The organism is Amycolatopsis sp. lyj-90 (assembly GCF_046549035.1).
Classification (GTDB): Bacteria; Actinomycetota; Actinomycetes; order Mycobacteriales; family Pseudonocardiaceae; genus Amycolatopsis.
In genome coordinates, this window is sequence record NZ_JAJPWP010000005.1 from 111,807 (window position 1) to 165,499 (window position 53,693).

Annotated in this window: 62 protein-coding genes (2 of these 62 cut by a window edge); 33 read left to right on the forward strand and 29 right to left on the reverse strand. The window is 67.9% G+C overall.

Annotated features, from left to right (window positions below; genetic code table 11):
• Positions 1-47: the final stretch of a YdcF family protein gene (locus tag ACLJPX_RS19785; protein WP_410601410.1), read on the forward strand. 607 nt of this gene lie to the left of the window's left edge; the window shows 47 of its 654 coding nt (coding positions 608-654); its start codon lies beyond the left edge, outside the window; it ends in the stop codon at positions 45-47.
• 97 nt (positions 48-144) lie between these two features.
• On the forward strand, positions 145-669 hold the full coding sequence (locus tag ACLJPX_RS19790; protein ID WP_410601411.1) for a hypothetical protein: 525 nt from the start codon (positions 145-147) through the stop codon (positions 667-669).
• Here the strand turns inward: ACLJPX_RS19790 and ACLJPX_RS19795 are convergent.
• Positions 666-929, reverse strand: coding sequence for a DUF3892 domain-containing protein (locus ACLJPX_RS19795; RefSeq protein WP_410601412.1), 264 nt, complete (start codon positions 927-929; stop codon positions 666-668). The two genes, ACLJPX_RS19790 and ACLJPX_RS19795, sit on opposite strands and share 4 nt — an antisense overlap.
• A gap of 68 nt (positions 930-997) precedes the next feature.
• On the opposite strand from ACLJPX_RS19795, the gene ACLJPX_RS19800 reads away from it, so the two are divergent.
• Positions 998-1,489, forward strand: coding sequence for a GNAT family N-acetyltransferase (locus tag ACLJPX_RS19800; protein ID WP_410601413.1), 492 nt, complete (start codon positions 998-1,000; stop codon positions 1,487-1,489).
• On the opposite strand, the gene ACLJPX_RS19805 is transcribed toward ACLJPX_RS19800, so the two are convergent.
• The 3 genes from ACLJPX_RS19805 to ACLJPX_RS19815 form a co-directional block, all read right to left on the reverse strand.
• Complete coding sequence (locus ACLJPX_RS19805) at positions 1,486-2,139, reverse strand: hypothetical protein (protein ID WP_101611413.1); 654 nt, start codon at positions 2,137-2,139, stop codon at positions 1,486-1,488. The genes ACLJPX_RS19800 and ACLJPX_RS19805 overlap by 4 nt on opposite strands.
• Positions 2,140-2,213: 74 nt before the next feature.
• Positions 2,214-2,336, reverse strand: coding sequence for a hypothetical protein (locus tag ACLJPX_RS19810; RefSeq protein ID WP_410601414.1), 123 nt, complete (start codon positions 2,334-2,336; stop codon positions 2,214-2,216).
• Positions 2,333-2,734, reverse strand: a complete 402-nt coding sequence (locus tag ACLJPX_RS19815; protein ID WP_101611414.1) for a DUF4279 domain-containing protein — start codon at positions 2,732-2,734, stop codon at positions 2,333-2,335. The genes ACLJPX_RS19810 and ACLJPX_RS19815 overlap by 4 nt, the downstream gene beginning before the upstream one ends.
• 36 nt (positions 2,735-2,770) lie before the next feature.
• On the opposite strand from ACLJPX_RS19815, the gene ACLJPX_RS19820 reads away from it, so the two are divergent.
• Both ACLJPX_RS19820 and ACLJPX_RS19825 read left to right on the forward strand, forming a co-directional pair.
• On the forward strand, positions 2,771-3,163 hold the full coding sequence (locus tag ACLJPX_RS19820; protein WP_410601415.1) for a pyridoxamine 5'-phosphate oxidase family protein: 393 nt from the start codon (positions 2,771-2,773) through the stop codon (positions 3,161-3,163).
• A 32-nt stretch (positions 3,164-3,195) separates the two neighbouring features.
• Positions 3,196-3,723 (forward strand): GNAT family N-acetyltransferase, encoded by a 528-nt coding sequence (locus ACLJPX_RS19825; protein WP_101611416.1) that lies wholly within the window; start codon positions 3,196-3,198, stop codon positions 3,721-3,723.
• On the opposite strand, the gene ACLJPX_RS19830 is transcribed toward ACLJPX_RS19825, so the two are convergent.
• From ACLJPX_RS19830 to ACLJPX_RS19845, 4 genes are all read right to left on the reverse strand, one after another.
• Positions 3,720-4,058, reverse strand: coding sequence for an MmcQ/YjbR family DNA-binding protein (locus tag ACLJPX_RS19830; protein WP_101613609.1), 339 nt, complete (start codon positions 4,056-4,058; stop codon positions 3,720-3,722). The genes ACLJPX_RS19825 and ACLJPX_RS19830 overlap by 4 nt on opposite strands.
• A gap of 109 nt (positions 4,059-4,167) precedes the next feature.
• Positions 4,168-5,853 carry a bifunctional metallophosphatase/5'-nucleotidase gene (locus tag ACLJPX_RS19835; RefSeq protein ID WP_410601416.1) on the reverse strand — a complete coding sequence of 562 codons (1,686 nt, stop codon included), beginning with the start codon at positions 5,851-5,853 and terminating at the stop codon, positions 4,168-4,170.
• A gap of 108 nt (positions 5,854-5,961) precedes the next feature.
• Positions 5,962-6,747 carry an alpha/beta fold hydrolase gene (locus ACLJPX_RS19840; protein WP_101611418.1) on the reverse strand — a complete coding sequence of 262 codons (786 nt, stop codon included), beginning with the start codon at positions 6,745-6,747 and terminating at the stop codon, positions 5,962-5,964.
• A 14-nt stretch (positions 6,748-6,761) separates the two neighbouring features.
• A complete protein-coding gene (locus ACLJPX_RS19845) occupies positions 6,762-7,250 on the reverse strand; it encodes a GNAT family N-acetyltransferase (RefSeq protein WP_410601417.1) in 489 nt (162 codons plus the stop codon).
• A 150-nt stretch (positions 7,251-7,400) separates the two neighbouring features.
• Here ACLJPX_RS19845 and ACLJPX_RS19850 point away from each other — a divergent pair, with 150 nt between their 5' ends.
• On the forward strand, positions 7,401-8,084 hold the full coding sequence (locus ACLJPX_RS19850; protein ID WP_410601418.1) for a VanZ family protein: 684 nt from the start codon (positions 7,401-7,403) through the stop codon (positions 8,082-8,084).
• Here ACLJPX_RS19850 and ACLJPX_RS19855 read toward each other — a convergent pair.
• The gene (locus ACLJPX_RS19855) at positions 8,031-8,201 is read right to left on the reverse strand and encodes a hypothetical protein (RefSeq protein WP_168214447.1); all 171 of its coding nucleotides are present in this window, start codon (positions 8,199-8,201) and stop codon (positions 8,031-8,033) included. The genes ACLJPX_RS19850 and ACLJPX_RS19855 overlap by 54 nt on opposite strands.
• Before the next feature lie 189 nt (positions 8,202-8,390).
• Here ACLJPX_RS19855 and mug point away from each other — a divergent pair, with 189 nt between their 5' ends.
• From mug to ACLJPX_RS19885, 6 genes are all read left to right on the forward strand, one after another.
• Positions 8,391-8,942: a G/U mismatch-specific DNA glycosylase gene (gene mug, locus ACLJPX_RS19860; protein ID WP_410601419.1), complete on the forward strand. Its 552-nt coding sequence runs from the start codon at positions 8,391-8,393 to the stop codon at positions 8,940-8,942.
• A 278-nt stretch (positions 8,943-9,220) separates the two neighbouring features.
• Positions 9,221-10,024 (forward strand): response regulator transcription factor, encoded by an 804-nt coding sequence (locus tag ACLJPX_RS19865; RefSeq protein ID WP_410601420.1) that lies wholly within the window; start codon positions 9,221-9,223, stop codon positions 10,022-10,024.
• Positions 10,025-10,163: 139 nt separating this feature from the next.
• The gene (locus tag ACLJPX_RS19870) at positions 10,164-12,008 is read left to right on the forward strand and encodes an acyl-CoA dehydrogenase (RefSeq protein ID WP_101611424.1); all 1,845 of its coding nucleotides are present in this window, start codon (positions 10,164-10,166) and stop codon (positions 12,006-12,008) included.
• A gap of 124 nt (positions 12,009-12,132) precedes the next feature.
• Complete coding sequence (locus ACLJPX_RS19875; protein ID WP_410601421.1) at positions 12,133-12,408, forward strand: GlsB/YeaQ/YmgE family stress response membrane protein; 276 nt, start codon at positions 12,133-12,135, stop codon at positions 12,406-12,408.
• A 74-nt stretch (positions 12,409-12,482) separates the two neighbouring features.
• On the forward strand, positions 12,483-12,779 hold the full coding sequence (locus tag ACLJPX_RS19880; RefSeq protein ID WP_410601422.1) for a GlsB/YeaQ/YmgE family stress response membrane protein: 297 nt from the start codon (positions 12,483-12,485) through the stop codon (positions 12,777-12,779).
• Between the two features lie 21 nt (positions 12,780-12,800).
• Entirely contained in the window at positions 12,801-13,517 is a 717-nt protein-coding gene (locus ACLJPX_RS19885; protein ID WP_410601424.1) for a leucine-rich repeat domain-containing protein, read from the forward strand.
• A gap of 3 nt (positions 13,518-13,520) precedes the next feature.
• Here ACLJPX_RS19885 and ACLJPX_RS19890 read toward each other — a convergent pair whose 3' ends face one another.
• The 4 genes from ACLJPX_RS19890 to ACLJPX_RS19905 all read right to left on the reverse strand — a co-directional run bounded on the left by ACLJPX_RS19890 (position 13,521) and on the right by ACLJPX_RS19905 (position 18,413).
• A complete protein-coding gene (locus ACLJPX_RS19890; RefSeq protein ID WP_410601425.1) occupies positions 13,521-15,368 on the reverse strand; it encodes a VanW family protein in 1,848 nt (615 codons plus the stop codon).
• 27 nt (positions 15,369-15,395) lie between these two features.
• Entirely contained in the window at positions 15,396-15,689 is a 294-nt protein-coding gene (locus tag ACLJPX_RS19895; RefSeq protein WP_101611429.1) for a GroES family chaperonin, read from the reverse strand.
• Positions 15,690-15,729: 40 nt separating this feature from the next.
• Positions 15,730-17,538 carry an NHL domain-containing thioredoxin family protein gene (locus tag ACLJPX_RS19900; RefSeq protein WP_410601904.1) on the reverse strand — a complete coding sequence of 603 codons (1,809 nt, stop codon included), beginning with the start codon at positions 17,536-17,538 and terminating at the stop codon, positions 15,730-15,732.
• A gap of 89 nt (positions 17,539-17,627) precedes the next feature.
• Positions 17,628-18,413, reverse strand: coding sequence for a class I SAM-dependent DNA methyltransferase (locus tag ACLJPX_RS19905; protein ID WP_410601426.1), 786 nt, complete (start codon positions 18,411-18,413; stop codon positions 17,628-17,630).
• A gap of 112 nt (positions 18,414-18,525) precedes the next feature.
• Here ACLJPX_RS19905 and ACLJPX_RS19910 point away from each other — a divergent pair, with 112 nt between their 5' ends.
• A complete protein-coding gene (locus tag ACLJPX_RS19910; RefSeq protein WP_410601427.1) occupies positions 18,526-19,095 on the forward strand; it encodes a hypothetical protein in 570 nt (189 codons plus the stop codon).
• Here ACLJPX_RS19910 and ACLJPX_RS19915 read toward each other — a convergent pair.
• Positions 19,092-19,409: a DUF1330 domain-containing protein gene (locus tag ACLJPX_RS19915; protein WP_101611432.1), complete on the reverse strand. Its 318-nt coding sequence runs from the start codon at positions 19,407-19,409 to the stop codon at positions 19,092-19,094. The two genes, ACLJPX_RS19910 and ACLJPX_RS19915, sit on opposite strands and share 4 nt — an antisense overlap.
• Before the next feature lie 51 nt (positions 19,410-19,460).
• On the opposite strand from ACLJPX_RS19915, the gene ACLJPX_RS19920 reads away from it, so the two are divergent.
• Positions 19,461-20,159 (forward strand): TetR/AcrR family transcriptional regulator, encoded by a 699-nt coding sequence (locus ACLJPX_RS19920; RefSeq protein ID WP_410601428.1) that lies wholly within the window; start codon positions 19,461-19,463, stop codon positions 20,157-20,159.
• Between the two features lie 3 nt (positions 20,160-20,162).
• Here the strand turns inward: ACLJPX_RS19920 and ACLJPX_RS19925 are convergent, their stop codons facing one another.
• The gene (locus tag ACLJPX_RS19925; RefSeq protein WP_410601429.1) at positions 20,163-20,627 is read right to left on the reverse strand and encodes an SRPBCC family protein; all 465 of its coding nucleotides are present in this window, start codon (positions 20,625-20,627) and stop codon (positions 20,163-20,165) included.
• Between the two features lie 35 nt (positions 20,628-20,662).
• Positions 20,663-23,008: an oxidoreductase gene (locus ACLJPX_RS19930; RefSeq protein WP_101611434.1), complete on the reverse strand. Its 2,346-nt coding sequence runs from the start codon at positions 23,006-23,008 to the stop codon at positions 20,663-20,665.
• Positions 23,009-23,267: 259 nt separating this feature from the next.
• Here ACLJPX_RS19930 and ACLJPX_RS19935 point away from each other — a divergent pair, with 259 nt between their 5' ends.
• The 5 genes from ACLJPX_RS19935 (at position 23,268) to ACLJPX_RS19955 (ending at position 26,852) form a co-directional block, all read left to right on the forward strand.
• The gene (locus tag ACLJPX_RS19935; RefSeq protein ID WP_410601431.1) at positions 23,268-23,489 is read left to right on the forward strand and encodes a hypothetical protein; all 222 of its coding nucleotides are present in this window, start codon (positions 23,268-23,270) and stop codon (positions 23,487-23,489) included.
• Positions 23,490-23,822: 333 nt separating this feature from the next.
• Complete coding sequence (locus tag ACLJPX_RS19940) at positions 23,823-24,272, forward strand: hypothetical protein (RefSeq protein WP_410601432.1); 450 nt, start codon at positions 23,823-23,825, stop codon at positions 24,270-24,272.
• Positions 24,272-24,877, forward strand: a complete 606-nt coding sequence (locus tag ACLJPX_RS19945) for a DUF3558 domain-containing protein (RefSeq protein ID WP_410601433.1) — start codon at positions 24,272-24,274, stop codon at positions 24,875-24,877. The genes ACLJPX_RS19940 and ACLJPX_RS19945 overlap by 1 nt, the downstream gene beginning before the upstream one ends.
• Before the next feature lie 3 nt (positions 24,878-24,880).
• A complete protein-coding gene (locus tag ACLJPX_RS19950; RefSeq protein ID WP_410601434.1) occupies positions 24,881-26,107 on the forward strand; it encodes a hypothetical protein in 1,227 nt (408 codons plus the stop codon).
• A 1-nt stretch (position 26,108) separates the two neighbouring features.
• Positions 26,109-26,852 (forward strand): ESX secretion-associated protein EspG, encoded by a 744-nt coding sequence (locus tag ACLJPX_RS19955; RefSeq protein WP_410601435.1) that lies wholly within the window; start codon positions 26,109-26,111, stop codon positions 26,850-26,852.
• Here ACLJPX_RS19955 and ACLJPX_RS19960 read toward each other — a convergent pair.
• The 4 genes from ACLJPX_RS19960 to ACLJPX_RS19975 all read right to left on the reverse strand — a co-directional run bounded on the left by ACLJPX_RS19960 (position 26,849) and on the right by ACLJPX_RS19975 (position 29,816).
• The gene (locus ACLJPX_RS19960) at positions 26,849-27,604 is read right to left on the reverse strand and encodes an amino acid ABC transporter ATP-binding protein (protein ID WP_101611439.1); all 756 of its coding nucleotides are present in this window, start codon (positions 27,602-27,604) and stop codon (positions 26,849-26,851) included. The two genes, ACLJPX_RS19955 and ACLJPX_RS19960, sit on opposite strands and share 4 nt — an antisense overlap.
• Positions 27,601-28,404 (reverse strand): amino acid ABC transporter permease, encoded by an 804-nt coding sequence (locus ACLJPX_RS19965; RefSeq protein ID WP_101611440.1) that lies wholly within the window; start codon positions 28,402-28,404, stop codon positions 27,601-27,603. The genes ACLJPX_RS19960 and ACLJPX_RS19965 overlap by 4 nt, the downstream gene beginning before the upstream one ends.
• 70 nt (positions 28,405-28,474) lie before the next feature.
• Complete coding sequence (locus ACLJPX_RS19970) at positions 28,475-29,290, reverse strand: transporter substrate-binding domain-containing protein (RefSeq protein ID WP_101611441.1); 816 nt, start codon at positions 29,288-29,290, stop codon at positions 28,475-28,477.
• A gap of 217 nt (positions 29,291-29,507) precedes the next feature.
• Positions 29,508-29,816 (reverse strand): hypothetical protein, encoded by a 309-nt coding sequence (locus tag ACLJPX_RS19975; protein ID WP_410601436.1) that lies wholly within the window; start codon positions 29,814-29,816, stop codon positions 29,508-29,510.
• Between the two features lie 179 nt (positions 29,817-29,995).
• Here ACLJPX_RS19975 and ACLJPX_RS19980 point away from each other — a divergent pair, with 179 nt between their 5' ends.
• From ACLJPX_RS19980 to ACLJPX_RS19990, 3 genes are read left to right on the forward strand one after another with little or no spacing between them, the layout of a single operon-like run.
• Positions 29,996-31,657, forward strand: a complete 1,662-nt coding sequence (locus ACLJPX_RS19980; protein WP_410601437.1) for a circularly permuted type 2 ATP-grasp protein — start codon at positions 29,996-29,998, stop codon at positions 31,655-31,657.
• 12 nt (positions 31,658-31,669) lie between these two features.
• Positions 31,670-32,617 carry an alpha-E domain-containing protein gene (locus tag ACLJPX_RS19985; protein WP_101611442.1) on the forward strand — a complete coding sequence of 316 codons (948 nt, stop codon included), beginning with the start codon at positions 31,670-31,672 and terminating at the stop codon, positions 32,615-32,617.
• Complete coding sequence (locus ACLJPX_RS19990) at positions 32,614-33,456, forward strand: transglutaminase domain-containing protein (protein ID WP_101611443.1); 843 nt, start codon at positions 32,614-32,616, stop codon at positions 33,454-33,456. The genes ACLJPX_RS19985 and ACLJPX_RS19990 overlap by 4 nt, the downstream gene beginning before the upstream one ends.
• A gap of 4 nt (positions 33,457-33,460) precedes the next feature.
• Here ACLJPX_RS19990 and ACLJPX_RS19995 read toward each other — a convergent pair whose 3' ends face one another.
• Positions 33,461-34,465 carry a FecCD family ABC transporter permease gene (locus ACLJPX_RS19995; RefSeq protein ID WP_410601439.1) on the reverse strand — a complete coding sequence of 335 codons (1,005 nt, stop codon included), beginning with the start codon at positions 34,463-34,465 and terminating at the stop codon, positions 33,461-33,463.
• A complete protein-coding gene (locus ACLJPX_RS20000) occupies positions 34,462-35,493 on the reverse strand; it encodes a FecCD family ABC transporter permease (protein ID WP_410601440.1) in 1,032 nt (343 codons plus the stop codon). Before ACLJPX_RS20000 ends, ACLJPX_RS19995 begins: the two co-directional genes overlap by 4 nt.
• A gap of 67 nt (positions 35,494-35,560) precedes the next feature.
• On the opposite strand from ACLJPX_RS20000, the gene ACLJPX_RS20005 reads away from it, so the two are divergent.
• Complete coding sequence (locus ACLJPX_RS20005; RefSeq protein WP_410601441.1) at positions 35,561-36,559, forward strand: ABC transporter substrate-binding protein; 999 nt, start codon at positions 35,561-35,563, stop codon at positions 36,557-36,559.
• Here ACLJPX_RS20005 and ACLJPX_RS20010 read toward each other — a convergent pair.
• Together ACLJPX_RS20010 and ACLJPX_RS20015 are read right to left on the reverse strand one after the other, a co-directional pair.
• Positions 36,556-37,413, reverse strand: a complete 858-nt coding sequence (locus tag ACLJPX_RS20010; protein WP_410601442.1) for an alpha/beta fold hydrolase — start codon at positions 37,411-37,413, stop codon at positions 36,556-36,558. The two genes, ACLJPX_RS20005 and ACLJPX_RS20010, sit on opposite strands and share 4 nt — an antisense overlap.
• A gap of 84 nt (positions 37,414-37,497) precedes the next feature.
• Positions 37,498-38,910 carry a M20/M25/M40 family metallo-hydrolase gene (locus tag ACLJPX_RS20015; protein ID WP_410601443.1) on the reverse strand — a complete coding sequence of 471 codons (1,413 nt, stop codon included), beginning with the start codon at positions 38,908-38,910 and terminating at the stop codon, positions 37,498-37,500.
• A 373-nt stretch (positions 38,911-39,283) separates the two neighbouring features.
• On the opposite strand from ACLJPX_RS20015, the gene pdhA reads away from it, so the two are divergent.
• Genes pdhA through ACLJPX_RS20030 form a run of 3 tightly spaced genes read left to right on the forward strand, consistent with a single transcriptional unit; the run spans position 39,284 to position 42,855 of the window.
• Positions 39,284-40,489, forward strand: a complete 1,206-nt coding sequence (pdhA, locus tag ACLJPX_RS20020) for a pyruvate dehydrogenase (acetyl-transferring) E1 component subunit alpha (protein WP_410601444.1) — start codon at positions 39,284-39,286, stop codon at positions 40,487-40,489.
• A gap of 1 nt (position 40,490) precedes the next feature.
• Positions 40,491-41,483: an alpha-ketoacid dehydrogenase subunit beta gene (locus ACLJPX_RS20025; RefSeq protein WP_410601445.1), complete on the forward strand. Its 993-nt coding sequence runs from the start codon at positions 40,491-40,493 to the stop codon at positions 41,481-41,483.
• 16 nt (positions 41,484-41,499) lie between these two features.
• The gene (locus tag ACLJPX_RS20030; protein ID WP_410601446.1) at positions 41,500-42,855 is read left to right on the forward strand and encodes a dihydrolipoamide acetyltransferase family protein; all 1,356 of its coding nucleotides are present in this window, start codon (positions 41,500-41,502) and stop codon (positions 42,853-42,855) included.
• A 62-nt stretch (positions 42,856-42,917) separates the two neighbouring features.
• On the opposite strand, the gene ACLJPX_RS20035 is transcribed toward ACLJPX_RS20030, so the two are convergent.
• On the reverse strand, positions 42,918-43,229 hold the full coding sequence (locus tag ACLJPX_RS20035) for a DUF6191 domain-containing protein (protein ID WP_410601447.1): 312 nt from the start codon (positions 43,227-43,229) through the stop codon (positions 42,918-42,920).
• 102 nt (positions 43,230-43,331) lie between these two features.
• On the opposite strand from ACLJPX_RS20035, the gene ACLJPX_RS20040 reads away from it, so the two are divergent.
• The 3 genes from ACLJPX_RS20040 to ACLJPX_RS20050 all read left to right on the forward strand — a co-directional run bounded on the left by ACLJPX_RS20040 (position 43,332) and on the right by ACLJPX_RS20050 (position 46,438).
• Positions 43,332-43,901: a TetR/AcrR family transcriptional regulator gene (locus ACLJPX_RS20040; protein WP_101611451.1), complete on the forward strand. Its 570-nt coding sequence runs from the start codon at positions 43,332-43,334 to the stop codon at positions 43,899-43,901.
• Between the two features lie 26 nt (positions 43,902-43,927).
• A complete protein-coding gene (locus tag ACLJPX_RS20045) occupies positions 43,928-45,877 on the forward strand; it encodes an ABC transporter ATP-binding protein (protein ID WP_410601905.1) in 1,950 nt (649 codons plus the stop codon).
• Between the two features lie 78 nt (positions 45,878-45,955).
• Positions 45,956-46,438, forward strand: coding sequence for an FxsA family protein (locus ACLJPX_RS20050; RefSeq protein WP_410601448.1), 483 nt, complete (start codon positions 45,956-45,958; stop codon positions 46,436-46,438).
• A 69-nt stretch (positions 46,439-46,507) separates the two neighbouring features.
• Here the strand turns inward: ACLJPX_RS20050 and ACLJPX_RS20055 are convergent, their stop codons facing one another.
• Together ACLJPX_RS20055 and ACLJPX_RS20060 are read right to left on the reverse strand one after the other, a co-directional pair.
• On the reverse strand, positions 46,508-47,095 hold the full coding sequence (locus ACLJPX_RS20055; protein WP_410601906.1) for an SCP2 sterol-binding domain-containing protein: 588 nt from the start codon (positions 47,093-47,095) through the stop codon (positions 46,508-46,510).
• 89 nt (positions 47,096-47,184) lie between these two features.
• Complete coding sequence (locus ACLJPX_RS20060; protein ID WP_410601449.1) at positions 47,185-47,820, reverse strand: SCP2 sterol-binding domain-containing protein; 636 nt, start codon at positions 47,818-47,820, stop codon at positions 47,185-47,187.
• Positions 47,821-47,947: 127 nt separating this feature from the next.
• Between ACLJPX_RS20060 and ACLJPX_RS20065 the strand changes: the two genes are divergently transcribed.
• Positions 47,948-48,613 carry a TetR/AcrR family transcriptional regulator gene (locus ACLJPX_RS20065; protein WP_007032385.1) on the forward strand — a complete coding sequence of 222 codons (666 nt, stop codon included), beginning with the start codon at positions 47,948-47,950 and terminating at the stop codon, positions 48,611-48,613.
• Here the strand turns inward: ACLJPX_RS20065 and ACLJPX_RS20070 are convergent.
• A complete protein-coding gene (locus ACLJPX_RS20070; protein WP_410601450.1) occupies positions 48,596-49,441 on the reverse strand; it encodes a MaoC family dehydratase in 846 nt (281 codons plus the stop codon). The genes ACLJPX_RS20065 and ACLJPX_RS20070 overlap by 18 nt on opposite strands.
• Positions 49,442-49,443: 2 nt before the next feature.
• Positions 49,444-50,778 (reverse strand): 3-oxoacyl-ACP reductase, encoded by a 1,335-nt coding sequence (locus tag ACLJPX_RS20075; protein WP_410601451.1) that lies wholly within the window; start codon positions 50,776-50,778, stop codon positions 49,444-49,446.
• A gap of 92 nt (positions 50,779-50,870) precedes the next feature.
• Here ACLJPX_RS20075 and ACLJPX_RS20080 point away from each other — a divergent pair, with 92 nt between their 5' ends.
• The 3 genes from ACLJPX_RS20080 to ACLJPX_RS20090 form a co-directional block, all read left to right on the forward strand.
• A complete protein-coding gene (locus ACLJPX_RS20080; RefSeq protein ID WP_101611455.1) occupies positions 50,871-52,160 on the forward strand; it encodes an acetyl-CoA C-acetyltransferase in 1,290 nt (429 codons plus the stop codon).
• 70 nt (positions 52,161-52,230) lie between these two features.
• Positions 52,231-53,184: an ATP-binding cassette domain-containing protein gene (locus ACLJPX_RS20085; protein ID WP_101611456.1), complete on the forward strand. Its 954-nt coding sequence runs from the start codon at positions 52,231-52,233 to the stop codon at positions 53,182-53,184.
• Positions 53,181-53,693, forward strand: the 5' portion of a protein-coding gene (locus ACLJPX_RS20090) for an ABC transporter permease (protein ID WP_101611457.1). The gene runs 291 nt beyond the window's last position; only the first 513 of its 804 coding nucleotides appear in the window; its start codon is at positions 53,181-53,183; the stop codon falls past the right edge of the window. The genes ACLJPX_RS20085 and ACLJPX_RS20090 overlap by 4 nt, the downstream gene beginning before the upstream one ends.

Here is a 53,693-nt window from a genome sequence, read left to right on the forward strand (position 1 = left end):
CCTACGGCCGTTTAGTCCAGGCAGGGTTCAGGAAACGCCTTATCTAACTCGACCAGAATCATGCCGAACCGTCCGCGCCACCGGCCATTCGCCGACCACTCGGTCGGGGACCCCTCCCCACTGCCCCCACCTACCTTCTGCACCGTGCGGAGAAAATCGAGCGACAGCACCGCGGCGGCCTTGCTGCCCCTTCTGGCGGGCTCGCTGCTACTCCCACTCCTGATGGTCGGCGTGATCTTCCTCCTCGTCGGCCTGAACGCGGGCAGTGGCCCGGGGCCGTACACCGTCGTTTTCGCCAAGGCGGGCGACGAATGCGAGACGATCGGGCAGTATCTCGACGCGTCCTCGGGCGAGCCGCTGAGATGCATCGGTCCTGGAGGGTTCCGGACGTCCTCGATCGACTTCCCCGGGTTCTCTCGTGAGCAGAACGACGAGGTACGCCGATGGCTGACGACGTTGCTGGAGGACGGCGATCTGAGCGTCTTCGACCAGCGTGCGATCCAGGGCAGGGTCGAGGGGATCGCGGCTGAATTGCCGCCGGGAACACGGGTCGAGCGGAAGTCTGGCACCACGGAGATCTGGATCGGCGCGGGCTTGACGGGCGCCGGGCTGCTCTTGGGCTCCGGCTTCGCCTGGCGGTGGTTTCAGAACCGCCGGAACGGTTTTTAGCCGCAGAGCGGCAAACTGTCCAGGTTGTTCCGCAAGGTCGCGTCGGCCGCGGACTTCAGCGTGCCGACACCGCAGGTGCATGCCCATTTCCGCACATAGGCTTTGCGGCCGTCGGCGTCGGTGAAGTACCGATCGCCGTTGTCCATCGACCTGTAGACGTCGTCGACCCGCAGCACATCGCCGCCGCGGCCGACGGCCAGGATGTGGCCACCGGCGGTGCAACCGGTCTGGACGGTGCAGACGATCTCGTACTCGGCCATCCGAACTCCTCGGGTCGCAGAAGAAAGTCGGGCGAGGCGGAGTGGTTGTTACGGGTAGCGTGCGAGCCATGGAAATCCGGGGGTTCACCGACGACGACTGGGGCCAGGTGTGGCCGATCGTGCGCGAGGTCGTGCGCGCCGCGGACACGTACACCTACGACCCGGACCTCACCGAGGAAGACGCTCGCAAGACCTGGGTCGAGACGCCGCCGGGCCGGACGGTGGTCGCGGTCGAGGGCGGCAGGGTGCTCGGCACGGCCAAGATGAGCCCGAACCGCGCCGGACCCGGATCGCATGTGTCGACGGCCAGTTTCATGGTCGACAAAGACGTTCGCGGCAAGGGTGTCGGCGGTGCGCTGTGCGCGGATGCCCTTGCTTGGGCCAGGGAACAGGGTTTCGCGGGAATGCAGTTCAACTCGGTCGCCGAGTCGAACGCGGCCGGGATCCGGGTCTACGAGCGGCTCGGGTTCGAGATCATCGGAACGGTGCCGGGCGCGTTCGAGCACCCGACGCTGGGGCGCATCGGGCTGCACGTCATGTACTGCGACTTCGGCGTCTAGCCTTCGACGAGTTCCCACGGAGCGTCGGCGCTCGGACGGTCGTAGACCTGGCCGGGCGCTGCGCTCAGGACGAGGGCGACGTCCGGGTAGAGCGTGACGGCGTGCTCCATCTCCAGGGCTTCGACCTCGAAATCTTCGTCCTCCGGCACCTGGAAGCCGACGAGCAGCCAGCTGCCGTCGGCTTCGCGCACGACCTGGCGCACTGCGCGGACCGGGGCGGCGGGGTCGGTGGAGATCTCGGCGAGTTCGGTGCTCACCTGGACTTCTTCCAGCGGCGAGCCCGGGTGCGTCCACGCGGCGAGGCGGGCGGCGCGCACGAGGAGGTCTTCGTCGTCGTCATCCGAGTCGGCGACCGAGCTCAGCAGCCACGCGCGCCGTTCCGGGTCCCAGTCGGCGGCCATGCCGGTGGGGAGGGCGGCCAGGGCGGCGATTTCGGGGATGAGGTCGACCGCGTCCTTCAGGGGCAGCGCGCCGAAAGCGTCGCGGTTGAGTTCCATGTCCTCGGAGAACTCGTTGCCGTCGCTGATGAACCAGTCACCGTCGTCGTCGAGTACGACGAACGCGAGGTTCGACGGGTCCTCCACCAGCGACCGGGAGATGATGACCGGCGACTCCGGATCTTGACGCATCGGCCAGTTCTCGCTCGACATGCTGGGCTCCCAACGGGGTTGTCCGGCTGTGGGGCACCATCCCACCATCTCCGGGGTTCCCGCCGCGCACCGGCTCAGCGGAAGTACCGGCGGTACCCCTCGGCCAGGGCTTCGAATCCGCACGACTCGCAGTCTTCTCGCTTGGCGAGGTCGATCACCAGATGGCGGCCCTCGTTCGACGGGCAACGGCGGATCATTCGCTGAGGTCGTACTCGTCGACGTCCAGCGCGGCGGCGGCTTCGGTGAGGAACGCGAGCACGGCCGGCGAGAGATGCCAGCCGAATTCCTCGTCACCGTCCCGGTGATGGAAGTAGCGCACCACCTGCAGCACCGCGCTCACCCCCTCGTCCACCAGCTTCCGGATCCCCGGGCGGACCGGCGCGAGCCTGCCGATCACGCTCTCTATCTGGTCGTCGACCGGTCCCGAACCGCGATGCGTCACCTTCCAGGTGTGCATCCGCGGCAACCGGTGCTCCGCGGACCGCGAACCCAGTACCAGGGCCTCATCGGGCGCCATACCGAGCCGCGCGGTGATCTCCCCGGCGGACACGGTTTCGCTCTTCAAGGCGAAGTAGCAGTACTGGTGGACCTTCATACGCCCGGCACCCTAGCTTTCGGGCAGGCTGACCAGGTGAAACGTGATCAATCGCTTATCGAACGCCTCGCGCGGGAGCGCAACGTCTGGTTGTGCACCCTCCGACGGGACGGTTCGCCGCACGTCACGCCGGTGTGGTTCGTGTATCTCGACAACGTCTTCTGGATCGGCAGCGGCGAGCGAAACGTGAAGGTGCGCAACGTCGGCAACGACCCGCGCGTCAGCCTCGCTCTCGAGGACGGCGACGCCCCCGCGGTCGCCGAAGGCCTGGCGCGCGTCCATCGAGGGGATCTCCGCGAAGACGTTCTCGAGGCGCTCGCGGCGAAGTACGACGGTTGGGCGGCGGAGAGGGAGATCGAGCCGTTCGGCGCCAGAGTGCTCATAGAAGTCCCCGTAAAGCGGTGGCTGCTCGAGGGTGTCGCCCAATAGTCTGGAAAGTCCGATACCGATGGGGATGGACGATGCTGACCGGTGAACTGATCCGTCTGCGACCGCTGGAGCCCGAGGACGCGGACACGCTGTGGCGCTGGAACAACGACCCGGAGGTCATGCGCTGGATGATGGCGGACCATCCTGAATCGCTCGCCCAGATCCGCGAGCGCTTCGCCAAGCGGAAGCCCAACAGCTACGAGCAGGCGGACTTCGCGATCGAAAGCCTCGCCGTCGGCACGCTGATCGGCACCGCCTCCCTGCGGGACGCCACCCCGGAACAGGGCCGCGCCGAACTCGACATCTACCTCGGCGAGAAGGATCACTGGGGCGGTGGCTACGGCACCGACGCCATGCGCACGCTCTGCCGCTACGGCTTCGAGATGATGCGGCTGCACATGATCGCGCTGTGGGTCGTCGTCGACAACGAGGCCGCGATCCACATCTACAAGAAGCTCGGGTTCCAGGTGGACGGCAGGCATCGGCAGTCGTTCCGCGGCCAGAACGGCCAGTGGCACGACGAGTACCTGATGAGCCTGCTCGAAGGGGAACTCCGCTAGTCGTCCAGACCTTTCGTGAGCCTGGCGGGTGCCTTCATCCGCCAGGCCTCCTCGATGAGCTCACGCAACTGCGCCGTCTCGACCTTCTCGAGGTCGACGAGGATCGCGCCGTAGCCGTCGTAGTGCGGTGTGGTGAAGTACGCGGGGTCTCCGGAGGCCAGCAGGGCCTCCTTCTCCGCGTGCTCGCACAGCAGCATCAGCCCGCCCTCGGCCTCGGTGCGCAGCCGGGCGAAGTTCTTGCCCGCGACCTTGAGCGACGGCGTGCGATACGACGTCGACTCCTCGACCTCCGGCAGCCTGCCGGCCAGGTCCACGACTTCTTCCCAGGTCGTCATGGCGGACATTGTGCCCTGGGTCACTGACAAAACCACCCCGTAGACGTCATGAAAGGGGCTTTCAGGACGTTTTTCGCCCTGAAAGCCCCTTTCATGACACACCTGAGGGTTACGGCAGGGCGATGATCCGGTCCGCGGGCGGCGGAGCGATGCCCGGGTGCGCCGCGAAGTACGCGATCAGCGCGTCCAGGTCCACCGGACCACCGGACAGATTGGTCCCCTGCGTGAACTCGGTGAAGCCGTCCCCGCCGGCGGCGAGGAAGTTGTTCACCGAAACGCGGTACGACGCCGCCGGGTCGATCGGCGTGCCGTCGAGCGTCAGGTTCGAGATGCGAGAACCCTGGGCGGCCGACGCCGAGAACGAGTACTTCAGCGACTTCGAGATCTGCAGGGTCCGCACGATCCCGTTCGCCTGCCACTGCTGTTCGAGCACGTTCTTCAGGTTCGCCCCGGTGAGCGTGATCGTCTGCATGATGTTCGCGAACGGCTGCACGGCGAACGCCTCGCCGTAGGTCACCACGCCGTCGCCTTCACCGGCGGGCGAGGACGCGTAGGTGAAGTCCGTGCGGATACCGCCCGGGTTCGTCATGGCGATCTGCGCACCGTTCGACAGCGTGGCCTCGAGCTGGGCATCGGCGATGACGTCGCCCAGCGGGGACTCGCCGGAGGCCGCGCCCTTGGCGACCAGGTCCGCGGTGATGGTGCCGACGGCCTTGTTCGCGATCGGCGCGGCCTTGACCTTGGCCTCGTCGATCAGCTTCTGCACGTCGGCGTCCGGCGCGACGTCGCGGGTGACGATCTCGTTGTGCGCCTTGGTCTCGCCGCGCACGACGTCGCGGGTGCGGCGGTCGATCTTCAGGTCCACGACGGACAGGAGGCGCCCGAACGACGCACCCTGGATCACCGGGCGCGGGTTGCCTGCGGGGTCGTTGATCACGCAGTTGTACTGCTGGTGGCTGTGCCCGGTGAAGATCGCGTCCACTTTGGACGAGACCTTCTGCGCGATCGCGGTCGCGGCACCCGGCTTGACCTTGCACTCGTCGGGTCCGGCGGTCTCGGAGTTGTCACCCTGGTGCAGCAGCACGACCTGCGCCTTGACGCCGAAGAGGTCGAGCAGCTTGGCGGTGCGGTCGATCGCCTGGACCTCTTCGCCGAACTTGAGACCCTTGATCGCCTCCGGGGTGACGACCTGCGGCAGGTCCTTCAGCGTCGCGCCGATGACACCGATCGGGACGCCGCCGGAGAACTCGATGCTGAACGGCAGCAGCGCCGGGAAGCCGTTCTCGTAGTACACGTTGGACCCGAGGAACGGGAAGTTCGCGCCCTTGAAGGACTTCCGGAACTGGCAGCCGTCGGTCGGGTGGCAGCCGCCGTTCTGGATCCGGCGGAGCTCCTTGAGGCCCTCGTCGAATTCGTGGTTCCCCACCACGGACGCCTCGACACCGAGCAGGTTCAGCAGTTCGACGGTCGGCTCGTCGTGGAACAGCGCCGAGATCACCGGCGACGCGCCGATGCTGTCACCGGCCGAAAGCACGACGGAGTTGCGCGCTTCGCCGCGAAGCCGCTTCAGGTGCGTCGCAAGGTAGGCGGCACCGCCCGCGTTGACCGTCGCGCCACCGGGCAGCGTGACACGGCCGCTGGAGCCGGACGGCGGTTCGAGGTTGCCGTGCAGATCGTTGAACGTGACGATCCGGACGTCGGTGGTGGCCGGCGCGGCGGACGCGGGCGCGGCGACGGTGGCCAGCGCGGTCAGCGCGGCACCAGTGATGACGGCCAGCCTGGTAGAGAGCTTCATTCTTCCTCCGATTCGCGGCCCCGAGATCCCCGAGGGGGCGCACGGCGGAGGAGTTTGCCTGGCGAACCTGACCTTCACCAGAGGAAAAAGCAGGACGATAAGCAAACGTCACATGTCGCGTGAACCGTTCAGGAGCACCCGCGCCACCAGCTCGGGCTCGTCGTTCATCGGCACGTGCCCGCAGCCCGGAAGGACCAGGAGCTCCGCCTTCGGCGCGATCCGGCGCAGCTCGGCGGCCTTCGGGCGGGCGAGGATGCGGTCGTGCCGTGCCCACGCGATGGTCACCGGGACGTCCTCCACGACGCCCGCGAACCGGAAGCCGCCGCGGGCCTGTTCCAGCGTCGGCCGGAAGCCGGGGCAGCCCGCGAGCGCGCGGATGTCCTCCATGACGACCTGCGTGGTGAGCCGGTCCGGACGGCCGACGATCATCCCGGTCAGCACCGACCGGCCCGCCGGTGTCGCGGCGAGGCGCCGCGCGGTGTGCTCGGGGATCCGCTCGGCGAGCAGGCGATGGGTGCGCAGCATGCTCAGCGCGTACCGCTGCTGCCGCGGCGTCCACAGCCCCGCCGGGGACAACGCCGTCACGCTGCGGACGAGACCCGCTTCCCCGAGCGCGAGCGAGAGCAGCCCGCCGAGCGAGTTGCCCGCGACGTGCGGTTTGCCGAGGCCCAGTTCGCGGAAGAACTTCCCGAACATCTCGACAGCGGCTTCGACGCCGTAACCGCCGGAGTGCGGTGCCGATTCGCCGAAGCCGGGCAGGTCGACGGTGATGACGTCGCGGTGCGGGGTGAGCAGGCCGAGCACGGGCGACCATGCCTGGCGCCGGTGGCCGACCCCGTGGATCAGCACCAGCGGCTCGCCCTTGCCCGCGCGGTCGAAGACGACGTTGTCCATCCCGCGAGGTTAAGCTATTTACTGCTACTGGTGGTAACAGGTAAAAAAAGACGCTCACGCCGCCGGGTGACGTCGTTCGGCATCGGCTCCAGGTCCCCCGTCGCGATGAACCCGAGTTTCAGATAGAGCCGCCGCGCCCGGTCGTTGTCCTCCGCGACGTGCAGCCACACCTCCCGCGCGCCGTCGTCCTCGGCGGCCGACCGCACCTCACCCATCAGCTTCGAGCCAAGCCCCTGGCCGCGGGCGTCGGGCGCGACCCACATCGAGTAGAGGATCCAGCCGTCTTCGCGCGCCCGCCCGGCGACCAGGCCGACCGGACGGCCGCCGTCGAAAGCGGCGAACCAGGCGTCTCCGGCCAGCCGCGCGAGCCACTCTTCGTCGGGCTGGGCCTGTTCGGCCGCGGCGATCGAGCCGTAGTTCTCGGGGGTGTCCGTCAGGGCGCGCAGGCGGATCTCACGGAAGACGTCGAGGTCTTCGGAGGTCAGCCGTCGAACGAGCAGCATCCGGGCAGAATCCCATGCCCACCGTCGCCCTGGGGAGCGAATATCGCCGATCGGCCAAGATCAAGGTCGGCCACTTGGCCGATCCGGCCCCGGCCGCCGCGGCCCTTCGACCGAAGTGGCGGGACCCCCGAGATCCATAACGTCACTGTCATGACGAACGCACAGGTCACCGCCCTGCAGTACGGCTTGATCGGCTTCTTCGCGCTCTGGGCGACGGTGCTGATCCCGCAGCTGATCGTCCTGCGTTCGCGTGGCCGGGTGCGCCTTCGTCCCGTCCTGACCATGGCCGCCGTGCTGCTCTACGCCACGATGACCCTGGCGGTGACCTTCCTGCCGCTGCCCGGCCCCGGCGCCAAACGGCTGAGCCAGACCGTGCAGCTGCATCCGTTCCAGTGGATCACCGACATCCACACCGAACTGCTCAAGCACGGGCTGCCGATGGCCGACTGGTTCACCGCCCAGACCTTCCAGCAGGCCACCATGAACGTGCTGCTGTTCGTCCCGCTCGGGTTCTTCGCCAGGACGCTGTGGAAGCGCGGCCTGATCGGCACGACGCTGATCGGTCTCGCCGCTTCGCTGCTGATCGAGATCACGCAGCTGACCGCGAACTTCGGCACCGCGCCCTACGTCTACCGGATCTTCGACGTCGACGACCTGCTCAACAACACGGGTGGCGCGATGCTCGGCTGGATCGCCGGAGCCCTGCTGCTCAGCCTCGTGCGGAAGCCTGTTCCTTCAACGGTCGAGCTTCAGCCCGAGGTACTTGCTACCGCCGAGGGCTCATTGACGCAGCCGGTGCGCCGCGAGCGGGTCGACCTCGCCCAGGTTCGCTAGTCTCGCCTGCCGTCGCTGGGCCGCGCGCCGCGCGGCCCGCCGGTCTTCCGCGACCACCAGCACGGTGGCCACCACGAAGATCAACGCGACCAGGCCGAGGATGAGCGAAAGCTGCAAAACTCCTCCTCGAAGACGACCTTGTGTGCGAGATCACAAACAGTACGCATGTCGTGGTGAGTTGGCCACCCCTTGCGACGAAAGTGGGTGTCGCGGATCACGCCCCCCACCGCGTTTAGTCCTCTAGATGCGGTCGTTGGTAGTGCGAACCACCGCATCTAGAGGACTAAACGCGGGGAAACTGGCTTGGTGAGGACGAAACCGACCAAGGACGAACTGGCCGCCGCGTACGGCAAGACCATCGACGACGTCATCGCGCCGGGCCTGGACGTGCTGTTCTGCGGGATCAACCCCGGCCTCTACTCCGGCGCGCTCGGCCTGCACTTCGCCAGGCCCGGGAACCGGTTCTGGCCCGCGCTGCATCGCGGTGGTTTCACCCCGCGCCTGTTCGACCCCGGCGAACAGGACGAGCTGCTCGAACTCGGCCTCGGCATCACGAACGTCGTCGCGCGGACGACGGCGCGGGCCGACGAGCTGACGAAGGACGAATTCCTCGAAGGCGGACGGCTCCTCACCGCGAGGGTCGCCGAATACCGGCCACGCTGGCTCGCCGTGGTCGGGATCACGGCCTTCCGGACCGCCTTCGGCCTGCCGAAGGCGAAGGTCGGCCCACAGGAGGGCGGGTTCGGCGATACCAACGTCTGGGTTCTGCCGAATCCGAGCGGGCTGAACGCGCATTGGACACCTGCGGCGCTCGGGGACGAGTTCGGCCGGCTCCGCGCCGAAGTCCACTCTGAGTAGTGAACGCGCCAAGTTCTCCCGTCGGCGCGCTCATTCGAGCCAGAGATCCACAACCAGCAGATACGCAGAGTTTGCTGCGACGATGCGATACATCTATGAGGGGGATACCGCGTCACGTCCGCCGACCTACTGACTCGTAATAGTTACGAGGTGTTATTTCCGTCCGGTCCCGCAGGGGGGACCGGTTGACGAGGGTGACCACGCCGGGGGGCCGTGGGCACCGAATGGACGTCATGTCCTCTCGTCCGGGAATGACGGGCAGGAAAACGGAGGGGTCCGTGACGCGAAGCATCGAGCCGAACCGAACGCAGGCCGGGAGGCCTGGCGGACTGCCACCAGGCGGACGAGGCCTCGGCGTGGCCGCCGTCGATCCGATCCCGATCTTCTGCGAGGGCCTGAGTTCACTGGTCCACCGCACGCCGGGGCTGCAGTGGCTCGGGCACGCGAACAGCCATCACGCCGCGCTCCAGTTGTGCGAGCAGCTCAAACCGGACGTCATCGTGCTGGATTCGGCGCTCGACCCGAACTGCCACCTGTCCCGGCTGCTCAGCAACGGCGATCCGGCGCTGGTCATCATCACGCTGGTCAGGGACACCAACCGCACGCAGCAGTACCTCGCCGCGGCCATCGCGGCCGGGGTGCACGCGATCGTGCCGCGGGCGACCGACGGGCGGCATCTGACCGAGGCGATCCGGCGCGCGCACAGTGACCGCCGCTACATCGACCCGACGCTGGCCGCGCTGACGGCGCGACCGAAGCGCCAGCCCGTGCTCCCGAAGCCGGGCGACGCGCCCAAGCCTGCGACCGCGCGCGGCCTGATGCCGCTGTCCCGCCGCGAGTACCAGGTCCTTCAACTGGTCGCCGAGGGGCTGGAGAACTCCGGGATCGCGAAGATCCTGTTCCTGTCCGTGGAAACCGTGCGGACGCACGTCAAGAGCATCCTGCGCAAGCTTTCCGCCCGCGACCGGACACACGCGGTCACCATCGCCTTCCGGTCCGGCATCCTGGTCACGCATCCGGATGACGCGCACAATCCGGCGGACGCCACGCCCACCCCTTCGATCGCGCCGTCACCCCGCTGAGACCCCCTGTATTGCTGATTTACACATCACAACAGTGGCCATTCACTTGCCGCCGGTTACCCACAGGTAATATCCTGAAGTTACCGGCGAGTAGGGGACGTGTGCCCGGCCGGGGAGCCGAACACATTGGAGTGACGAAATGGGCCACTACAAGAGCAACGTCCGAGACCTGGAGTTCAACCTCTTCGAGGTCCTCGGCGTACAGGACCGCCTCGGCAAGGGCGTCCTCGCGGAATCCGACGAGGAGACCGCGCGCGGCGTGCTGACCGAGCTGAACAAGCTCGCTTCCGGTCCCCTCGCCGACTCGTACGCCGACGCGGACCGCAACCCGCCGGTGTACGACCCGAAGACCTTCTCGGTGAAGATCCCCGAGTCGTTCAAGAAGAGCTACCAGGCGCTGATGGACGGCGAATGGTGGCGGCTCGGCCTGCCGAACGAACTGGGCGGCTTCGGCCTGCCCCCGACCGTGCAGTGGGCCGCGGCCGAGCTGATCCTCGGCGCCAACGCGCCGCTGTTCATGTACATGGCGGGCCCGAGCTTCGCCGGGATCGTCGACAAGAACGGCACCGAAGAGCAGAAGCACTGGGCGCAGATCATGATCGATCGCGGCTGGGGCGCGACGATGGTGCTCACCGAGCCCGACGCCGGTTCCGACGTCGGCGCGGGCCGCGCCAAGGCCGTCAAGCAGGAGGACGGCTCCTGGCACATCGACGGCGTGAAGCGGTTCATCACCTCGGCCGAGAACGACATGGTCGAGAACATCATGCACCTGGTGCTGGCCCGTCCCGAGGGTCCCGGCATCGAGACCAAGGCCGGCACCAAGGGCCTGTCGCTGTTCCTCGTGCCGAAGTTCCACTTCGACGGCAAGACCGGTGAGCTGGGCGAGCGCAACGGCGCCTTCGTCACCAACGTCGAGCACAAGATGGGCATCAAGGCCTCGACCACCTGCGAGCTGACCTTCGGCCAGCACGGCACCCCCGCCAAGGGCTGGCTGCTCGGCGAGGTGCACGACGGCATCGCGCAGATGTTCCAGGTCATCGAGTACGCCCGCATGATGGTCGGCACCAAGGCCATCGCGACGCTGTCGACCGGTTACCTCAACGCGCTCGAGTACGCCAAGGAGCGCGTCCAGGGCGCCGACCTGCCGAACATGCTGAACAAGACGGCGCCGCGCGTCACGATCACCCACCACCCGGACGTCCGCCGCTCGCTGATGCTGCAGAAGGCGTACGCCGAGGGCCTGCGTTCGGTGTACCTCTACACCGCGACGTTCCAGGACCAGGTGTGGACCGGCGAGGGCGACGAGGCCTCCCAGAAGATCGCGCACGGCGTCAACGACCTGCTGCTGCCGATCGTCAAGGGCGTCGGCTCGGAGCGCGCGACCGAGCAGCTCGTGCAGTCGCTGCAGACCCTCGGCGGGTCGGGCTTCCTGCAGGACTACCCGATCGAGCAGTACATCCGTGACGCGAAGATCGACTCGCTGTACGAAGGCACCACGGCCATCCAGTCGCTGGACTTCTTCTTCCGCAAGATCGTCCGCGACAAGGGCGCTTCGCTGGCCTACCTCGCCGGGGAGATCACGAAGACCATCGAGTCGGAGATCGGCAACGGGCGGCTCAAGAACGAGCGCGGTCTGCTCAAGCAGGCGCTCGAAGACACCCAGGGCATGCTCGGCTCGCTGATCGGCTACCTGACCACGTCGCAGGAAGACCCGCAGAACATCAACAAGGTCGGCCAGCACACGGTCCGCCTGCTGATGTCGGTCGGCGATCTGCTCATCGGCTGGCGGCTCATCAGGCACGCCGAGGTCGCCATCGGCAAGCTCGACGCGGGCGCGTCGGCGAAGGACACCCCGTTCTACGAGGGCAAGATCGCCGTGGCGTCGTTCTTCGCGAAGAGCGTGCTGCCGGAGCTGACGTCGCGCCGGGCGATCGTCGAGGCCGCGGACAACAGCCTCATGGACATCTCCGAGGCCGCTTTCTAAACGATTTCGTGAGAAAGGCCCTCTCCCGGTGTGGGAGAGGGCCTTTCTGGTTTCGAGGGGGTTTCCCGGGGGAATTTCCGTGCTGAGTCCGCCCCTCGGCGGAGACCTCGGCAAAGGAGTCGCAATGACAGTCACCGGCATCATCACGGCGATCGTGGTCGGTTTGATCCTCGGGGTGCTCGGTAGGTTCTTCGCCCCCGGCAAGCAGTCGATCCCGATCTGGCTGACGATCGTGGTCGGCATCGTCGCCGCCTTCATCGGCACCTGGATCGCCCGCGGGCTCGGCTACGCGGACACCAAGGGCTTCGACTGGCTCGAACTCATCACCCAGATCGTGGTCGCCGGCATCGGGGTCACGCTGGCCGCGAACCTCTACGGACGCCGGGGTGTCACCCGGTAAGGGGTCTTGAAGCGCGACGAGGCACTTTTGGTGTCACGGTGGGCCCAACTCGATTCTCCAGCGAAGGAGGAACCATGTTGGGTGGCCTTTGGGGCATCATCACCACGATCGTGGTGGGCCTGATCCTCGGCGTCATCGGCCGGATGCTGGCGTCCGGCGATCAGAAGATCCCGATGTGGCTGACGATCGTGGTCGGCATCGTCGCCGCTTTCATCGGCAACTGGCTGGCAGGCGTGTTCGGCGTCCGCGACACCGCGGGCATCGACTGGATCCGGCACGCCTTCCAGGTCGGGGCGGCCGTCGTCGGCGTCATCGCCGCGTCCGCCATCTATGCGAAGGTCAAGGGCGGCGGACACCGCGCCATGACCTGACCAGGGCTACGGTCGGCCCCTGTGACCACTCGACTCGAACTCAGTGGCCAGGGGCTGACCTCCCTGTCCGGCGTCTCCCTCCCGGCATCGCTCGAATATCTGGACCTGTACGACAACCGGCTGACGTCGGTCCCCGACGAGCTCTGGTCGCTTTCCGGGCTCCGGGTACTGAATCTGGCCACGAACCGGCTGACCTCCATCTCGCCGTCGATCGGTGCCCTGCGGCAGCTGCACACGCTGGATCTGGGGCACAACGAACTCACCGCCCTGCCGGACGAGCTCGGCGAGCTTTCCGGGCTGACGGAATACCTTTACGTGAGCGACAACCGGCTGACCGAGTTCCCCGTCGCGCTGTGCTCACTCGGGCGGCTGAAATACCTGGGATGCACGGACAATCGGATCGCGACGCTGCCGGACGACCTCTCCGGGCTGACCGCTCTGCGCGAACTTCGCTTGTACGGCAACGGATTGACCGCGTTGCCGGAGTCGCTGGGGACGCTTTCCTCGTTGCGCGAACTGCATTTGCGGAAGAACCGGCTGACGTCGTTGCCGGACTCCCTCGGCGAGCTGAGCGAACTGCGCCAGCTGGACCTGCGCGAGAACCGGCTCACCACCCTGCCGGATTCGATCGCCCGGTTGTCCAAATTGGACAAACTGGATCTGCGGTGGAACAAGGAACTCCGCGAGCCGTCGTGGCTCGCGGGCTTCGAGGCCTACGGCTGCATGGTGCTGCGGTGAGGCTCAGGTGCAGAGGAGCGTGGCCCGCGGCGAGTAGGTCGCGTTGCGGGTCTCCCGGCGGACCTCCGTGCCGGTGACGACGTCGATGAGCACGCGGGTGTCCGAGGTGCTGAACCCGGCGGCGCCGGGATCCGGCACGCAACCGGGACCCGAGCCGACCTGCACCGGCTGGGGGACGTAGGAGTGCCGTTCGCCGCCGACGCTCTGGACCGAGAAGCGTTTCGTACCCCAGATCCGCACGGTCACCGAACCGTTGGCGGGGATCACCTGGATCGCGATCCCGGTCGGGGCGTCGTTGACGATCTGCATCTCGACCGGTGAACCGTCGTTGTTGATCGCCTTCACGTCGCGCGCGACCGGATAGCGGTCCAGGTAGTTGTCGTGCTCCAGATGCCCGCCGTCGGCGAGCCCCGCCAGGTACGCGGCGTTGTAGAGCGTCGTCGCCAGCTGCGAGACGCCGCCGCCGACCACGACCGGACCGGTGCCGTCCTCGTTCGCCGGGGCGGGGACGTAACCCGCGGCCGCCGTCCTCGGCCCGGACCGCGCGCCGAGGCTGAACGTTTCGTTCGGCTTCACGATGGTGCCGGAGACGCGGGTGGCCAGCGTCTGCGCGTTCGTCATCGACGGCCCGCTCAGACCCGACGTGGTGAACTCGCCGATGACCTCGTTGATGCCGAGGACGTTCGCCGCGTCGGTGCTGACGGCCGGGCTGCTGGCGTCGTAGACCGCTTTCAGCTCCCGCTCGTCGCTCTTCCCGAGCACCGTGGTCAGCGCGGTGAACGTGAGGTCCCAGTTGACCTTCCGCGCGTCCTTCGACGGCTGGACGGCAGGCCTGTCGCCGACGAAGACGATCTGCGCGTCCGCCCCGTCGGTCTCGGTCTCCTTGAGCTGCGGCTGCGCCGCCGCCCGCAGTTTGCCCTGGTCGATGCGGACTTCGAGGTTGCCGTCGTCGCGGGCGGCGAACTGGAAGGACCCCGCGATCGTGTCCGGTTTCAGCGTCGCGTCCCTGCCTTCACCGCGGATGACCAGCGGTTTCGCCACCGCCGGGACGACGATCTTGGCCAGCGCCGCGTGCACCCCCGGCGAATTCGCCTTCACCGGCGCGACGGTCACCTTCAGCTCGACACCGCCGTCGCTCAGCCAGCCGTCGGTGACCGCGGTGACCGCGGCCTTGGGGTCGGCGAGCGTCTGCCCGGACCGCGGTTCGACCGCGACCGGGAGGACACCGCCGTCGCTGCCCGCGACGGGCTGGAAAGCGATGTTCCCCTCGACCGGCGGACGATTCAGCTTCGCGGCGGCGAGGTCCGTGACGGCTCTTTCGAGCTTCGGCGCGTCGGTCCAGGTGACGACGCCGACCTCACGGCTGGTGAAGAACGACATCACCCGCGTGTACGGGCTCAACGGCTGATGACCGGCTCGGCCCAGCGTCTGAGGCCAGTCGAGACCGAGGCCGGACGACGTGGGGTACAGCACCGTGCGGACGTCTCCCGCGCGGATCCGCACCGGCTCGATCAGCTTCGGCTCCAGCTCGCGGCGGAGCTTCGACTCGGCGTCCTTGTGCGTGAGGCCGCCGACATCGATCCCCGCGACGGTGACCCCGCGCGGGACGTCCCCGGCGCTGACGATCAGGTCCACCGCGTACGCGAGCACGAACAGGCCCATGAGCAGCCCGGCGGCCATGAAGGCCTTGCCGAGGCCCTTGCGGAACTTCGAGGCGGGCGTCGGCGGCGGGTGCACCACCCTGTCGCCCTCGAAAAGCTCGTCCACCAGGTCTTCGTCGGTCTCCGGGGACGGAAGGAGCTCGTCGGTGAACAGGTCGGTGCCCGGTTCGTCGTGATCATCGCGCGCCAACTCTCACCACCCCTCCCGCGACCGGAGCTACAGGTAAAGCCCCGTGCCGTGTTCGGACCGTTCGGTCGCCACGGCGTGGATGTCCCGCTCCCGCATCACCAGGTGCCCCTCGCCCTGGATCTCGACCTCGTGCTGGTCGTCCGGGTTGAACAGCACGCGGTCGCCGGTCTTGACGTTCCGCACACTGTTGCCCACGCCCAGTACATCACCCCACGAGAGCCGCCGCGCGACCTGCGCGGTGGCGGGAATGACGATGCCACCGGAACTCCGGCGCTCGCCGTCCTCGGGGGACAGCTTCACGAGCACCCTGTCCTGCAGCATTTGAATCTCGAGTTTCGGCCCGTCTGACACGAGTACGACTCTACTTTCCCGGATCCCCCGCCATGACCAGGCTCAGCACGCTTTCTCCACCCTTTTCGAACCGGACGGGTACTCCCCAGTCCTGCCGGGTGATGCGGCAGGCGGGGTGCTCGCCTCCGTCGTCACAGCTCGCGGCCTGCGCGACGACCTGCAGAACGCCTTCGGTGACTCCGTCGGCGAAGCGGAGCTTGCGGAACAGGTCCGTGCCCACCCCCGCGCCGTCGGCCAGCAGCTCCGGCGGCGACGCGCTGATCTCCAGGCGCGTCGAGGGGCCGTAGCGGTCGTCGAGCTTCTCGCCGGGAGGCGGGGTGAAGACGACGGAGAAGTCCAGCTCACCCGGTGCCAGCACGGACGGCGGACGGCGGACCGCGTGCGCGTCCCCGGACACGGCCTGCTCGCCGAGCGGCACCGGCCCGATCCGGCCGCCCGCCGACTCGACGACCAGCAGTTCGCCGTCGTGCACCAGCAGGCCCTGTGGCTCCGCGAGACCGGTCGCGAGCGTGGTCACCCGGCGGGTGAGCGGGTCGTAGCGGCGGATGGCGCCGTTGTAGGTGTCGGCGATCGCGATGGTGTCGCCGGGCAGCACGGCGAGGCCGAGCGGATGCTGCAGGAGCGCCTGGTCCGCGGGCCCGTCGACGTGGCCGAAGGAGAACAGGTCGACGCCGACCGCGGTGTGCACGGTGAACGTCTCGCCCTCGGGCTGGATCCAGCGCAACGCCGACGTCTCGGCGTCCGCGATCCACAGCCTTCGCCCGTCGGGCGTGAGACCGGACGTCTGCGCGAAGAACGCTTCGTGGACGTCGCCGTCTCGCAGGCCCTCGACGGTCGTACCGGCGAAGCGGCGGATGCTGCCCGAGACCGGCTCGAACACGCTCAGCGTGTGGTTGCCCGCCATGGCGACCACGACCCCGCCCGCAGGTCCCCACCAGGCGACGTCCCACGGGCTGGTGAGGTCGATGTCGAGCGCCTTGCCGGTGTCGACGCCGTCGCGCCATTGGCGGCCGGTGCCGGCGACCGTGCTGACCTCGCCGGTGATCAGGTCGATTCCGCGCAGCCGGTGACCGGCCGTGTCGGCGACGACGGCGTGGTAGCCCGCGCGCTCGGCGACCTCGTACGGCAGCAGCGTGATCCCGGACGGCTCGGTGAAGGTCGCCAGGTCGAAGGGGCCGTCCTGCGCGCCGCGGGCCCCGCTGCCGAAGCGGCGGATGATCGTCTCGCCGTCGGAAGCGAACTCGACGATGGAGTGGTTGCCGGTGTCGGCGACCAGGATCCGGCCTTCGGCGGTGGTGACGGCCTTGCTCGGGAAGCGCAGTTCGGTGTGCTGCTCCTCGGCCGGGACGTACGGGCTGCCGCCGCGGCGCAGCGTGCCCTTGGCCTCGTGGGTCGCGACGAGGTCGCCGATCACCCGGCGCAGCGCCTCGGCATGTCCTTCACCGGCGGCGACGTGCACGACGTAACCCTCGGGGTCCACCACGACCAGCGTCGGCCAGGCCTTGACCGCGTACTGCGACCAGGTGGTCATCTGCGGATCGTTGAGCACCGGATGGTGCACCTCGTAGCGCCGCACCGCCGCCTCGATCGCGGCCGCCTCGCCCTCGTGCAGGAACTTGGGCGAATGCACGCCGATGGTCACCAGGACGTCGGCGAACTCGGCCTCCAGCGGGCGCAGCTCGTCCAGCACGTGCAGGCAGTTGACGCACCCGCTGGTCCAGAAGTCCAGCAGGACGACGCGGCCGCGCAACCCGGCGAGCGTGATCCGCGCACCACCGGTGTTGAGCCAGACGTCGCCGGCGAGCTCGGGCGCCCGCACGCGGGACTGCGTTCGTGGAGAAGTCACGACATGAGTGAACTACACGCGGAGCCGCTCTGTTCCGAGGTCCAGGCGTTGAGAGGGCGAGCTCACCCCAGGGGAGGAGCCTCATGTGGGTGATGAGGGGCCGGGGCTTTCTCCCAGATCGACACGTGCCCGGTGCTCTCGGCGGTGAGTTCCGAGCGGTCCCAGCCCGCCCAGCGGTGCTTGAGGCGCATCCCGGCGATGCGTGCCATCAGGTCCATCTCGGCGGGCCAGGCGTACCGGAAGGGAATGCGGCGGAATCGCCCGGTCCCGTCCGGTGACACGGTGACGTGGTTCGACGTGAACTGCTGCGTCACCACGTCGTACTGGTCGAACCCGACGTAGCTGCCGGGCGTCATCGCGAACGGGACGGTGTCCTGCCCCGGTGGCAGGCGGCGCAGGTCCGGCAGGCCCACCTCGACGACGAACAACCCGCCCGGCCGCAGATGCGCGGACGCGTTGCGGAAGACGTCGACCTGGCCGTCCTGGGTGGTCACGTTGGAGATCGTGTTGAAGACCAGATAGACCATCGAGAACTCGCCGGCCACCCGCGTCTGCGTCATGTCGCCGATCGTGACCTCGACCGCGTCGCCGCCCGGTTTGGCCGCGATCCGCGCCGCCATCGCCCGGCTCAGCTCGATGCCGCTCACCGGCACGCCACGCGCAGCCAGCGGTGCCGCGATCCGCCCGGTCCCGACGGCGAATTCGAGCACCGGTCCGTCGGCGAGATCCTCGAGGACGTCCACTATGGCCGTCACCGCTTCGGGCGCGTTCGCGCCGCCCGGGTCGTCGTAGTCCGTGGCCACACTCTCGGGGAACCAGCCGTCCGCCGGGTCGTCTTCCAAGCTCACGATCACCGACGCTAGCGCGCGACAGCGCCCTCTTCATCCCGTTTTCGCCGCCGTGTTCGAGTGGCATTAAAAGAGAAGGCGCCCCCGCGCCGGGCGACTTAGGCTCGAACACATGTCCACTGTTGAGCCCGCCTTCACCCTGAAGGAGGCACATGACCTCCAGGCGAGCTTGGCCGAACCCGTGCGTCCCGGGTTGAGCGAGGCCGAGCTCGACGACGTCGAAGCACGCTTCGGCTTCCGGTTCGCCGCCGATCACCGGACCTTCCTCACCGCCGGGGTGCCGATCGGCGACCGCTGGCCGGACTGGCGCTGCGGCAACCCCGAACAGCTGCGGAAACGGCTGGATTGGCCGGTCGACGGGGTGCTCTACGACATCGAGCACAACGGCTTCTGGTTACCGGACTGGGGCATGCGGCCGATCGACCTGTCCGACGCACTCGATCAAGCCCGTGCGCACATGGCGCGTGTTCCGCAGCTGGTTCCCGTCTGTGGCCATCGCTATCTGCCGGGGATCGCCGGGAGCACGGGATATCCGGTGCTGTCGGTGTATCAGACCGACATCGTTTACTACGGCTATGACCTGCGGGGATACCTGCGACACGATTTCTGCGACCAGCCGTTGGGCCCGCCGCCGGAGGGCGGGCCGCGCCTCGTCGAGTTCTGGTCGCGATTCGTCGACTAGACGCCGCGTGGGGTGAAGCCCTCAGGTGGCGAGCCCTCGAGGAACAGCATCCGCAACTGGGCCTTGCCCTCCCTGATCCGCCGGGCGCGCCGGTACTCGGGAGAGTCGTACCACTGGCGGGCCCGGTCCATGTCGGGGAACTCGATGACCATGAGGCGCTGCGAGTCCCAGGTGCCTTCCACCGGTTCCGGCGTGGGGCCGGCGACCAGGTAGCGGCCACCGTGATCGAGGATCGATCGCTGGGCCACCGGGGCGTAAGCCCAGCCCGCCTCCTCGTCGACCACTCCGACATCCACCACGACGTATGCGGGCATTCACGACCTCCGGACACAGTGTGTAGTAATGACACACTGTATCCTCGCCGGGTGAGTGAGAGCGATGACGTGCCCCCGCGCCGCCGGGAGCGGCAGCGCGCGGAGACCAGCCGCGAGATCACGGAGATCGCGCGGCGGCAGATGGCCGACGCGGGGCCGGGAGCGATCACGCTGCGCGGCATCGCCCGTGAGATGGGCATGACCGCTCGCGCCATCTACAGTTACTTCCCCACCAAGGACGACTTGATCACGGCGCTGATCAGCGGAATCGGCGCGTCGCTGGCCGAGGCGCTGGAAACCGCCACCGACGCCGTGCCCGAGACCGACCCCGGCGGCAGGCTGGTGGCCTGGGGCCGGGGGCTGCGGGAATGGGCGCTGGCGCACCCCGAGGACTTCCGGCTGTTCTACGGGCGTCCCATCCCCGGTTACCGGCCGCCCGAGGCGGGCCCGGTGGACCGGACGGACCATCGCGTGTGCCACCGGCTGACCTCGCTGGTGGCCACCTTGTGGCAAGACGACCGGCCGGGAGAGGGCGCCTGGTCGGACCTGAACCCCGAGTACGTCGCGAAGATCCGGGAAGACCTCCCGGACGTGTCTCCGGCCGCGGCCGCGCTCGCGCTGCGCGTGTGGGGCCGGATGCACGGCTTGGTGGCCCTGGAGATCGACGGTCATGTCCGGTCCGTCGCGCGCGACCCGGCCGCGCTGCATCACGCCGAGATGCTCGACCTGGTCAGCTCGCTGCGGCGGTGAGGGTCAGGACTCGGCGGTGGCCTTCAGCCGGGCCAGCGTCGCGGCGATGTTCGCGCGGTTGGCGTCGTCCCGCTTCCAGACCCCGGTGAACAGCGACGTCGGACCGCGAAGCCAGCCCGGCCGCCGGTCCCACGTGCTCTCCACGGTCACGCAGCCGTCGCCCGAAGCCTCGATGTCATACTGCCAGCGTGCCACGGGAAGCCCGGCGAAAGTCGTCACCTCGAAGGCGAACCGCTTGCCCTCTTCGGCGTCGGTGATCGTCGAGAGGGTGCTCCAGCGGCGGACCCCACGACGGTTGCGGCCGCGGAACTTCGCGCCGACGGCGACGGCTTTCGCGTCGCCGACCCAGCGATGCCCCTCGTACTCCTCGGACATGCCCGCGAGCGCGCCCGGGTCGCTGACCAGGGCGTACACCTTCTCGGGCGGAGCGGTGATGGCGATCTTGCCGGTGGCGCTGGGCTGGGTCATGACATACCTCCGTACTGAGGGTATGTGAAATACCCTCAGTTGTCGCGCCGGAGCATGCGGCTGATACCGGCCGCGACCGTCGTCGCCAGCACCCAGCCCGAGGCGGTGAACCCGGCCGCGACCCAGTTGTCCATGCCGTGCATGTACCAGCGCGACTTGTTCCCGAAGTCGACGATCGGGACCAGCAGGTCGATCGTGTAGAGCACCGGATTCCACTGCAGCCCGGTGTCGTCCTGGTTGACCAGGCACCGCGGCCCGCTCACCGTGAGCTTGGGATTGGTGATGCAGTCGTCGACACCGAGCCCGAAATACAGGCTGCCCAGCACGAGCAGGGTCAACAGCCAGCCGAGCGCGCGCACCGGGCGGAAGCCGTAACCGACCATCGACCGTTGCAGCCAGCTCCACACGTGCACGCCGGGACCGAAGAACTTGAAGCCCTTCGCGAGCGCCACGTACCGGAACTGCTGTTTCTTCAGCAACACCGTGGAGGCGTGCTCTTCATTACCGGACGCGCGCAGCGTCGCCGCCAGCTGGTCGTAGGGTCCCGGGCGGTAACCGTCCATCGCCTTGCGCAGCAACACGATCCGATGGTCGATCGCCCTGTCGTCGTCGAGCGCGATGTCCTCCTGCAGCGCGTCGTACCGGAAGTCCTCCAGCTCGATCCCCGCCGTCGACGCCCAGAACGCCTCGTTGTCACCCAGGGTCCCGCAATGCGCGCGCCGCAGGACGATCCGGCCGTCCGGTGGAGTGGCGGGCGTGAGCAGGAACTCGTCGGCCGAGACATCACTGCCGTCGAGCGCGATCCCGTGCTGCGGCAGGGATCCGAGCCGCGCTCCGCGGAAATCGACGCGCCGCGCGACCTGGGCGCCGTCGAGGTTGACCCCGCCCTGCGCGACGAACGGGCGCTCCTTGTTCTCGGTGAGGACGAGGTCGCGGCCGATCCGCGCGGTGCGGACGTCCAGCGAGTAACTGGTGTTGGTCCGCGCTCCGGGCTCGGTCAGGCTGGTACCGAAGAGGTTCACGCTGCCGCCGACCTCGGCGCCCTGCAACCGCAGGGTTCCCTGCACGGTCGCGTCGGTGAGCTGGAAGTTCCCCGCGATCTTCGCGCGGCGCGCGGAGAAGACGTCGCGTCGCGGGTGCAGGAACATCGAGTTCCAGGCCAGTACGTTGCCGCCGACGGTGATGTCGGCCATGCGCAACTGCCCCGACGGGACACGCAGGCTCGTCGCCTCGATGTCGCCGCCGATCGTCGTCCCGTCGAGGTGGATCGCGCGGTCGTAGTAGGGAATGCTGCGCCCGCGCACGACCTGCACCTCGGCGCCCGCGAGCCGGAGCGAACCGCCGATCCGCGCGTTGACCATCCGCAGCGTCCCGGTCGCCTGCAGACCGTCGCTCAGTTCGAGGTTTCCGTTGACCGTCAAGCGATCCGCGACCAGCGCCGGCCGCGGATCGATGTACGGATCGTTCGACTTCCAGGCGTCCACCACGATCGGACCGGCCTGGTTCACCGAGAGCTTGGCCTCCCGCATGATGATGTCACTGTCCACAGTGGCGCTCGGCAGGAACATGATCCCACTGGCGGAGAAGCGTTTCCGCTGCGAAGCGGGCCCGTAGTTGTCCACCTCGCACAGCAGGCTGCCGCCGATGTGGATCCCGTTCCCGTTGAGCGCGAAGCCGTCCCGGTTGTTCAGCGTCGCGCCGGAGAAGTTGACGTTACCGCCCGCCCGCATACCCGGGATGCGGACTTCCCCGTTGGCCACCAACCGATACGCGAGCAGCGCGCCGACGATGTTGACCCGGTCGGCCTGGATCGCCTTGCCGCGCGGATGGGAGATCACCGTGCGCGTCAGCACGACCGAGCCCTCGATGACGGCGTCGGTGAGGTTGACCGCCGCGTTCGGCATCCCGCGCTCGCGATCGTCGCCACGCTGGACCGTGGTCTCCTCGATCTCGTGCTCGCCGTCGACGTGCACGACACTGCGGATCAGCCGGACGTCGTTGCGGGTGCGGAGGTTGCGCGCCTTGAGCCCGGGCAGCCAGCACTTGCGGAACACGAGCCCGAGCAGATGCGCCTCGCGGACGTCCGGCGGATGCTCGAAACGGCACCGCTCGAACCGGAACAGGTACTTGATGTCGGCCGCGCGCAGATCGAGCGTCCCGGTGATGTAGGCGTCCTCGACCTGCACGATCGGCGCGTTGGTCGCCTGACGGCGCCACCGGAGCAGACCGGTCGAACCCGGCTTCATCAGCTCGGACGCCGGGACCTCGTAGCGCTTGTCGGGATTCGGGTCGAACGGGTCGAGCGGCGGCAGGGCCGCGTCGCCGTTCGGCTCGCCCTCCCCCGGATCGCGCGGCCCGTTGTTACGCCGAAAGCCCGGCATCGTCTCGCTTCCCTCCCCCGTCGTTCCCCGGCTACCAGCGAAGCCGATCACACAGGGGATTCGCAAGGGGCCCAGGGCAGTAGACCGGAACCTGCCAGGGGACTACGACGGCAGAACGACCGCCGGGGTCCGGACCAGGTTGTTCGCGTCCGCGTCGGCGATCTTGGCCGAACCCGCCGGCGGAGTGGCTGCTCGCTGTTACGGTCACTCACCGGAGCCAGAGGTGACTACGGGTAGGCCGCACCCCTCCGCGGCGGCAGTGCTCATCGCCGCCGCGACGGACGCCGAGATCAAGAGCACCGGAGTCACCTTGAGAGTCTCTGAGCCGCAGGTGATCGCGGGCGGTAAAGGGTGCCTGTGGAACTTCACGAAGGTATCCGGGACGGTGACGGGCAACCTCAACGTCAGTCAGCCAGATGGTCTTAGCCATCTCTATGCGCTTAAGTCGCAAGGCAGTGGTTTGACCACCTTCCAGCCGTAGCCGACGTCGCCGGGTACCCGGTGTCCGCGACGACATGTACGTCCAGACCACGCAACTCCTCATGAACAAACCCAGGTACACGGATCCCTGCGGCCTCAACGAGCAGGCGGCCGGGTTCGTGTTCCGGTACGTGAAAGCGGGTCAATGACCTTTGGTGAGACATGGGCCCAGGCGCCAGGAATTGCCTCGTTCAGGACAAATCACACCCCTCGGCAGTGATCTTTCACAAAGGGGCTGATCGGCGGTTTACCTGCTGCTATCGTCACCGGTTGGAGTCAGAAGTGAACTACGGGTAGGTCGCTCCCCAACGCGGCCCGTGCGGGGAGGCACGTCATGACAGGACCGGGAAGCGGCCCTCAACGGGTCAATGACCAGAGCAACGGGCCGGGGCCACAGGCACCGCCGCCGGACTATCGCAATCTCGGCACTGGCCAGGCGAAGGCCGACTTCGCGGCCGCCTCGGCGAACGGTGGCTGGGAGTTCGACCCCGAAGCCATGGACAAGGTCATCAAGTCCCTCGAGGACTGCATCAAGAACGATTTCAGGCGCGCTCAGAACGAAGCCGTGTGGCTGGACCAGATAAAGCCACCAGGCGACGAGGTGGGAAGCCAAGGCTACGTGGTCGCGGCGAACAAGTCCGGCGCCGAATACAAGAGTTTCCTCCAGGGCGCCGAGCAGTACACCCGTGCCTATGTCGAGACATTGATCCAAATCCGGACTGCCTATCAAGAGCAAGACCAAGCTGCGATCGACGCGCTCCGTCAGATTGGAAAGGTCGACTGATGCGACCCAAGGCCACGCTCCTGACCATCGTGGCGCTGAGCTCGGTGGCACTTCTCGGTGGCTGTGAGAGCCAGAAGGACGGGACTCCGACGCCAACGAGCGTGCCTTCCTCGACCGGGCTTCCCTCGAACGGGGCCCCCGCAGTGGCGAATCCGATCGCCGACACCGCGCAGTTCGAATCCGACCCGTGCAAGGCCGTCCCCACCCCAGAGATCGAGTCCATCGGAGGCAAGGTCGAGCGCTCCGAGCAAGAAGACATGACCATGGGCAAGGCCTGCGCGTGGATTTTCGCGAAAGGAGCGAACACCGTCAGCGCCGGGCTTGTCGCCGGCAATAAAGACGGACTCAGCTCCCTTTACGCACAGCACGCGACCGGGGGCTTGACCACGTTCAAACCGGTCGAGCAAGTTGCCGGTTACCCGGCCGTCGTCTATGCGAACGGCGGCGAAGGACCCGGGACCTGCACGCTGGCCGTCGGCGTTCGAAACGACCTCGTCTACACCATCATTCCGCGGCTCGGCAGCGACCACTTTTCGTACTCTGATCCCTGTGGCCTCGCCACAGAGGTCGCCGCGGCGGGGATCAAGCACCTCAAGGGGGCATAGGCGATGACCTATAGCGGTTGGGAGATCTTCACCAAACTCAACGCCAATCCCACGACGACTGAAACCCTTGACAAGGCTCAAGTCTCGTCTCACAAGCTGATGGTCATCCACGAAGACATCAGCAAAGCCATGGGAGACAGCCAGACGGCGCTGAGTTCTTTCTGGAAGGGCAAAGCCGCCGACAGCGGAGCCGCGGGCCTCGCCCCGCTCATCGCGACCTCCAAGATCGCGGGCGAGAACATGGACCGCGCCCGTCAGTCGATGTTCGACCAGAACGCTTCCTTCCACTACACGCGCGGCAACGTCCGCCCGGTGGAGAAGGAACGCGCCGGGGACAGCGGTCCCGAGGACATCGTGTCCATCGGCGCGAGTGACGACGAGATCGCGGCCGCGAAGTTCGACGCGGACACCAAGCACAACGTCGAGGTCTACGAGCCGTACTACCAGAGCACCCAGCCCCGGCAGCTGTCGCTCGCACCGGCCTATCCGGCCGCGCACGATCCGAACGTCTCCGCCGGGCCGATCACGCCGGATCCGGTGGATCCCGGGCAGACCAAGGTCAGCGGCTTCAGTGGCGGGGACTCGGGTGGCCACTCGGGACGGCACGGTGGCCCCGGCGGCGGGTACACCGGCGGTCCGAGTTCGTACAGCGCGCCTCCGGGGGCCGAGGGGTATCAGGCACCGAGGCCGCCGCAGGTCCCGCAACCGCCGAGGATGCCGCAGATGCCGCAACCGCGGCCGACGCCGATGCCGTCTCCGCGACCGAACGACCAGACCGACCTGTCCAGGACAGGCCGCGGGCCGCAGATGCGTCCGGGCGAGCACCGCCCGCCGAACCTCGGGCCCGGCAGTGGAGGCCCTGGAGGTGGAGGCGGTGGATTCGGCCCGGGCTCGGGCGGGTTCAGCGGCGGATTCGGGCCCGGTGGCGGGTTCGGGCCGGGCGGGTCGACGGGCGGGCCGGGGAGCATGGGGCCCGGGCGCGGGGTCGGCGCGGGCATGCCCGGCGAAGGCGCGATGCGCGGACCGGCCGGGACACCGGCGGGAGGCGCTGCGGCGGGACGTCCCGGCGCGCCCGGGATGGGTGGCGGCATGGGTGGAGCGGGTAAAGGTGGCAAGGGCGGCGAGGACGAGGAGCATCAGCGCAAGATCACGCTGCAGGAAGAGGACGGAGACTCCCTCTTCGGCGGCTACGACGGTGACAAGCCGGTTCCACCGGTGATCGGCGCATAACGTGCTCCGGAAACCCGTCGAGCTGACGCTCCAGACCTACGAGACCCTGCTGGACCAGAACAATCTCGGCGACATCCACCCGACGCTCGTCCGCGGTGCGCAGTGGTACCTGCCCGAGGAACGCCGAGCGCTGGCCGCCACCGCACAGTCCGAATTGGACAGACAAGGACTGCTCACGCGCGGCCGGATCGACGACGAGTTCTTGGACACGCTGCGTTTTCTGCAGCGGCCGGCGGTCGAGTACTACTCGTGGGTGAAGTCCGAGGGGCGTGAACGGACCGTTCGCGCCGCGGGCAGTGGCCGGGAGGCACTCACCGTCGTCCTGGTCGACAAGGTCGTCTACCTGAAGCCGACCCGGCCGGACACGCTCGCGCAGGACTTCACCGGCCTGCTTCCCGAGGCTCCCGCGGCACGCACGCCGTCCTTGAACTGTTCGGAAGCCGATCTGCAAGTCCTGATGAAGGGCGAAATGCTGACCGGCGGCGGTCCGAGCATTCGCGACGCCAAGAAGATTCTCCAGTGGATCCGGTCGCCGCACACCTTCTTCGGAAGGCTGTACGTCGCCATCCGTGACGGTGGCGGCAACCGGAAACGCGTCGAGAAACCACCGGGGTGGATGGACACCGAGCAGGGCCGTGTCGTGTTCGGCCCGGACACCAAGGGCTGGGTGAGCCTCATGGGTGCCGGGCCGCACGAAATCGCCGCCAAGGTCGTCCAGCTGGAGTCGCAGCTCCGAGGGCGCTAGTCCTGGTGGTTCGGGTTGAGGACCCGCGAGAGGAACGTCTTCGTGCGTTCCTCCTGCGGGTCGCCGATGACCTGGTCCGGTGCGCCCTGTTCGACGACGACGCCGCCGTCCATGAACAGCACGATGTCGGCCACCTCGCGGGCGAACTGCATCTCGTGTGTGACGACGAGCATCGTCATGCCCTCCTGCGCGAGCTGCCGCATGACCGCGAGGACGTCACCGACCAGTTCGGGGTCCAGCGCCGACGTCGGTTCGTCGAACAGCATGACGTCGGGGTCCATCGACAGCGCCCTGGCGATCGCGACGCGCTGCTGCTGCCCGCCGGAAAGCTGCGTCGGCAGCGAAGACTCCTTCTCCGCCAGTCCGACCTTCGCGAGGTTGTCCCGCGCGATGCGCTCCGACTCTTCCTTGCCACGCTTCAAAACCTTGCGCTGCGCGACAGTGAGGTTTTCGAGCACGCTCAGGTGCGAGAACAGGTTGAACGACTGGAAGACCATGCCGATCTTCGTACGGGCGCCGTCGATGTCGACGTCCGGATCGGTGATCTCGCTGCCGTTGACCACGATCTTGCCCTGCTGCGGTTCCTCCAGGAGGTTGACGCAGCGCAACAACGTCGACTTGCCCGAACCGGACGGGCCGATGATGCAGACGACCTGGCCCCGCTCGACCCGCAGGTCGATGCCCTTGAGTACCTCGAGTTCGCCGAACGCCTTGTGCAGTCCCGAAACTTCGACGATCGTCTGGGTGCTCATACCGTTCCTCCGCCGGGCACTCCGGCTCCGTATTTCTTCTCTAGCCGCTGCTGCAGGATCGACAGCGGGATGGTGATGACCAGATAACACAGACCGGCGACGACGATCGGCGTCAGGCCTTTGGCCTCCAGCAGTGCTTGACGGCTGAACTGCGCGAGTTCCTGCTGCGCCGGCGTGGTGCCGAGCAGGAACGCCAGCGAAGAGTCCTTCGTCAGCATGATCAGCTCGTTGGCCAGCGGCGGCAGGATGATCCGGAACGCCTGCGGGATCACGACGGTGATCATCGTGCGCGCGGGCGACATGCCGAGCGAACGCGCCGCTTCGACCTGTCCGCGCGGAACCGCCTGGATCCCGGCGCGGATGGTCTCTGCCATGTAGGCCGAGGACACGATGCCCAGCGCCAGCATGATCGCGACGTTGCGCGGCAGCTGGGTGTTGAACGCCGTGGGCACACCGATGCCGACGGCGAGGAAGATCAGCAGCGCGGGCAGGCCGCGGAAGAACTCGATGTACCCGCGCGCGAACCAGCGGTACGGGCCGACCGAGGAAAGTCTCATCAGGGCGAGCAGGAGGCCCAGCCCCAGACCGAGCGCGAATCCGAGCGCGGTGAAGATGATGGTGTTCTTCAGCGCGACCGTGATCACGTCGGGGAACTGCTTGGCGGCGACGTCGAGATCGAAGAACGCCTTGCCGATCTTGCTCCAGTCGGCCAGCAGCGCGAGCACGATGACGATCACCAGCAGCAGGACGTATTGCCCGGTCCGGAACGCCGAACGTCGCTGGCGGCGGCTCAAAGCCATTTCACTCCTCAAAACAGGTGGCGACAAACCTGTGGCCGGTGCACTGGGCACCGGCCACCGGGACGGATTATCAGCTGGCGGTCGGGCCGCCCGGCTGCCAGGTCGGCGCCTTGCCGAACCACTTCTGGTAGATCTGCGCGTACGAGCCGTCCGCCGCGGACGCCTTGAGGACCTCGTTGATCTGGCCGAGCAGGGCGGTGCTGCCCTTCTTCACGCCGATGCCGTAGAACTCGTTCGTCTTGAACTCCGTGACGACCGTCGTGTCCGGGTTCGTCTTCGCGAAGTCGTAGAGCACGCCGTTGTCGTTGACGCCCGCGTCGACGGTGCCGTTCTTCACGGCCTGCTCCAGCAGCGCGAGGTCGTCGAAGGTGACGATCTCGGCGCCCTTGGCCTCGGTCTTGGCGTAGTCGGCGCCGGTGGTGGCCGACTGGACGCCGATCTTCTTGCCCGCGACGTTGGACAGGTCCTTGATCGGCGAACCGGTCTTGACCAGCAGCGCCTGGGTCGCCTCGAAGTACGCGTCGGAGAAGTCGAACTTCTCCTTGCGCTTGTCGGTGATCGTCATGCCCGCGGCGGCGACGTCGCACTGTCCGCTGTTCATCGCTTCGCCGGACTCGATGTTCTCGAACGCGATGTCGACGATGCTCTGCTCGACACCGAGCTTCTTGCCGACCAGGTCGACCAGGTCGACGTCGAAGCCCACGATCTTGTCGCCCTGCTTGACCTGGAACGGCTGGTAGGGCAGGTGGGTGCAGGTGGTGATCTTGCCGGAAGCGACGAGCTGGACGCCGCCGGCCGCGGTTCCGCCTTCCTCGCCGCACGCGGACAGCGCGCCCGCGGTTAGGGCGAGCGCCGGGATCAGGGCGAGCGCTTTGAATCGGGCCACGTCGTCACTCCTTGTAGTTCCCATGTGTCGAGAGCACGCATATTGCCACTCATCCGGCGGCAATCACAGCACTACGACGTTACAGCGCCGTTTCGGCCGTCACTCGTCCCGAGGACGGGATCGAGCCGACCTCGGTCCCGATGGGTCACGACAGGGGGCTCAACCGGCCCGGCAGGTGAAACACGGTGGGGCGCCGAAGCGCCCCACCGCCGCCTTACTACTTGTTCCAATAATCGAACTTGTAGCCGTTGTAGCAGATACCCGCACAATTGGGGTCGACAGGAAAGTACTGGAGCGGCCCGACGTTGTAATAGCGGGCGAAGTCGCTCCGCTCACGGACACAGCTATTGTAGTTGTGGCCGCACCAACGGCTCTTGACATCCGCTACGCCGACACTGGTCGACGGAGCCGCGGCACCGTCCTGAGCAGCCGCCGCGACACCCGGAACAGCCAACGCCGCCACTGCGGCACCGGCCACGACGAACGCCTTCACAAAATTCTTCACAATTCCCCTTGAAAATTGCATCGAAAATTCAGATCCTGCTTATCCAGCAGATAATGCGCGAGTCATCACATGGCGAAACGCCAAACAGAATCCAACCTTCCCCAGTCAGGTTTGAATACGCCCGGGGAGGCTAGCATCAGGTTGATCATTGCAACAAGCCAACCCCGGTGGCTCGCGTCGGACGGGGTTCATGGGTCACGATGGCCCCCATGAACAACAACCCGGCGCCGCGCCTCCCACCCGCGGGCCGCCGCCCGCGGACGACGACGTCGGCACGGCGGGCGGCGAAACCCGGAGCGCAGTTCGACGGCTATCTCTCGCCGATACGACCGCACGCGGGCGCGTACGACGAGATGTTCACCGCCGACGGCACGGTCCGCCAGCCGTACCGGGCGCTGTACGAATCGATTTCCGCGCTGACCTCCACGGATCTCTCGTCCCGCTCAGCGGCGATCGACCGGGCCATGGTGGATCAGGGCATCACGTTCTCGCTGTCCGGCCAGGAACGGCCGTTCCCGCTCGACCTGGTGCCGCGGGTGATCACATCCGCCGAATGGAGCAAACTCGAACGCGGTGTGGCGCAACGGGTCCGCGCGCTCGAAGCCTTCCTCGCCGACATCTACGGCGACCGGCAGATCCTGCGCGAAGGCGTGCTGCCGCGACGGCTGATCACCTCGTGTGAGCATTTCCAGCGTGAGGCGTTCGGGATCAACCCGCCCAACGGCGTCCGCATCCACGTGTCCGGTGTGGACCTGGTGCGCGACGAGGAGGGCACGTTCCGGGTGCTGGAGGACAACCTCCGCAACCCCTCCGGGGTGTCGTACGTGATGGAGAACCGCCGCACGATGGCGCGCGTGTTCCCGGATCTGTTCGCGCAGCACCGGGTCCGCCCCGTCGGCGACTACGCCTCGCATCTGCTCCGCGCGCTGCGGGCGGCGGCCGCGGCGAACGTCGCCGATCCGATGGTCGTCGTGCTCACGCCCGGTGTGCACAACTCCGCCTACTTCGAGCATTCGCTGCTGGCCCGGCTGATGGGGGTCGAGCTGGTCGAAGGCCGCGACATGTTCTGCCGCGACAACGTCGTCTACCTGCGCACCACCGAGGGCGAACAGCAGGTCGACGTCATCTACCGGCGGATCGACGACGAATTCCTCGACCCGGTGCACTACCGGCCGGATTCGGTGCTCGGCGTCGCCGGGATCCTCAACGCGGCCCGCGCGGGCAACGTGGTGGTCGCGAACGCGGTCGGCAACGGCGTCGGGGACGACAAACTCGTCTACACCTACGTGCCCGAGATGGTGAAGTACTACCTCAACGAGAAGCCGCTGCTGCCCAATGTGGACACCTTCCGGTGCTGGCTGCCGGACGAGTTCGACTACGTCATGCAGCATATGGAAGAACTGGTGGTCAAACCGGTCGAAGGCTCCGGCGGGTACGGCATCGTGTTCGGTCCCGAGGCGACGCCTGCCGAGCTGGCCGCACTGAAGCGGAAGGTCCGGGCGCACAAACGCGGCTGGATCGCCCAGCCGGTCGTCCAGCTGTCCACCGTTCCGTCCAAAGTGGACGACCGACTGGCACCGCGGCACGTCGACCTCCGGCCGTTCGCGGTCAACGACGGCAAGGACATCTTCGTCCTGCCCGGCGGGCTGACCAGGGTCGCGCTCCCCGAAGGCAGCCTGGTGGTCAACTCGTCACAGGGTGGCGGTTCCAAGGACACCTGGGTACTGGCCCCGCGCTCCTCCACCGCGGAGCGGGAGCTCGATCAGCCCGCGCTCGGCGCACTGTCCCAAGTGGATGGTCTGGTCGCCGAACAGGGACCGGAGCTGACCACGACTCAGCAACAGCAGCAGCAACAGGCATAAAGGGAGGTTGATGTGCTAGCCCGCAACGCGGAATCGCTGTACTGGATCGGCCGGTATGTCGAACGCGCCGACGACACCTCCCGGATCCTCAACGTCTCCGTGCACCAGCTGCTCGAAGACGCGAGCGTCGACCCCGACCACGCGAGCCGCCAGCTGCTCGCCGTCCTGGGCATCTCGCCGGAGGGCATGGACTCGCTCGACGTGTGGAAGCTGACCGAACTGGTCGCCTACGCCAAGGACAATCCGGCGTCGATCGTCGGCTCGATCAACTCTGCCCGAGAGAACACGCGCGGTGCCCGAGAGGTCGTCTCGACCGAGCTGTGGGAATGTCTGAACGCGACGTGGAACGCGGTGCCGGACAGACAGCGGTACGCGCGCCGCGCCGGGCCGCACGCTTTCCTTTCCTTCGTGGAGGAACGCGCGGCGATGTTCGCCGGGCTCGCGGATTCGACGATGAGCCGCGACGACGGCTGGCTGTTCATGGTGCTCGGCCGGTCGATCGAACGCGCGGACATGGTGGTGCGGCTGCTGCTTTCGCGGGTCCAGGACAGCGCGTCCTCACCCGGCTGGATCACCGTGCTCCGCTCGGCGGGCGCGCAGGACACCTACCTGCGGACCTACCGCGGCGCGCTCGACGCCGCCCGTGTCGTGCAGTTCCTGATGCGGGACACGCTGTTCCCGCGGTCGGTGTTCCACGCGCTGCGCCAGGCCGAGGAATGCCTGGAGCGGCTGGACCCCGGCGTCAATTCCCGTGCCAACGAGAAGTCCGAGGCGCTGCGCCAGCTCGGCCGCGCGCGCAGCGAACTCGAGTTCCTGCGCCAGTCCGATCTGCTGGACGACCTGCCGAAACGGCTCGGCGCGCTGCAGACTTCGATCAAGGACATCGGCGACGCGGTTTCGGTGCAGTACTTCCATTCGTCGCCATGGGTGGCCTGGAGCGGTGCGGAGGTTTCGCTGTGACCTGGCAGCTTCGGGTGGCCCACCGGACGGGATACCGGTACGCGACGCCGGCCACGCAGTCGTACAACGAGGCACGGCTGACCCCGCGATCCGACCGGCGGCAGACCACCGTCGTGAACCGTGTCGAGACGACGCCCGCGACCCGTGCTTACCGGTACACGGATTACTGGGGCACCGTCGTGACCTCGTTCGACCTTCACGCGCCGCACACCGAGTTCACCGTGCTCGCGACGTCGGTCGTCGAGACCGCCGACGAAGGCGAGCCGATCCGTTCGGCGTCGTGGAAGGACCTGCGCAGCGACACCGTGGTCGACCACCGCACCGAGTACCTGACCCCGACGGCGTACACGCCACGCGATCCGGACCTGACGAAGGTCGCGCGCGAACTGCGGAAGGGGCTCGACCCGGCGGAGTCCGTGCTCGCGATCTGCGAATGGGTCAACAAGCAGCTCAAGTACCAGCCGGGGACGACCGGCGTGCACAGCACGGCGACCGACGCCTGGCGTGCGCGGGAAGGGGTTTGCCAGGACTTCGCGCACGTGACGCTGGTGATGCTGCGCGCGATCGGCGTCCCCGCGCGATACGTCTCCGGGTACCTCCACACGAAACCGGAGGCGAAGCTCGGCGAGACCGTCGAGGGCGAAAGCCACGCCTGGGTCGACGTCTGGACCGGCGGCTGGTGGGCCTACGACCCGACGAACGCGATCCCGGTCGGGACCCGGCACGTCTGGGTCGCGTACGGGCGGGACTACGCCGACGTCGCGCCGCTCAAGGGCATCTTCACCGGCGGCGGTCAGTCCACTTTGGACGTCTCGGTGCAGCTGACCCGGCTGACGTGAGCCGTCAAGCCCGGCGGCGCAGCAACAGCCAGAGCAGGTAGCCGCCGCCGAGGGCCGCCGCGACCACGCCCGCGGGCAGCAACGCCGACTCCAGCAGACGTTGGCCGAGGTAGTCCGCCGCGACGACCAGGGTCGCGCCGACGAAGGCCGACGCCATCAGGTTGGGCCCCGGCAGGCGCGTCATCCGGCGGGCCAGTTGCGGTGCGGCGAGGGCGATGAACGGGAGCGGACCGGTCGCGGCGGTGGCGGCCGCGACCAGCGCGACGGCGACCACCACCAGGGTCAGCCGCACCCGGGGGACGTCGACGCCGATCCCGGTGGCGGTGTCGTCCCCCATCTCCAGCATGCGCAGCGCGCGGCCGTTCGCGAACACGACCGGGACGAACACGGCCATCGCGATCGCCAGCGGTACGAAGTAGCTCCAGTCGCGGCCGGAGAGGTCACCGACGAGCCAGCCGACGGCCTGCGCGGCGGCTTCGAGGTTCGCCTTCACCAGCAGGTACGAGTTCACGCCGACCAGCACCGCGCTGACCGCGATCCCGAGCAGTACCAGCCGCGAACTCAGCAGGCCGTGCGGCGCGCACAGCGCCATCACGAGCAGCGCGGTCAGCAGCCCACCCGCGAGCGCGCCGAGCGAGACGACGCCGGGACCGGCACCGAAGAACAGCAGCGTCACGATGCCGCCGGTCGCCGAGCCGGTGGTGAACCCGATGATGTCGGGGCTGCCGAGCGGATTCCGGGTGATCGTCTGGAAGATCGTTCCCGCCAGCGCCAGCGCGGCGCCGACGAGGATCGCGACCAGCACTCGCGGAAGCCGTCCCATGACGACGAGGTACTGCGCCTTCGTGCCCGAACCGGCGAGGGTCGCGAGCACTTCGCCGGGGCTCATCTCGTAGTCCCCGGTACCGACCGAAAGCACGACGAGGGTCAAGGTCACCAGGGCCAGCGCGGCGACGACGACCGTCGATCGTCTGTCCAAACCGGATTCACGGTGGGCGAGCGCGGTCATCGGCGCACCGCCTTGAGCCGCCGGGCCACGATCACGAAGGCGATCCCGCCGACGACGTCGGTCATCACCCCGACCTGGATCTCACCCGGCGAGCCGAGCAGGCGGCCGAGGACGTCGCAGCCGAGCAGCAAGACCGGTCCGAGCAGGGCCGAAAGCAGCATCACCCAGCGCTCGTCCTGGCCGATCAGCGACCGGACGACGTGCGGGATCATCAGGCCGACGAAGGCGATCGGCCCGCAGGCCGCGGTCGCCGCCGCCGACAGCAATCCGACGGCGACCATTCCGGCGACCCGGACCAGCGCCGGATTCGCGCCGAGCCCGCGCGCGGTGTCTTCGCCCAGCGCCAGCGCGTTCAGCGCGCGGGCCAGCACGATCGCGATCACCACGCCCGCGACGAAGAACGGCAGCAGCACGGACAGCTGATCGAGGTTGCGGTTGACCAGCGAACCGACCAGCCAGAACCGCATGGCCTGCAGGTTGTGCGTGTTGATCATCTGCATGCCCTGGTTGATCCCGACGAACACCGCCTGGATCGCGACACCGGCCAGCACCAGCCGCAGCGGGCTCGTCGCGCCGCGCGTCCCGCCGATGATCGAGACCAGCGCGGTTCCCACGAGTGCTCCGGCGAAGGCGAACCAGACGTATTCGCCGGGCGAAGTCACCGAGAAGACCGCTGAGCCGAGCACGATCGCGACGGCGGCGCCGTGGTTGATGCCGAGCAGACCGGGCTCCGCGACCGGGTTGCGGGTGATCGCCTGCATCAGCGAACCCGCGAGGCCGAGCGCCATCCCGACCAGCAGGCCGAGCACCGTGCGGGGCAGGCGATCGTCGCGGACGACGACGTCGTTGTAGCTGCCGTCGTAGGCGAACAGAGCGTGGAGGACTTCTCCGAGGGAAAGCCGGTTCGAACCGAAGCCGATCGAGAGCAGGACGACCGCGGCGAGGGCGATCAGCGACCCCATCAGGACCAGCGTTCGCACGGAGACGCTGGTCCGGGGTGATCTGACGCGCTCCGTGACCTGGACCATGGCGTTCACAGTAAGCGAAGGCTAGCCTAACCACGAAATCCGGCTCCATGGCGAAAGAAGATCTCGAATGCACCTCTCCCGACGCGGCTTTCTCGCCGGCACCGCGGCGCTCGGCGCCACCGGCCTCCTGACCGCCTGCGGCTATCAGGAAGAGGCGCCGTCGCAGGGAGCGGGCACGACGTGGTCCTTCACCGACGACCGCGGCCGCAAACTCGAAGGCGAGCGGCCGACCCGGATCGTCGCGCAGGTGACCGCCGCGGCGGCGCTGTGGGACCTCGGCGTGAAGTCGGTCGGGATCTTCGGGCCGTCGAAGTTCGCCGACGGCAAACCGGACCCGCAGGCGGGCGGCGTCGACCTGAACACCGTCACGTCGCTCGGGAACGTGTGGAACGAGTTCAACTTCGACAAGTTCGTCTCGCTGAACCCGCAGCTGCTGATCAGCGTGATGTACCTCAAAGACCAGATGTGGTACGTCCCGGACACGCAGACGGAGAAGATCGACAAGGCCGCGCCGAGTGTCGGCGTCCGGCTGCAGGACATCTCGATGCCCGAGGGGATCGCGAAGTTCATCTCGCTGGCGAAGGCACTCGGTGCCGACACCGAGACCCCGGCGATCCAGGCCGCGAAGGCCGAGTACGAGAAGGCCGACGCCGCACTCGGCGAGGCGGCCAAGAAGGCCGCCGGACTGAAGATCCTGCTGGTGTCCGCGCAGAAGGACGCCGTCTACGTCTCGAACGCGCCGAAGTTCGCGACCTCGAAGCACTACCAGAGCAAGGGGCTGGACTTCGTCACGCCGGAAGCGCCGGACGAGAGCCAGGGCGGCTACTACCAGCAGATCAGCTGGGAGAACATCGGCAGGTACCCCGCCGACGTGATCATGTACGACAGCCGCGGCGGTTCGCTCTCGCTCGGCCCGGACGGGCTCGGCGGCGTGCCGACCTGGGCCCAGCTGCCCGCGGTGAAGGCCGGGAAGCTGATCCCGTGGAACAACGAGACGCCGTTCTCGTACCAGCGGTTCACGCCGCAGCTGACGGAACTCACCGCGGCGCTGAACAAGTTCGCCTAGCCCAGGAATTCCCGCAGCGCCGCCGCGAGATCGGCAGGGTTGTCCTCGGCCAGGTGGTGACCGGACTCGATCGCGAAACCGCGGACGTCCTCGGCCCATTCGCGCCACACCGCGATCGGGTCGCCGTAAAGGTCGGCCATGTCGTCGCGGCTGGACCACAGCATGAGCAGGGGACAGGCCAGTTTCCGCCCCGCCGCCTTGTCCGCGTCGTCGGCTTCGCGATCGGGCCCGAGGCCCGCGCGGTAGTCCTCGAGCATCGCGTGGACGGTCTCGGGATCGTGGATCGCGCGCAGGAAATCGGCGTGGTTCTCGGCGCCCATCGCTTCGGGATCACCGCCGTACCAGGCGTCCGGATCCGCGTTGATCACACGCTCAGCCGGTTTCGCGAGCTGGCCGAAGAAAAACCAGTGCCACCATTTCCGGGCGAAGTTCGCGTCGGCGCGAGCGAGCGCCTCGCCGATCGGGACGCCGTCGAGGATGACCAGCCTGGTGACGGCCTCGGGATGATCCATCGCCAGCCGGTGCGCGACGTAACTGCCTCGATCGTGCCCCGCGACGGCGAACCGCTCGTGGCCGAGGTGCCGCATGAGCGCGACGATGTGCCGGGCCATGGCGCGCTTCGAGTGGGCGGAGTGGTCCTCGGTGGTCTCGGGTTTCGAGGACTGGCCGTAGCCGGGGAGATCCGGGCAGACGACGGTGAACGCGTCCGTGAGCCGGGGCGCGACGTCGTACCAGGTGGTGTGGGTGCGGGGGTGTCCGTGCAGGAGAACGAGGGGCGGACCTGAGCCGCCGTGGCGGACCCTGAGGGTCACCTCGCCGACGTCGACGTTTTCGAGCTTGAATCCCTCGAACATGATCCTCCAGAGAGTGCAATGAAAGGCCCGTTACTTGCAAATTTTGCAAGTAACGGGCCTTTCATTGCAGCCTGAGCGAGGAAATCAGCTCCGTGCGTGCGCGTCCAGGATGTGCGCGACCGCCTCGGTGACCCGCTGCGCGAAGTCGATGTTCAGCCACTCGTCCGGCACGTGGATGTTCGAGTCCGGCCCGCAGGCGCCGGTGACCACGAACTGCGCCTCCGGGTACTTCTCGCCGAGCAGCCCCATGAACGGGATCGACCCGCCCATGCCGTAGCTCTTGTGCGGCGCCCCGAAGACCTCGCCGCTCACGTGGTGCAGGACGTCGTCGAGCCACGGCGCGGTGGCCGGCGCGTTCCAGCCGTTCTCGGCCTGGAAATCGCTCAGCTCGACCGAAGCGTCGTAGGGCACGTCGGTGGTGAGCACGCGGCGGACGGCTTCCATCGCGGTCCTGGCGTCGGCGGTCGGCGGCAGCCGGAAGCTCAGCGTGAGGGTGGTGCTGTCACGCAGCACGTTGCCCGCGTCGGCCGGGAGCGGGAAGCCCTCCGCGCCGATCACCGACAGCGTCGGCCGCCACGAGTTGTTGAGCAGCAGTTCGAGGTCGTCGTCGGACACCGGGCGGCCGACCACCGGGAAGAGCGTCTTCGCCGCGCCGGGCGCGATCTCGACGACGCCGCGTGCCTCGTCGACGCGGTTCTCCGGGATGTCGACGCTCAGTTCGGCGAGCTTGATCTCGCCGGTCTCGACGTTCTCGATCCGGTCGATCAGCGCGCGCAACACGCGGAACGAGCTCGCCACGATGCCGCTGGCCATACCGGAGTGCTGCGCCGATTCGAGCACCTTCACGGTGACGTTGACGTGCAGCATGCCGCGCAGGCTGGTGGTCAGCCACAGTCGCTTGTAGTCGGTGCCGCCCGCGTCGAGGCAGACGACCAGCGAGACCGCGCCGAGCTTCTCCTTCAGATGCTCGACGTAGGCGGGCAGGTCCGGGCTGCCGGACTCCTCACCGGTCTCGAGCAGCACGACCGCGCGGGAGTGCTCGCCACCGGCGGCGCGCACGGCTTCGATCGCCGTCGTCGCCGCGTAGCCGGAGTAGCCGTCGTCGACGGCGCCGCGGCCGTAAAGCCGCCCGTCGCGGATCACCGGCGTCCACGGGTCGAGCCCCTCGGACCAGCCGCCGACCGGGGGCTGCTTGTCGAGGTGCCCGTACATCAGCACGGTGCCCTTGTCGGCCTCGTCGGACGTCGCCGGGATGTCGACGACCAGCAGCGGGCTGCGGCCTTCGAGTTCCACGACCTCGAGCGTCGCGCCGGGGATCTCCCGGGCGGCGATCCAGGAACGGACGTGCTCGACGGCGGCGGCCAGATGACCGCTCTTCGCCCACTCCGCGTCGAACGCCGGCGACAACGCGGGGATCGCCACGAGGCCGGACAGGCTGGGAAGGACGTCGTGCGTCCAGTTGGAAACCACGGTTTCGCGTACGGATTTCTGCTCCACGTCCGCCATCCTGCCACGGGCTCCGGCACGTGTGATGGGTCACAACGGCGGGCACGGATCGTCATCGATCAAGCCGGACACGGCACCCGTCCGGGCTCACCGTCCGCTGGTCGGCCCGCGAGTGAAACCCCTACTTTCGGCGGCCCCACACTCGGGCGTCCTAGCATTTTCCCTGTTCAGGCACCCTTTCTCAGCAACAAATCAGCATCCGCCACTGACCAAAACGGCGTCCGGCATGCCAGGATGTGCGCACGAACCGTCAACGCCGATGGTGACCCAGCGCTTCAGATCCGACGCGCTGGTCCCCGCCGGCGCAGTCACTGTGGCCGCCACAAGTGGCCGCCAGAGGCGCCGACATCAAGGAGAGCAGCGCATGCCGTCCGAACACTGGACGCACCCGGAACCTGGAGATGGCCCCGCCGCGGTAGCGGCGCAACCGTCCCCCGAACAGGTGATCGCCGGTTTGCGAGCAACGAGCGAAGGTGGCGCTGAGCTGACTCAGCTGCTCACCCCCGAAGGCGAACGGGTCTCCTCGCCGCAATTCGACCGGTATGTCGACGACATCGACGCCGAAGCCCTCAAGGGCCTGTACCGCGACATGGTTTTGGTCCGCCGCGCGGACCGCGAAGCCAACGCGATGCAGCGTCAGGGCCAGCTCGGCATCTGGGTCCCGCTGCTCGGGCAGGAGGCCGCGCAGATCGGCTCCGGCCGCGCGCTGCGGAAGCGGGACATGGCGTTCCCCAGCTACCGCGAACACGGTGTCGCGTACGCCCGCGGCGTCGACCTCAAAGAGGTGCTCGGCATCTTCCGCTGCACCGACCACAGCGGCTGGGACTACAAGGAGCACGGCTTCCACCCGTACACCATCGTGATCGGCAACCAGGTGCTCAACGCTGCCGGGTACGCGATGGGCCAGAAGTTCGAAGGCAAGGTCGGCGACGACGACAGCGAAGCGACCATCTGTTACTTCGGTGACGGCGCGACTTCGCAGGGCGACGTGCACGAAGGCTTCGTCTGGGCCGCCGTCTACGACGCGCCGCTCGTGTTCTTCTGCCAGAACAACCAGTGGGCGATCTCGGAGCCCACCGAACGCCAGTCGCGCCTGCCGCTCTACCAGCGCGCCCGCGGCTACGGCTTCCCCGGCATCCGTGTCGACGGCAACGACGTCCTCGCCTGCCTCGCGGTCTCCCGCTGGGCGCTGGAGGAGTGCCGTCACGGCAACGGCCCGGTGCTGATCGAGGCGTTCACCTACCGGATGGACGCGCACACCACCACCGACGACCCCACCCGCTACCGGCTCTCCGACGAGCTGGAGGAGTGGAAGCTGAAGGACCCGATCGAGCGCGTCCGGGCGTACCTCGCCCGCGGTGGCGGCGCCGACCAGGCGTTCTTCGACCAGGTACAGGCCGATTCGGACGCCTTCGCGGCCGAGCTGCGCGAGTACTGCTTCAACATGCCCGAACCGCCACCCGAGCGAATCTTCTCCAACGTGTACGCGGAGTCCACGCCGATGCTGGACGCGCAGCGCGAAGAGTTCCTGTCCTACTTGGACGGTTTCGTCGGGGCGGGTGAGCACTGAAATGGCAGACCTCCAGAAACTCACCATCGGCAAGGCGATCAACCTCGGCCTTCGGCGTGCCATGGAAGAGGACCCCAAGGTCCTGATCATGGGTGAGGACGTCGGCAAGCTCGGCGGCGTCTTCCGCATCACCGACGGCCTGCAGAAGGACTTCGGCGAGCAGCGCGTCCTGGACACGCCACTGGCCGAATCCGGCATTATCGGCACCGCGGTCGGCCTGGCCGTCCGCGGTTTCCGCCCGGTGTGCGAGATCCAGTTCGAGGGCTTCATCTTCCCCGGCTTCGACCAGATCGTGAGCCAGGTGGCGAAGCTGCACTACCGGACGCAGGGCAAGATCAAGATGCCCATCGTGATCCGGGTGCCGTTCGGCGGTGGCATCGGCGCGGTCGAGCACCACTCGGAATCGCCGGAATCGCTGTTCGCACACATCCCCGGTCTCAAGGTCGTGTCGGTTTCGAACGCCGTCGACGCCTATTGGGGCATCCAGCAGGCTATCAAGGCCGACGACCCGATCCTGTTCTTCGAGCCGAAGAAGCTGTACCACTCCGGCGCGATGAAGTCCGAAGTCGACGTCGACGGCACGCCGGACCAGCTGTTCAAGTCCCGCGTCGTCCGCGAAGGCACGACGGCCACCGTCGTCGCGTACGGCCCGTCGGTGAAGGTCGCGCTCGACGCGGCGGCCGCCGCCGAGGACGAGGGCAAGTCGCTGGAGGTCATCGACCTGCGGACGCTGTCCCCGCTCGACCTGGAGCCGGTTTTCGAGTCGGTGCGCAAGACCGGACGGCTGATCGCGCTGAGCGAGGCGCCGTCGGAGTCGTCGCTGACCTCGGAGATCGCCGCGCGCGTGCAGCAGGAATGCTTCTACTCGCTGGAAGCCCCCGTGCTTCGGGTGACCGGATTCGACACGCCGTACCCGCCTGCCAAGCTCGAGGAGCACTACCTCCCCGACCTGGACCGGGTGCTGCACACCGTCGACCGTTCACTCGCCTGGTAAGGGGGAATTTCCTGAAATGCCCGAGTACAAACAGTTTCCCCTCGCCGACACGGCGGAAGGGCTGACCGAAGCCGACATCATCGCCTGGCAGGTCAAGCCGGGTGACACCGTGACGGTGAACCAGATCGTGGTCGAGGTCGAGACCGCGAAGGCCGCCGTCGAACTGCCCATCCCGTGGGCGGGCGTCGTCACCGAACTGCTCGTCGAACCGGGGCAGACGGTGGAGGTCGGCGCGCCGATCCTCACCATCGACGTCGACCCCGGCGGCAAGGCCGCCCCTTCCGCTCCGGCACCCGCTGCCGCGAAGGAAGAGGAGCCTGCCGAGGAGGAGATGAAGCCGCTGGTCGGCTACGGCTCCAAGGCCGTCGTCACGTCGCGCCGGGCGCGGAAGGGCGCGGCACCCGCCGCTCCTGCTCCCGTAGTCGCCCCCGCCGCCCCTGTCGCCGCGGTGGCCGTCGCTCCCGCGGCGCCTGCCAAGCCGAAGGGCGGATACGTACCGCTGGCGAAGCCGCCGGTGCGCAAACTCGCCAAGGACCTCGGCGTCGATCTGCACGCGCTCACCGGCACCGCCGACGGCGGCGTCATCACCCGTGACGACGTGCACGCCGCCGCCAACGGCTCGGCTCCGGCCGCCTCCGTCCAGTCCGTTGTGGACAGTGGCTACGACCCCGCGACGCGGGAACGCCGGGTGCCGATCAAGGGTGTCCGCAAGGCGACCGCGGCCGCGATGGTGCAGAGCGCCTACACCGCCCCGCACGTCACGGAGTTCCTCACCATCGACGTCACGCCGATGATGGAATTCCGGGAGAAGCTCAAGAAGTCGCGCGAGTTCGCGGGAGTCAAGGTCACCCCGCTGACCTTCGCGGCGAAGGCCGTCTGCATGGCGGCCAAGCGCACTCCGGACGTCAACGCGGTGTGGGACGAGGCGGCGCAGGAGATCGTCTTCAAGGACTACGTACACCTCGGGATCGCCGCGGCCACCCCGCGCGGGCTCGTCGTGCCCAAGGTCCGTGACGCGGATTCGATGTCCCTCAAGGAACTCGCGATCGCGCTCACCGAGCTGACCGACGTCGCCCGCGAGGGCAAGACCACTCCGGCGGCCATGCTCGGCGGCACGATCACCATCACCAACGTCGGCGTCTTCGGCGTCGACACCGGTACGCCGATCATCAACCCCGGCGAGTCCGCGATCCTGTGCCTCGGCGCGATCAAGGACACCCCGTGGGTGGTCGACGGCGAGATCAAGGTGCGCAAGGTGCTCCAGCTTTCGCTGAGCTTCGACCACCGCGTGGTCGACGGGCAGCAGGGTTCGGAGTTCCTGGCCGACGTCGGCGCGCTGCTGGCCGACCCCGCGGTCGCGATCACCTACTGAGTCGAGTACATGAAGGCCCCCTTCCTTGCGTTAGGCGCAAGGAAGGGGGCCTTCATGTACTTCTAGGCTTTGGGTGGCAGCTGGATGCGCGCGACCCCGGCGTCGAGGTCGACGCGGCCGCGCGGCGGAGCACCGTCGGCGTCTTCGTCGCGCATCATGATCTCGACGCGCTTCTGCTCCATCTCGGTGCGCTTGCTCGCGTAGTAGAACGCGAAGAGCTCCTCCATGCCGAGCGCGGTCGCCATGCGGTTCTCGACGTCGGACTTCTTGCGCCGCCAAGGCAGCTTCTTGCCGCCGGCGATCTCCAGCACCATCAGCACGGCGAGGAAGATGAAGAGGCCGGGGATGGAGATGGCGAACACGATCAGCTCCATGGACCGAAGGTACCGCGATTCCTATTCGCTTGACGGAGTGAGCACTCACTCCGCACACTGGAGAGCATGACGGAAACCACCGCCCGGCGGAGAGCGCCGGGAATGAGCCCAGAGGAACGGCGCCGGATGATCGTCCAGTCCGTGCTTCCACTGATGGTGGAGCACGGCGCCGGGGTCACCACCAGCCAGATCGCCCGCGCGGCCGGGATCGGCGAGGGCACCGTCTTCCGCGTCTTCAAGGACAAGGACGAGCTCTTCGCCACCTGCTTCGCCGAGGCACTTAAGCCCGACCAGGTACTCGACGCCATCGCGGTCATCGACCTCGAACAGCCCCTCGACGACAGGCTCGTCGAGGCGGCCGACGCGCTCAGCGCGCACCTCCAGCGGATGGGTGCGCTGATGGCCGCGATGCACGGTTCCGGCAAGCGGCCCGCACACCGCGAGCACGGCGGCAGGGACCGGCGACGGGAATCGATGAGCGCGATGTGTGACGCCATGGCCGAGCTGTTCGAACCGGAGCAGAAGCGGCTCCGGCTGCCGGCGACCCAGCTGGCGGCGCTTTTCCTGTCGCTGTTGTTCAACGGCCGGATGCGGTTCAGCGAGACCGGCGACGAACCGACCACGATGGAACTCGTCGACGTGTTCCTCCACGGCGCTTTGGGGGCCGAGTGATCGGCCCGCCCGGTGGGGGTGGCGGCATCGAGATGCTGCTGGCGCGGGGCGGCAGGCGACGCCGTCCGCCGTCGACGGTGCCCGACAGCGGGTTGACCGGTCCGGTCGAGATCCCCGAGCCCGAGCCCGAAACCGGTCCGAAAGACCTGAAGTCCCGGCTCAACCGCATGTGGGTCAACGTCTCGGGCACGGTCCGCGGCCTGCCCAAGGTCGCGAAGCTGACCTGGCAGGCGAGCCCGTTCCTGACCATCACGATCACCCTCGTGACGCTGCTTTCCGGTCTGCTGCCCACGGCGACCGCGTACATCGCGAAACTGCTGATCGACTCGGTGGTCGCGGCGATCCAGGGCCACGGCACCAAGAGCGCGATCGTCGGCGTCGCGCTGTTCCAGTTCGGTGTCCTCGTGCTCACCGCGCTCTCGCAGGCGCTGACCACCTATGGCCAATCCCTGCTGCAGGAACGGATGACGCTGACCATCCGCCACCAGGTGATGGATCACGCGAGCAAGCTGCATCTTTCGTACTTCGAGGGTTCCGCGTCCTACGACATGCTGCGCCAGGCCGCGCAGGAAGCGCCGACCCGGCCGCTGTCGATGATGAACTCGGCACTGGGCCTGATCCGGACGGCGATCACCTTCGGCAGCATGATCGCCCTGCTGGTCTCGGTCAGTCCGCTGCTGGCGCTCGTCGCCCTCGTGGCACCGATCCCCGCCTTCATCTCGCAGTCGAAATACGGCGCCCGCGCCTTCTGGCTGACACTGATGATGTCACCGCTGAAACGACGGATGGACTATCTGTCCTCTTTGGTCACCACGGACACCTATGCCAAGGAGACCAAGCTCTTCGGCCTCGGCCCGTACTTCGTCGACCGGTTCCAGCGGCTGGGCCAGGTCTTCTACGACCGCCAGCGGACGCTGACCCGCAAGCGCAGCGTCAGCGCGACGTCGTGGGGCCTGCTGAGTACCGCCGCCGGATCCGCGATCGCGCTGTACATCGCGCTGGAGGCCGTCGGCGGCAGGCTCACCCTCGGCGATCTCGCGCTGTACACGGCCGCCGCGGCGTCGGTGCAGACGTCGGTCCAAGGTCTGTTCACCGCGTTTTCCGGAATGTACGAGAACAATCTCTACCTCGACACGCTGTACCGCTTCCTCGGCACGAAACCGGAGATCGTCGCGCCGCCGGAGCCACGCCCGCTCCCGTCCACTGTGGAGGGACACATCCAGTTCGAGGAAGTGTCCTTCACCTATCCCGGAGTGGTCGAACCCGCGCTCGACAACGTGAGCTTCGAGATCCGGCCGGGCGAGACGGTCGCCGTCGTCGGCCGCAACGGCGCCGGGAAGTCGACGCTGTTCAAACTGCTGTGCCGCCTGTACGACCCGACCGACGGGCGAATCCTGCTCGACGGCGTCGACATCCGCGAGTACGACCCGGTGGAACTGCGGCAGCGGATCAGCGCGATGTTCCAGGATTACGTGACCTACCAGGGCACGGCGGCCGAGAACATCGGGCTCGGCGATCTGACGCACCTCGTCGACCGAGAGCGGATCGAGGAGTCGGCGAAGCGAGCCGGTGCCGACGAGCGGATCGAGCGCCTGCCCAGCGGGTACGACAGCCCGCTCGGCCGTTGGTTCGATCAGGGCGTCAGCCTTTCCGGCGGCGAATGGCAGAAGATCGCGCTGGCGAGGGCGTTCCTGCGGGAGGCGCCGATCCTGATCCTCGACGAACCGACCTCGGCGCTGGACGCCCAGGCCGAGCACGACCTCTTCTCGCGGCTGCGCGAGCTTTCGGAGGGGCGCACGACGCTGTACATCTCGCACCGCTTCTCCACCGTCCGGCAGGCGGAACGGATTCTGTTGCTGGAGCACGGGAAGGTCGCGGAATACGGCACGCACGACGAGCTGATGGCGGCGAAGGCCGGCTATGCGGACCTCTTCAGTCTGCAGGCCGCCGCTTATCTCGACGAGGCAGTCAGCTGACGGGGACCCCGATACGGCGACCTCGGTCACCGTATCGGGGGTTGGGAGCAAAACGGGCAAGCCGTACGTTGTCCAAGTATGGCTGTCGCGTTCTTGCTCTATGTCGTCGCCGAGATCGCCGCCGTGTGGGCGGTGGGCTCGGCCGTTGGCGTGCTCGGCACGATCGCGCTGCTCTTCGCCGGTGCGTTCATCGGGTCCTGGCTCGCACGCCGCGAAGGCGGCCGCGCCTTCCGGGCGTTCGCCGAGTCCGCGCGGCTCGGCCGACCGGCCGACGCGGAAAAGGAACTCACCGACGGGATGCTGATCGGCTTCGGCGGTCTGCTGATCCTGCTGCCCGGTTTCGTCAGCGACGTCTTCGGCCTGCTGCTGATCCTGCCGCCGACACGGAGTGTCGCGCGCAAGTTCTGGCAGAAGCGGATGGCCCGCCGGGCGGTCAAGTTCGCCAACCAGACCCGCGGTCCGGTGATGGTCGTGGACAGCGAGGTCGTCGTGGACACGCCTCCCGCCGAGGCCACCAAGAAGCAGCCGCCGGTGATCGAGGGCCGCATCATCGAGGGCTGAAGGGAGCTTTCCCCGCATCCCAAGCCACGAAAGCGTCCTTCACCGCATCGCATGCGGCGATGGACCCCTTCAGCTCCCGCTCGGCTTCGGGATGTCGAAATACCCGCTGAACCGGACCGCGGGCGCGTACTCGCCCTTCACCTTCACCTTGCCGGTCACGAACATCGCCGCCACGGCCGCGTTGCCGGTGGCCATCCGGATGAAGTCGTCGACGGACAGCGTGATGGTGGTGTCCGGAGTGCGCGCGAGATCGGTGCTCGAAACGCAGACGCCGTCTTCGATGACCGTTTGAAAGCGATCGAAACCGTCTTCTCCGTCACCGTCGGTAAAACGCCATGCGACGACGAAGTCGACATGCCGTGCGCGTTCGGGAGCGAAATGGTCCGACATTCTGCGGAAAATCTCGTCGAGGAACGCCGAACGCAGTTCCGGGTGATCGGAGATCGCTTTGAGTTGCTCCCGTGACGCCCGCTGCACGATGTCGACGAGCACCTCGGTCTCCAGGGAGCTCAACTCGATGCCCGCGCCGGTTTCCCCCAGCATGTGCAGGGTTTCCAGCACCTGCACGAACTGCTCGGGGCTCAGTTTGGCGAGCTCCAGCTTCTCCGCGAAGGCGTTGACGACGTGCTCGCCGCCGGTGCGCGTCTTGTGCAGCAGTAACGGACGGGAAAGGCGCACCTTGTCCCGCCAGCGCCGGTTCGGAGAATTTCGGGGCACGGCACGGAAGTGTATCTGCTCGGCCGGGTTCAGGACGGTTTCGGAAGGTCGAAGAAACCGATCAGGCCCGCCGCGAAGGCCAGGTCACCTTTTACTTTGATCTTTCCGGTGACGAATAGCACAGCGGGGGTCGCCTGATGGGTGATGAGCCGGAAGAAGTCGACGGGCGCGATCGTGATCGTCACCCTCGGCTTCTCCTTCATGCCCCGGCTGACGGTGCACTCACCGTGCGAGATCACCGTCTCGTAGCGGTCGTACCCGCCATCGCCGACGCCGCCGGACAGCCGCCAGTGGACGACGGCGTGCAGTGACTTCGCCCGGTCCTGCCGGATGTGGGCGCCCATGCGGTCGAAGATCTCGGCCAGCACGCGCTCACGGAGCGGCCGCTCGGCGACGACGCTCTCGAGTTGCGTACGCGAGGCGCGGGCGACGAGGTTCGCGAACCGGGCCGGGTCGACCTTGCGGAGGTCGAACGCGGGCGCGGACTCGGCGAGCCGTCCGAGCGAGGCCAGCAGCCGCCGGACGTCGTCCTTCCCGAGGTCCTTCGGGTCGATGGCGCCCGCGACCTCGTTGACGTCGAGAGAGTGCGCCTCGGCCGAATCCGTCTCGATCCGTTCCAGCGCGTCGACCAGCGCGCGGCCGGTCAGCCCCACGATCTCGGTCATTTTTCCCTCCAGCTCGCCTACCCAGGCGTAAGGCTACCCGCCAGTAGGTAGGCGGGCAAGCGTGCCGAAATCACCCCCGCCGGAGGTAGCCCGGTAGCGTCTTACGCGAACTAAGGGGAGGTCCTGAGTGTCCGAGGAAGTACCGCGTCCCGCCGAACGCGCCAAAAGGCTGCCGAGAGCGGTGCGGGAACGCCAGATCCTGGACGCAGCGGTCTCGGTGTTCTCGCGCTACGGCTATCACTCCGCGTCGATGGACGAGATCTCCGAGGTCGCCGGCGTGTCCAAGCCGATGATCTACACCTACCTCGGCTCCAAGGAAGATCTCTTCGGCGCGTGCATCCGCCGCGAGGCCACCCGGCTGCTGGAGGCGGTGCAGGACGGGATCAAGCCCGATCTGCCGCCTGACATGCAGCTTTGGCACGGCCTCCGGGCGTTCTACCGGTTCGTCGCCGACTACCGCGAGTCCTGGACGGTGCTGCACCGCCAGGCGATGACCGTCGGCGGCGCCTTCGCCGCGGAGATCACCGACATGCGGACCCGCGCGATCGAGCTGGTCGCCGCGCTGGTCGTGTCCGCCGGCACCCGCAAGGGCCTCGGCGAACAGGCCGAGTTCTCCGGCGCCGGGCTGTCCGCCGCGCTGGTCGGGGCGGCCGAGTCCCTGGCCGATTGGGCGCTCGACCACCCCGATGTCTCCGACGGCGTCCTCGCCTCGTGGCTGATGAACCTCGTCTGGCTCGGGTTCAACGACCTCGTCGAGGGCGAGATCTGGAAGCCGTCAGAGAGCGACGACTGACCCTTCCAAGTGCGGCTTCGGCTTGCGCGCGTTCCACAACTCGAAGGCCCAGCCCTCGCCTTCACTCCACGTGGTGAACGCCGCCTTCGCGGGCAACAGCACCGGCTGCTTGAACTTGACGTCGACGGTGAACGCCTCCGGAAGCCTGCCTTCGAACGCCGCGAGCGCGTGCGCCTTCGTCCACATGCCGTGCGCGATCGCGGCCGGGAACCCGAACGCCTTCGCGGTGATCGGGTGCAGGTGGATCGGGTTGCGGTCGCCGGAGACCTCGGCGTAGCGGCGGCCGATGTCGCCGGGCACCTGCCAGATCGCGGTGGGCGAGGGCTGCGAGAGCTGACCGCGCGCGGTCTTCTCGCCACTGCCTCCACCACGGCGCAGGTACGTGCTGACGTCCGTCCAAACAGGACTGTCGTTGACGAGCAGCTCGCTGACCACGTCGAACTGCTTGCCCTTTTCGTGCGGGCGCAGGTCCTCGGCGCGCACGCGCAGGGTGAACGACTCGTCGAGCCGCAGCGGCCGATGCTGCTTGATCCGGTTGTTGACGTGCACCATGCCCAGCAGCGGGAACGGGAAGTCGTCCTCGGTCATCAGCGCCATCTGCAGCGGGAACGCGAGGATGTGCGGATACGTCGCCGGAAGGACGTCGTCCAGCCGGAATCCGCACACCTGGTTGTACGCGGCGAGATGCGCCGGATCGACGACGACGCCCTCGTGGACGAACTCGGTCGACGGCAGCGTGCTCCCGCCGCTCTTGCGCAGCGACCCGAGCAACGCCTTGGGATACAACGAAGACAGGCTCGGCGACTCGTGAAGTTCCTTGACCGCCATGATCACGCCCCCAGCAGTGCCTGGCCGCAGACGCGGACCACGTTGCCGTTGACCGCGGCCGAAGCCGGGTTCGCGTACCAGGCGATCGTCTCGGCGACGTCGACCGGGAGCCCGCCCTGGCCGAGGCTGGACAGCCGCCGTCCGGCCTCGCGGATGAACAGCGGGACGGCGGCGGTCATCTTGGTCTCGATGAAGCCGGGCGCGACGGCGTTGATCGTGCCGCCGTATTCGGCGAGCGTCGGCGCGCCGACGTTCACCATGCCGATGACGCCCGCCTTGCTGGTGGCGTAGTTGGTCTGGCCGACGTTGCCCGCGATGCCCGCGATCGAGGAGACGCCGATGATCCGGCCGTTCTCGTGGAGCACCTTGCCGGACAGCAGCTTCTCGTTCACCGCGAGCTGCGACGCGAGGTTGACCGAGATGACCGAGTCCCAGCCGCCTTCGGTCATGTTGCCCAGCGTCTTGTCCCGGGTGATGCCCGCGTTGTGCACGACGATGTCGACGCCGCCGTGACGCGTGGTCAGGTACTCGGCGAGCTTCTCCGGCGCGTCTGCGGCGGTGATGTCCAGCTGCAGCGCGGAGCCGCCGACCTTGTTGGCCACCTTCGACAGGTCCGCGCCCTGAGCGGGGATGTCGAGCGCGACGACGTGCGCGCCGTCGCGGCCCAGCACCTCGGCGATGGCGGCGCCGATACCGCGGGAGGCGCCGGTGACCAGCGCGACCTTGCCGTCGAGGGGCTTCGCCCAGTCGGCCGGGGCGGAAGCGGTCTTGGTCTCGGTCCCGACGCGGATGACCTGGGCGTCGACGAAGGCGGACTTCGACGAAAGCAGGAAACGGAGCGTGGACTCAGTGGCCTCTTCGGCCCCTTCGGCGACGTACACGAGCTGGGCGGTCGCGCCGCGCTTCAGTTCCTTACCGACAGAGCGCACGAAGCCTTCGAGCGCGCGCTGGGCGATCCGCTCGTGCCCTTCGGCCAGCTCCGGCGGCGTCCCGAGGATGACGACGCGGCCCGACGAACCGACGCTGCGGATCACCGGGTGGAAGAAGTTGTAGACCTCGCGAAGCTGCTTCGGGTCCTTCACGCCTGTCGCGTCGAAGACGAGCGCGGCGTGCTTGTCGGCCGCCGTCGAGATGACGTCGATGCCCGCGCGGTGCAACTGCGCCTCGATCACCTTTTCGAGGCGACCGCCCGGCGCGGCGCCGAGAAGTGCGGGACCCTCGAGAGCGGGTTGGCCGGGCTTGTACCGGCGAAGCGTCGCGGGGTTCGGCAGGCCGAGCTTCGGCACCACGAACTTCCCCACCGGGGATTTCGTGAACTGCTGGTACCTGTCAGCCATTACGTGCCTCCCGTGCCGTTTGCATCACGTCGCATTCTAACCTACTCGCTAGTAGGTTACAGTGTGAGAGAGCCTACGGAGGAGTGGAAAAAATGGCCACGAAAAGGACGGCACCCGTGCGCAAGGTAGCGATCATCGGCGGCAACCGGATCCCCTTCGCCCGTTCGAACGGTCCGTACTCGAAGGCGTCGAACCAGGACATGTTCACGGCCGCCCTCGACGGCCTGGTCAGCCGCTTCTCCCTGCAGGACGAGGTGATCGGCGAGGTCGCCGCCGGCGCGGTGCTCAAGCACGCCCGCGACTTCAACCTGGCCCGCGAAAGCGTCCTCGGCAGCAGGCTGAACCCCGCCACTCCGGCCTCCGACGTGCAGATGGCCTGCGGCACCGGTCTGCAGGCGATCGTCAACGTCGCCAACAAGATCGCCCTCGGCCAGATCGACTCGGCCATCGCGGGCGGCGTCGACACCACGTCCGACGCCCCGCTGGCGGTCAACGACGACCTGCGCCAGATCCTCGTGCAGCTCAACGCCGCGAAGACGCTCCCCGAACGGCTGAAGCTCGCCGCGAAGCTGCGCCCCGGCCACATCGTCCCGGAGATCCCGCGCAACTCCGAGCCGCGCACCGGCCTGTCCATGGGCGAGCACGCCGCGCTGACCGCGAAGGTCTGGGAGATCACGCGCGAGGCGCAGGACGAACTCGCCGCGACCAGCCACCAGCGTCTCGGCGCCGCGTACGACAAGGGCTTCTTCGACGACCTGGTGACGCCGTACCTCAAGCTGGCCCGCGACCAGAACCTTCGGCCGGAGTCCAGTGTCGAAAAGCTCGCGAAGCTGAAGCCCGCCTTCGGTGGCCCCGAGGGCACGATGACGGCGGGGAACTCGACGCCGCTGTCCGACGGCGCGTCGACGGTCCTGCTCGCGACCGAGCAGTGGGCGAAGGCGCGGAAGCTTCCCGTGCTGGCGTACCTGACGTTCTCGCAGACCGCGGCCGTCGACTACGTCCACGGTGACGAAGGCCTGCTGATGGCGCCCGCGTACGCCGTCCCGCAGATGCTCACGCGCGCCGGGCTCACCTTGCAGGACTTCGACTTCTACGAGATCCACGAGGCCTTCGCGTCGCAGGTGCTCGCCACCCTCAAGGCGTGGGAGGACCCGGCGTTCGCCAAGGGGAAGCTGGGTCTCGACGAGCCGCTCGGCTCCATCGATCGGGCGAAGCTGAACGTCAACGGTTCGTCGCTGGCGGCCGGGCACCCGTTCGCCGCGACCGGCGGCCGCATCGTCGCCACCCTCGCGAAACTGTTGAACGAGAAGGGATCCGGCCGCGGACTCATCTCGATCTGCGCCGCGGGCGGCCAGGGCGTCACCGCGATCCTCGAAAAGTAGCCCGTCCGCTCTGAGCGGATCCGGGAAAAACCCCGGTGCCTTTGTCGGTGCCGGGGTCTAGTTTGTCCGCATGTTCGCAGTACAGGCGAAAGCGCTGGTCAAAACCTACGGGTCCACCCGGGCACTCGACGGGGTCGATCTGTCGATCCCGACGGGCAAGGTGCTGGGCCTGCTGGGGCCGAACGGCGCCGGGAAGACGACGACGGTCCGCATCCTGACCACGCTGCTTCGCCCGGATTCGGGCGAAGCGGAGGTGGCCGGGCATGACGTGCTGGCCCAGCCCGACGCCGTCCGGCGCTCGATCGGGCTGTCCGGGCAGTACGCCGCCGTGGACGAGAACCTCACCGGGTTCGAGAACCTGTACATGGTCGGCAGGCTGTACGGGAGCAAGAAGGCCGCGGCAAAGGCACGGGCGCGCGAGCTGCTCGCGCGGTTCCGGCTGGAGGACGCGGCGGACCGCCCCGCCAAGACGTACTCCGGCGGCATGCGGCGCCGGCTCGACCTCGCGGGGGCGCTGGTCGCCGAGCCGACGGTGGTGATCCTCGACGAACCGACCACCGGGCTCGACCCGCGCGGCCGGATCGAGACGTGGGAGGTCATCAAGGAACTGGTCGCCGACGGCACCACGGTCCTGCTGACCACGCAGTACCTGGAGGAGGCCGATCAGCTGGCCGACTCGATCGTGGTGATCGACAAGGGGAAGGTCATCGCGCGCGGCACGGCCGACGAGCTCAAGCAGGAGATCGGCGGCGAGCGGCTCGAACTGGTCGTCGCGTCCGCCGACGACCTCGCGGCGACCACCCAGGTCCTCGCCGAGGTCGGCTCGGGCACGCCGTCGGTCGACGAGCACACCCGCAAGGTCGACGTCCTCGTCGAGGGCGGGCCGAAGGCGCTGATCGAGGCGCTGCGGCGGCTGGACGCGCAGGGCGTCGCCGTCCAGGACGTCGCGCTGCACCGGCCGACGCTCGACGACGTGTTCCTTTCGCTGACAGGGCACGCCACGGACGAGGGGGAGAAGAAGTGAGCACGATCGCCAAGGCCTTTTCCGACGGTGGCGTGATCACCTGGCGGAACCTGAAGAACGTCCAGCGCAACCCGGACTGGCTGATGGCGGCGACGCTGCAGCCGATCATGTTCGTGCTGCTGTTCGCGTACGTCTTCGGCGACGCGATCGGCGGGGAAGCGGGCGGGCTCGCGTACCGCGAGTTCCTGATCGCCGGCATCTTCGCGCAGACGGTCGCGTTCAACTCGGCGTTCACCGTGATCGGGTTCGCGAACGACCTGCAGAAGGGCATCATCGACAGGTTCCGATCGCTGCCGATCTCCCGCCTCGCGGTGATCTTCGGCCGGACGACGTCGGATCTGGTGATCAGCGTGGTCGCGCTGATAGTCATGTCGCTGTGCGGGCTGCTCGTCGGCTGGCGGATCCGCGGCAGCTTCCTCGACGCGGTGCTCGGTTACCTGGTGATGCTGATGTTCGCCTGGGCGCTGTCCTGGGTCGGCGCGTGGATCGGGCTCGTCGCGCGCAGCGTC

Coding starts and splice junctions, on each gene's coding strand:
- ACLJPX_RS19795 (WP_410601412.1), bottom strand. CDS start 929: ATGGCCGAGTACGAGATCGTCTGCACCGTCCAGACCGGTTGCACCGCC.
- ACLJPX_RS19800 (WP_410601413.1), top strand. CDS start 998: ATGGAAATCCGGGGGTTCACCGACGACGACTGGGGCCAGGTGTGGCCG.
- ACLJPX_RS19805 (WP_101611413.1), bottom strand. CDS start 2,139: ATGTCGAGCGAGAACTGGCCGATGCGTCAAGATCCGGAGTCGCCGGTC.
- ACLJPX_RS19810 (WP_410601414.1), bottom strand. CDS start 2,336: ATGATCCGCCGTTGCCCGTCGAACGAGGGCCGCCATCTGGTGATCGAC.
- ACLJPX_RS19815 (WP_101611414.1), bottom strand. CDS start 2,734: ATGAAGGTCCACCAGTACTGCTACTTCGCCTTGAAGAGCGAAACCGTG.
- ACLJPX_RS19825 (WP_101611416.1), top strand. CDS start 3,196: ATGCTGACCGGTGAACTGATCCGTCTGCGACCGCTGGAGCCCGAGGAC.
- ACLJPX_RS19830 (WP_101613609.1), bottom strand. CDS start 4,058: ATGACGACCTGGGAAGAAGTCGTGGACCTGGCCGGCAGGCTGCCGGAG.
- ACLJPX_RS19835 (WP_410601416.1), bottom strand. CDS start 5,853: ATGAAGCTCTCTACCAGGCTGGCCGTCATCACTGGTGCCGCGCTGACC.
- ACLJPX_RS19840 (WP_101611418.1), bottom strand. CDS start 6,747: ATGGACAACGTCGTCTTCGACCGCGCGGGCAAGGGCGAGCCGCTGGTG.
- ACLJPX_RS19845 (WP_410601417.1), bottom strand. CDS start 7,250: ATGCTGCTCGTTCGACGGCTGACCTCCGAAGACCTCGACGTCTTCCGT.
- ACLJPX_RS19850 (WP_410601418.1), top strand. CDS start 7,401: ATGACGAACGCACAGGTCACCGCCCTGCAGTACGGCTTGATCGGCTTC.
- ACLJPX_RS19870 (WP_101611424.1), top strand. CDS start 10,164: ATGGGCCACTACAAGAGCAACGTCCGAGACCTGGAGTTCAACCTCTTC.
- ACLJPX_RS19875 (WP_410601421.1), top strand. CDS start 12,133: ATGACAGTCACCGGCATCATCACGGCGATCGTGGTCGGTTTGATCCTC.
- ACLJPX_RS19880 (WP_410601422.1), top strand. CDS start 12,483: ATGTTGGGTGGCCTTTGGGGCATCATCACCACGATCGTGGTGGGCCTG.
- ACLJPX_RS19895 (WP_101611429.1), bottom strand. CDS start 15,689: ATGCTGCAGGACAGGGTGCTCGTGAAGCTGTCCCCCGAGGACGGCGAG.
- ACLJPX_RS19910 (WP_410601427.1), top strand. CDS start 18,526: ATGTCCACTGTTGAGCCCGCCTTCACCCTGAAGGAGGCACATGACCTC.
- ACLJPX_RS19915 (WP_101611432.1), bottom strand. CDS start 19,409: ATGCCCGCATACGTCGTGGTGGATGTCGGAGTGGTCGACGAGGAGGCG.
- ACLJPX_RS19925 (WP_410601429.1), bottom strand. CDS start 20,627: ATGACCCAGCCCAGCGCCACCGGCAAGATCGCCATCACCGCTCCGCCC.
- ACLJPX_RS19930 (WP_101611434.1), bottom strand. CDS start 23,008: ATGCCGGGCTTTCGGCGTAACAACGGGCCGCGCGATCCGGGGGAGGGC.
- ACLJPX_RS19940 (WP_410601432.1), top strand. CDS start 23,823: ATGACAGGACCGGGAAGCGGCCCTCAACGGGTCAATGACCAGAGCAAC.
- ACLJPX_RS19945 (WP_410601433.1), top strand. CDS start 24,272: ATGCGACCCAAGGCCACGCTCCTGACCATCGTGGCGCTGAGCTCGGTG.
- ACLJPX_RS19950 (WP_410601434.1), top strand. CDS start 24,881: ATGACCTATAGCGGTTGGGAGATCTTCACCAAACTCAACGCCAATCCC.
- ACLJPX_RS19960 (WP_101611439.1), bottom strand. CDS start 27,604: ATGAGCACCCAGACGATCGTCGAAGTTTCGGGACTGCACAAGGCGTTC.
- ACLJPX_RS19965 (WP_101611440.1), bottom strand. CDS start 28,404: ATGGCTTTGAGCCGCCGCCAGCGACGTTCGGCGTTCCGGACCGGGCAA.
- ACLJPX_RS19975 (WP_410601436.1), bottom strand. CDS start 29,816: ATGCAATTTTCAAGGGGAATTGTGAAGAATTTTGTGAAGGCGTTCGTC.
- ACLJPX_RS19980 (WP_410601437.1), top strand. CDS start 29,996: ATGGCCCCCATGAACAACAACCCGGCGCCGCGCCTCCCACCCGCGGGC.
- ACLJPX_RS19995 (WP_410601439.1), bottom strand. CDS start 34,465: ATGACCGCGCTCGCCCACCGTGAATCCGGTTTGGACAGACGATCGACG.
- ACLJPX_RS20000 (WP_410601440.1), bottom strand. CDS start 35,493: ATGGTCCAGGTCACGGAGCGCGTCAGATCACCCCGGACCAGCGTCTCC.
- ACLJPX_RS20005 (WP_410601441.1), top strand. CDS start 35,561: ATGCACCTCTCCCGACGCGGCTTTCTCGCCGGCACCGCGGCGCTCGGC.
- ACLJPX_RS20010 (WP_410601442.1), bottom strand. CDS start 37,413: ATGTTCGAGGGATTCAAGCTCGAAAACGTCGACGTCGGCGAGGTGACC.
- pdhA (WP_410601444.1), top strand. CDS start 39,284: ATGCCGTCCGAACACTGGACGCACCCGGAACCTGGAGATGGCCCCGCC.
- ACLJPX_RS20025 (WP_410601445.1), top strand. CDS start 40,491: ATGGCAGACCTCCAGAAACTCACCATCGGCAAGGCGATCAACCTCGGC.
- ACLJPX_RS20030 (WP_410601446.1), top strand. CDS start 41,500: ATGCCCGAGTACAAACAGTTTCCCCTCGCCGACACGGCGGAAGGGCTG.
- ACLJPX_RS20035 (WP_410601447.1), bottom strand. CDS start 43,229: ATGGAGCTGATCGTGTTCGCCATCTCCATCCCCGGCCTCTTCATCTTC.
- ACLJPX_RS20040 (WP_101611451.1), top strand. CDS start 43,332: ATGAGCCCAGAGGAACGGCGCCGGATGATCGTCCAGTCCGTGCTTCCA.
- ACLJPX_RS20050 (WP_410601448.1), top strand. CDS start 45,956: ATGGCTGTCGCGTTCTTGCTCTATGTCGTCGCCGAGATCGCCGCCGTG.
- ACLJPX_RS20060 (WP_410601449.1), bottom strand. CDS start 47,820: ATGACCGAGATCGTGGGGCTGACCGGCCGCGCGCTGGTCGACGCGCTG.
- ACLJPX_RS20070 (WP_410601450.1), bottom strand. CDS start 49,441: ATGGCGGTCAAGGAACTTCACGAGTCGCCGAGCCTGTCTTCGTTGTAT.
- ACLJPX_RS20075 (WP_410601451.1), bottom strand. CDS start 50,778: ATGGCTGACAGGTACCAGCAGTTCACGAAATCCCCGGTGGGGAAGTTC.
- ACLJPX_RS20080 (WP_101611455.1), top strand. CDS start 50,871: ATGGCCACGAAAAGGACGGCACCCGTGCGCAAGGTAGCGATCATCGGC.
- ACLJPX_RS20085 (WP_101611456.1), top strand. CDS start 52,231: ATGTTCGCAGTACAGGCGAAAGCGCTGGTCAAAACCTACGGGTCCACC.